44 protein-coding genes (1 of these 44 running past the window's edge) are annotated in these 53816 nt (G+C 65.8%); 17 read left to right on the top strand and 27 right to left on the bottom strand.

Going from position 1 to position 53816, the window contains the following annotated elements:
• The 6 genes from thiL to ACE3RX_RS06390 all read right to left on the bottom strand — a co-directional run.
• On the bottom strand, nucleotides 1-570 hold the 5' portion of the coding sequence (thiL, locus tag ACE3RX_RS06365) for a thiamine-phosphate kinase (protein WP_374481483.1). It extends 399 nt beyond the left edge of the window; only the first 570 of its 969 coding nucleotides appear in the window; its start codon is at nucleotides 568-570; the stop codon falls past the left edge of the window.
• Between the two features lie 30 nt (nucleotides 571-600).
• Entirely contained in the window at nucleotides 601-1080 is a 480-nt protein-coding gene (nusB, locus tag ACE3RX_RS06370) for a transcription antitermination factor NusB (RefSeq protein WP_374481485.1), read from the bottom strand.
• Entirely contained in the window at nucleotides 1077-1547 is a 471-nt protein-coding gene (ribH, locus tag ACE3RX_RS06375; protein WP_374481487.1) for a 6,7-dimethyl-8-ribityllumazine synthase, read from the bottom strand. The genes nusB and ribH overlap by 4 nt, the downstream gene beginning before the upstream one ends.
• A 37-nt stretch (nucleotides 1548-1584) precedes the next feature.
• Complete coding sequence (gene ribBA / locus ACE3RX_RS06380; protein WP_374481489.1) at nucleotides 1585-2685, bottom strand: bifunctional 3,4-dihydroxy-2-butanone-4-phosphate synthase/GTP cyclohydrolase II; 1101 nt, start codon at nucleotides 2683-2685, stop codon at nucleotides 1585-1587.
• Nucleotides 2682-3293 carry a riboflavin synthase gene (locus ACE3RX_RS06385; protein ID WP_374481491.1) on the bottom strand — a complete coding sequence of 204 codons (612 nt, stop codon included), beginning with the start codon at nucleotides 3291-3293 and terminating at the stop codon, nucleotides 2682-2684. Before ACE3RX_RS06385 ends, ribBA begins: the two co-directional genes overlap by 4 nt.
• 275 nt (nucleotides 3294-3568) lie before the next feature.
• Complete coding sequence (locus ACE3RX_RS06390; RefSeq protein ID WP_374481493.1) at nucleotides 3569-4003, bottom strand: cyclic nucleotide-binding/CBS domain-containing protein; 435 nt, start codon at nucleotides 4001-4003, stop codon at nucleotides 3569-3571.
• Nucleotides 4004-4398: 395 nt separating this feature from the next.
• Here ACE3RX_RS06390 and ACE3RX_RS06395 point away from each other — a divergent pair, with 395 nt between their 5' ends.
• On the top strand, nucleotides 4399-8691 hold the full coding sequence (locus ACE3RX_RS06395) for a PAS domain S-box protein (protein WP_374481495.1): 4293 nt from the start codon (nucleotides 4399-4401) through the stop codon (nucleotides 8689-8691).
• A gap of 117 nt (nucleotides 8692-8808) precedes the next feature.
• Here ACE3RX_RS06395 and ACE3RX_RS06400 read toward each other — a convergent pair whose 3' ends face one another.
• The 3 genes from ACE3RX_RS06400 to ACE3RX_RS06410 form a co-directional block, all read right to left on the bottom strand.
• Nucleotides 8809-9249, bottom strand: coding sequence for an NUDIX hydrolase (locus ACE3RX_RS06400; protein ID WP_374481497.1), 441 nt, complete (start codon nucleotides 9247-9249; stop codon nucleotides 8809-8811).
• A gap of 169 nt (nucleotides 9250-9418) precedes the next feature.
• Complete coding sequence (locus ACE3RX_RS06405) at nucleotides 9419-10996, bottom strand: methyl-accepting chemotaxis protein (RefSeq protein WP_374481499.1); 1578 nt, start codon at nucleotides 10994-10996, stop codon at nucleotides 9419-9421.
• A gap of 127 nt (nucleotides 10997-11123) precedes the next feature.
• The gene (locus ACE3RX_RS06410) at nucleotides 11124-11819 is read right to left on the bottom strand and encodes a hypothetical protein (RefSeq protein ID WP_374481501.1); all 696 of its coding nucleotides are present in this window, start codon (nucleotides 11817-11819) and stop codon (nucleotides 11124-11126) included.
• A gap of 159 nt (nucleotides 11820-11978) precedes the next feature.
• Here ACE3RX_RS06410 and ACE3RX_RS06415 point away from each other — a divergent pair, with 159 nt between their 5' ends.
• Entirely contained in the window at nucleotides 11979-12635 is a 657-nt protein-coding gene (locus tag ACE3RX_RS06415; RefSeq protein ID WP_374481503.1) for a hypothetical protein, read from the top strand.
• Between the two features lie 48 nt (nucleotides 12636-12683).
• The gene (locus ACE3RX_RS06420) at nucleotides 12684-13214 is read left to right on the top strand and encodes a DUF4337 domain-containing protein (RefSeq protein WP_374481505.1); all 531 of its coding nucleotides are present in this window, start codon (nucleotides 12684-12686) and stop codon (nucleotides 13212-13214) included.
• Nucleotides 13215-13289: 75 nt separating this feature from the next.
• On the opposite strand, the gene ACE3RX_RS06425 is transcribed toward ACE3RX_RS06420, so the two are convergent.
• The 7 genes from ACE3RX_RS06425 to ACE3RX_RS06455 all read right to left on the bottom strand — a co-directional run bounded on the left by ACE3RX_RS06425 (nucleotide 13290) and on the right by ACE3RX_RS06455 (nucleotide 24502).
• On the bottom strand, nucleotides 13290-14063 hold the full coding sequence (locus tag ACE3RX_RS06425; protein WP_374481507.1) for a TIGR01458 family HAD-type hydrolase: 774 nt from the start codon (nucleotides 14061-14063) through the stop codon (nucleotides 13290-13292).
• Nucleotides 14064-14200: 137 nt separating this feature from the next.
• On the bottom strand, nucleotides 14201-17635 hold the full coding sequence (locus tag ACE3RX_RS06430) for a bacteriohemerythrin (RefSeq protein ID WP_374481509.1): 3435 nt from the start codon (nucleotides 17633-17635) through the stop codon (nucleotides 14201-14203).
• 56 nt (nucleotides 17636-17691) lie between these two features.
• Nucleotides 17692-18315, bottom strand: coding sequence for a DUF1638 domain-containing protein (locus ACE3RX_RS06435; RefSeq protein ID WP_374481511.1), 624 nt, complete (start codon nucleotides 18313-18315; stop codon nucleotides 17692-17694).
• Nucleotides 18315-19361 carry a uroporphyrinogen decarboxylase family protein gene (locus tag ACE3RX_RS06440; protein ID WP_374481513.1) on the bottom strand — a complete coding sequence of 349 codons (1047 nt, stop codon included), beginning with the start codon at nucleotides 19359-19361 and terminating at the stop codon, nucleotides 18315-18317. The genes ACE3RX_RS06435 and ACE3RX_RS06440 overlap by 1 nt, the downstream gene beginning before the upstream one ends.
• Complete coding sequence (locus tag ACE3RX_RS06445; RefSeq protein WP_374481515.1) at nucleotides 19358-20056, bottom strand: B12-binding domain-containing protein; 699 nt, start codon at nucleotides 20054-20056, stop codon at nucleotides 19358-19360. Before ACE3RX_RS06445 ends, ACE3RX_RS06440 begins: the two co-directional genes overlap by 4 nt.
• Before the next feature lies 1 nt (nucleotide 20057).
• The gene (locus ACE3RX_RS06450) at nucleotides 20058-21665 is read right to left on the bottom strand and encodes an ASKHA domain-containing protein (protein WP_374481517.1); all 1608 of its coding nucleotides are present in this window, start codon (nucleotides 21663-21665) and stop codon (nucleotides 20058-20060) included.
• Complete coding sequence (locus ACE3RX_RS06455; RefSeq protein WP_374481519.1) at nucleotides 21662-24502, bottom strand: EAL domain-containing protein; 2841 nt, start codon at nucleotides 24500-24502, stop codon at nucleotides 21662-21664. The genes ACE3RX_RS06450 and ACE3RX_RS06455 overlap by 4 nt, the downstream gene beginning before the upstream one ends.
• 142 nt (nucleotides 24503-24644) lie before the next feature.
• On the opposite strand from ACE3RX_RS06455, the gene ACE3RX_RS06460 reads away from it, so the two are divergent.
• Nucleotides 24645-25421 (top strand): hypothetical protein, encoded by a 777-nt coding sequence (locus ACE3RX_RS06460; RefSeq protein WP_374481521.1) that lies wholly within the window; start codon nucleotides 24645-24647, stop codon nucleotides 25419-25421.
• An 88-nt stretch (nucleotides 25422-25509) separates the two neighbouring features.
• Here ACE3RX_RS06460 and gatB read toward each other — a convergent pair whose 3' ends face one another.
• The 4 genes from gatB to gatC form a co-directional block, all read right to left on the bottom strand.
• On the bottom strand, nucleotides 25510-26970 hold the full coding sequence (gene gatB, locus ACE3RX_RS06465; protein ID WP_374481523.1) for an Asp-tRNA(Asn)/Glu-tRNA(Gln) amidotransferase subunit GatB: 1461 nt from the start codon (nucleotides 26968-26970) through the stop codon (nucleotides 25510-25512).
• A gap of 26 nt (nucleotides 26971-26996) precedes the next feature.
• Nucleotides 26997-27515, bottom strand: coding sequence for a hypothetical protein (locus tag ACE3RX_RS06470; RefSeq protein ID WP_374481525.1), 519 nt, complete (start codon nucleotides 27513-27515; stop codon nucleotides 26997-26999).
• Between the two features lie 8 nt (nucleotides 27516-27523).
• Nucleotides 27524-28978 carry an Asp-tRNA(Asn)/Glu-tRNA(Gln) amidotransferase subunit GatA gene (gatA, locus tag ACE3RX_RS06475; protein WP_374481527.1) on the bottom strand — a complete coding sequence of 485 codons (1455 nt, stop codon included), beginning with the start codon at nucleotides 28976-28978 and terminating at the stop codon, nucleotides 27524-27526.
• Between the two features lie 75 nt (nucleotides 28979-29053).
• Nucleotides 29054-29341, bottom strand: coding sequence for an Asp-tRNA(Asn)/Glu-tRNA(Gln) amidotransferase subunit GatC (gatC, locus tag ACE3RX_RS06480; RefSeq protein WP_374481529.1), 288 nt, complete (start codon nucleotides 29339-29341; stop codon nucleotides 29054-29056).
• Between the two features lie 110 nt (nucleotides 29342-29451).
• Between gatC and ACE3RX_RS06485 the strand changes: the two genes are divergently transcribed.
• The 6 genes from ACE3RX_RS06485 (at nucleotide 29452) to ACE3RX_RS06510 (ending at nucleotide 36245) form a co-directional block, all read left to right on the top strand.
• Nucleotides 29452-30495 carry a rod shape-determining protein gene (locus ACE3RX_RS06485; protein ID WP_374481531.1) on the top strand — a complete coding sequence of 348 codons (1044 nt, stop codon included), beginning with the start codon at nucleotides 29452-29454 and terminating at the stop codon, nucleotides 30493-30495.
• Between the two features lie 111 nt (nucleotides 30496-30606).
• The gene (gene mreC / locus ACE3RX_RS06490) at nucleotides 30607-31515 is read left to right on the top strand and encodes a rod shape-determining protein MreC (protein WP_374481533.1); all 909 of its coding nucleotides are present in this window, start codon (nucleotides 30607-30609) and stop codon (nucleotides 31513-31515) included.
• Between the two features lie 3 nt (nucleotides 31516-31518).
• A complete protein-coding gene (gene mreD, locus ACE3RX_RS06495; protein WP_374481535.1) occupies nucleotides 31519-32040 on the top strand; it encodes a rod shape-determining protein MreD in 522 nt (173 codons plus the stop codon).
• Between the two features lie 16 nt (nucleotides 32041-32056).
• Nucleotides 32057-33961 carry a penicillin-binding protein 2 gene (gene mrdA / locus ACE3RX_RS06500; protein ID WP_374481537.1) on the top strand — a complete coding sequence of 635 codons (1905 nt, stop codon included), beginning with the start codon at nucleotides 32057-32059 and terminating at the stop codon, nucleotides 33959-33961.
• Nucleotides 33954-35096, top strand: coding sequence for a rod shape-determining protein RodA (gene rodA, locus ACE3RX_RS06505; protein WP_374481539.1), 1143 nt, complete (start codon nucleotides 33954-33956; stop codon nucleotides 35094-35096). The genes mrdA and rodA overlap by 8 nt, the downstream gene beginning before the upstream one ends.
• Nucleotides 35097-35138: 42 nt before the next feature.
• Complete coding sequence (locus tag ACE3RX_RS06510) at nucleotides 35139-36245, top strand: septal ring lytic transglycosylase RlpA family protein (RefSeq protein ID WP_374481541.1); 1107 nt, start codon at nucleotides 35139-35141, stop codon at nucleotides 36243-36245.
• 438 nt (nucleotides 36246-36683) lie between these two features.
• Here the strand turns inward: ACE3RX_RS06510 and ACE3RX_RS06515 are convergent, their stop codons facing one another.
• From ACE3RX_RS06515 to ACE3RX_RS06525, 3 genes are all read right to left on the bottom strand, one after another.
• Nucleotides 36684-37106 (bottom strand): hypothetical protein, encoded by a 423-nt coding sequence (locus ACE3RX_RS06515; RefSeq protein ID WP_374481543.1) that lies wholly within the window; start codon nucleotides 37104-37106, stop codon nucleotides 36684-36686.
• Between the two features lie 48 nt (nucleotides 37107-37154).
• Entirely contained in the window at nucleotides 37155-40547 is a 3393-nt protein-coding gene (locus tag ACE3RX_RS06520) for a FecR domain-containing protein (RefSeq protein WP_374481545.1), read from the bottom strand.
• A gap of 165 nt (nucleotides 40548-40712) precedes the next feature.
• A complete protein-coding gene (locus tag ACE3RX_RS06525; RefSeq protein WP_374481547.1) occupies nucleotides 40713-42707 on the bottom strand; it encodes a CHASE2 domain-containing protein in 1995 nt (664 codons plus the stop codon).
• Between the two features lie 45 nt (nucleotides 42708-42752).
• Here ACE3RX_RS06525 and ACE3RX_RS06530 point away from each other — a divergent pair, with 45 nt between their 5' ends.
• Together ACE3RX_RS06530 and ACE3RX_RS06535 are read left to right on the top strand one after the other, a co-directional pair.
• Nucleotides 42753-43400, top strand: coding sequence for a Crp/Fnr family transcriptional regulator (locus tag ACE3RX_RS06530; protein ID WP_374481549.1), 648 nt, complete (start codon nucleotides 42753-42755; stop codon nucleotides 43398-43400).
• A gap of 105 nt (nucleotides 43401-43505) precedes the next feature.
• Nucleotides 43506-43721 carry a hypothetical protein gene (locus ACE3RX_RS06535; protein WP_374481551.1) on the top strand — a complete coding sequence of 72 codons (216 nt, stop codon included), beginning with the start codon at nucleotides 43506-43508 and terminating at the stop codon, nucleotides 43719-43721.
• A 299-nt stretch (nucleotides 43722-44020) separates the two neighbouring features.
• On the opposite strand, the gene ACE3RX_RS06540 is transcribed toward ACE3RX_RS06535, so the two are convergent.
• The 4 genes from ACE3RX_RS06540 to mnmG are packed head-to-tail and all read right to left on the bottom strand — an operon-like array spanning nucleotide 44021 to nucleotide 48202.
• Nucleotides 44021-44890, bottom strand: a complete 870-nt coding sequence (locus ACE3RX_RS06540) for a ParB/RepB/Spo0J family partition protein (protein ID WP_374481553.1) — start codon at nucleotides 44888-44890, stop codon at nucleotides 44021-44023.
• 8 nt (nucleotides 44891-44898) lie between these two features.
• A complete protein-coding gene (locus ACE3RX_RS06545; protein ID WP_079434801.1) occupies nucleotides 44899-45669 on the bottom strand; it encodes a ParA family protein in 771 nt (256 codons plus the stop codon).
• Nucleotides 45670-45671: 2 nt separating this feature from the next.
• A complete protein-coding gene (gene rsmG, locus ACE3RX_RS06550) occupies nucleotides 45672-46304 on the bottom strand; it encodes a 16S rRNA (guanine(527)-N(7))-methyltransferase RsmG (RefSeq protein ID WP_374481555.1) in 633 nt (210 codons plus the stop codon).
• Entirely contained in the window at nucleotides 46301-48202 is a 1902-nt protein-coding gene (gene mnmG / locus ACE3RX_RS06555) for a tRNA uridine-5-carboxymethylaminomethyl(34) synthesis enzyme MnmG (protein ID WP_374481557.1), read from the bottom strand. The genes rsmG and mnmG overlap by 4 nt, the downstream gene beginning before the upstream one ends.
• A gap of 366 nt (nucleotides 48203-48568) precedes the next feature.
• Here mnmG and ACE3RX_RS06560 point away from each other — a divergent pair, with 366 nt between their 5' ends.
• The 5 genes from ACE3RX_RS06560 to ACE3RX_RS06580 all read left to right on the top strand — a co-directional run.
• Entirely contained in the window at nucleotides 48569-48934 is a 366-nt protein-coding gene (locus ACE3RX_RS06560) for a response regulator (protein WP_374481559.1), read from the top strand.
• 5 nt (nucleotides 48935-48939) lie between these two features.
• On the top strand, nucleotides 48940-50226 hold the full coding sequence (locus ACE3RX_RS06565) for a methyl-accepting chemotaxis protein (RefSeq protein WP_374481561.1): 1287 nt from the start codon (nucleotides 48940-48942) through the stop codon (nucleotides 50224-50226).
• A 15-nt stretch (nucleotides 50227-50241) separates the two neighbouring features.
• Nucleotides 50242-50535 (top strand): lipid asymmetry maintenance protein MlaB, encoded by a 294-nt coding sequence (locus ACE3RX_RS06570; RefSeq protein ID WP_374481563.1) that lies wholly within the window; start codon nucleotides 50242-50244, stop codon nucleotides 50533-50535.
• Between the two features lie 14 nt (nucleotides 50536-50549).
• Nucleotides 50550-52733 (top strand): chemotaxis protein CheA, encoded by a 2184-nt coding sequence (locus ACE3RX_RS06575; protein WP_374481565.1) that lies wholly within the window; start codon nucleotides 50550-50552, stop codon nucleotides 52731-52733.
• A 27-nt stretch (nucleotides 52734-52760) separates the two neighbouring features.
• Nucleotides 52761-53816 (top strand): MCP four helix bundle domain-containing protein (locus ACE3RX_RS06580; RefSeq protein ID WP_374481567.1); only part of this gene is annotated, 1056 nt, incomplete at its 3' end.

Raw genomic sequence — 53816 nt, forward strand, 5'->3', positions numbered from 1 at the left:
GGGTTGTGGCCGCTGCAAGGCAGCCAGGCAGTCGTTGCGATGGGTCTCGGCCAGTTGGATCTGACCGCGCAGTTCGGCCAGTCCGAGGGCTGCACGGCCTGGTGCGCCGGAGACCCACAAGTCGTCACCGGGGCGAGCGCCGGAGCGGGTGATCGCGGTGCCGGTGGGGACTTCACCGAAAATGGTTGGGCACAGGTTGAGCGGCCCGCGCGTGGTGTCGCCGCCGATCGCGTCGATGCCGAATGCCTCACAGCAGGCGAAGAAACCGCGTGCAAATGCTTCAATCCAGGCTTCATCGGCGCTCGGCAGGCTGGCTGCGAGGACCACCCAGCGCGGCTCTGCACCCATCGCAGCGATGTCGGAGACATTCACCGCGAGGGTCTTCCAGCCAAGGTCTTCCGGATTGGTGTCGGCGAAGAAGTGCGTGCCGGCCACCAGCATGTCGGTGGAGATGGCCAGCTGCATGCCGGCCCGGGGCCGGATCAGCGCCGCGTCGTCGCCCACCGCCAGGTCGGTGTGGCGGGCGGGACGGGTGAAGTGCCGGCGGATCAGGGCGAATTCGGAAGGCATCGCGCAGGGACGGTCCGGCGGCGGGCCGGATCAGTTCGACTGGTCTTTGTTGCGGGGGGCGCGACGCTGCTGGGCGTTGGCTTCCACCTCGTCGGCCCGCACGCGGGCGGCGAGCTTGTCGAGCACGCCATTGACGAACTTGTGGCCGTCGGTGCCGCCGTAACCCTTGGCCAGCTCGATGGCCTCGTTGATGATCACGCGGTACGGCGTTTCAGGACGATGCACCAGCTCGAAGGTGGCCATCAGCAGGATGCCGCGCTCGATCGGCGACAGCTCGTTGAGGGGGCGCTCGATGTAGGGTGCGAATGCCACCTGCAGGTCGGGCGCGTTGCCGATGGTGCCGCGCAAGAGGCCCAGGAAGAGGTCGCGGTCGCACTTGTCGAAACCGCCCACTTCGCCCATCTGGCTTTCGATGGAGGTCAACGAGGACTGGCTCAGCAGCCACTGGTAGATGCCTTGCAGCGCGAATTCGCGGGCGCGGCGGCGGGGGGATTTGTTCGGGGTGTTCATGCCAGAGCCTTCAGCAGACGGGCCATCTCGACGGCGGCCTGGGCGCAGTCGGCGCCCTTCACCTGCATGCGAGCCAGGGCCTGGTCGTCGTCCTCGGTGGTGAGGATGCCGTTGGCGATGGGCACGCCGGTGTCTAGGGTGACACGGGTGAGGCCGGCGCCCTGCTCGTTGGAGACCAGTTCGAAGTGGTAGGTCTCGCCGCGGATCACCGCGCCGAGGGCCACCAGCGCGTCGTAGCGGCCGCTCTTGGCCATGACCTGCAGGGTCAGCGGGGCTTCGAGGGCGCCCGGTACGGTGGCGATGGTGATCGCATCGGGGGCGACGCCAAGGCGCAGCAACTCGGCGGTACAGGAAGACAGCAGGCCTTCGCATACGTCGATGTTGAAGCGGCACATGACGATGCCGACGCGGAGGCCCTGGCCGTCGAGGTTCGGGGCGATTTCGGGGATGTTGTCGTAACGGGGCATGGATTTACCTGAAAGGAGGATTCGTGGGCCGGTGGGCTCAGGCTTCGGGCGCGACGTGGCCGACGACGGTCAGGCCGAAACCGGCCATGCTCGGGATCTTGCGCGGGCTGGCCAGCAGCTTCATCTTGCCGACCTTGAGTTCGCGCAGGATCTGGGCGCCGATGCCGAATAGGCGCGGGTCCCACTTCTGGGCCGGCTTGGCGGCGGCGGGGTCGCCGGACAGTTGGGCGAGCAGCTCCTGGCCGCTCTGCGGGCGGTACAGCAGCACCATCACGCCGTTGCCGTGCTCGGTGATGCGCTTGAAGGCGGCGTCCACCGGGAAGCTGTGGCGGCCGCTGGAGGTGTCGAGGAAGTCCAGTACCGACACCGGCTCATGGACGCGGACGAGGGTCTCGACGTCTGCGTTGATGTCGCCGTACACCATCGCCAGGTGGACATCGCCGGAGGTCTTGTCCTCGAAGGCACACAGGCGGAACGGCCCGTGGGCGGTGTCGACGGTCTTCTCGCTGACCTTCTCGACCAGCTTCTCGGTGCGCGCGCGGTATTCGATGAGGTCGCGGATCGCGCCGATCTTGAGGCCGTGTTCCTTGGCGAACTCGATGAGCTCGGGCAGGCGGGCCATGGTGCCGTCGTCGTTCATGATCTCGCAGATCACTGACGCCGGCTCCAGCCCGGCGATGGCGGCCAGGTCGCAGCCAGCCTCGGTGTGGCCGGCGCGGATCAGCACGCCGCCCGGCTTGGCCATGATCGGGAAGATGTGACCCGGCTGCACGATGTCGGAGGGCTTGGCGTGGCGGGCCACCGCGGCCTGCACGGTGCGCGCCCGGTCGGCGGCGGAGATGCCGGTGGTGACCCCTTCCGCGGCCTCGATCGACACCGTGAAGGCGGTGCTGAACTGGCTGCGGTTGTCCCGCGCCATGTGGTTGATGCCGAGCTGGCGGCAGCGCGCCTCGGTGAGCGTCAGGCAGATCAGGCCGCGGGCATGCTTGGCCATGAAGTTGATGGCTTCCGGCGTGATGTACTCGGCTGCGATGACAATGTCGCCTTCGTTCTCGCGGTCTTCCTCGTCCACGAGGATGACCATCTTGCCGGCCTTGATGTCGGCGATGATGTCTTGAATCGGGGCCAGTGCGCTCATGCGGAAGCTCCTTCGTCGCTGTTGCGCCAGGCCTGCATGCGCTCCACGTAGCGGGCGATGAGGTCGATTTCCAGGTTCACCTTCACGCCGGCGGCGAGGCGCTTGAGGGTGGTGACCTGCACAGTGTGCGGGATCAGGTTGATCGAGAATTCGCGGCCGTCGACGCGGTTCACCGTGAGGCTCACGCCGTCGATCGTCACCGAGCCCTTCTTGGCGATGTAGCCGGCGAGGGCGGCCGGGGCGCGGATGACCAGTTCATGGCTTTCGCCGATCGGCGCGAACTTGACCACTTCGCCGATGCCGTCCACGTGGCCGGTGACCAGGTGGCCGCCGAGGCGGTCGGCCAGGCGCAGGGCCTTCTCGAGGTTCACTTCGCCGGGCTCGGCGAGGCCGACCGTACAGTTGAGGGTTTCGCGGGACACGTCGAAGTGGACGGTATTGCCTTCGCGGGCAATCACCGTGAGGCACACGCCGTTGTTGGCGATGCTGTCACCGAGCTGGACGTCGTCCAGGTCGAGGGTGCCGACGTCCACGGCGAGACGTACGCCGTCTTCAAGGGGCGACACGCTCAGGATGCGGCCGGTAGCGGCAACGATTCCGGAGAACATGGGTTGGGGGCTTAGAGAGGGGAAAACGCGATTCTAGGCGATTTCGGCGCGGGACTGGCGCTTTGTGCGGACGGCGAAAGGCTCGCTTTCGATCCGTGGAGGCGAATTCATTGGCCCTTGGAGTCTGCTCCTGGAGGGGCGGGCGAATGAATTCGCCCGCACAAAAAACCGGGCCACCGGACTGGGCCACGACATATGGCCAAAGGATTGCCGCTGCAAAAGAAAGCCCCCACCAAGGAGGCTGAGGCCTTGGTGGGGGCTGGCCTGTCAGGAGATCAAAGAATCTCGGCGATGTGGTCGCGCTCCTTCAGTTCCTCCTCGAACTGGCAGATTTCGCGGCCCAGCGCGTTGCGTGCCGAGACCATGCCGACCGGACGGCCGTTGTCGACCACTGGCACATGGCGGAAGCCGCCTTCGAACATCATGTGCAGGGCATGGTCGAGCAGCTTGTCGGGCGTGGCGGTCTGCAGATTCACCGACATCACTTCGGACAGCAGCGTCTTGTCCGGATCGAGGCCCTTGGCCACCACCCGGTTCAGGACGTCGCGTTCGGTGAACAGGCCGCTCAGCAGGCCTTTGTCGTCTACCACCAGGATCGCCCCGACCTTAGCGTTGGCCATGGCGACGGCTGCTGCGCGGACGCTGGTTTCGGCGATGGCGCAGACGATGGACTGGCCATCGATGACATCACGCAGGGTTCTATTCGGCATCGTTGTCTCCTTTATAGGTGTGTGTTGAAGATGCGGACAAGGGGAGCGTGAAGGCGGGGCGCCTGGGCGTCCCGCCGGAAATCTGGACTAAGTGCTTGTCGGGGGGCGGGCGTACCTGCGGGTACGGTTGGGGCAGGCCGGCACTGTAGGGATGCATCCCGGAGCCAGGGCGACGAAGTGGGCGAGGGAGCGGGTCATGGGGGCTGCTCCTCCTGGAGGGATCTGATTGTTAATCATGGAACTTAGCGGGCACTTTCGCAAGCAGCGAAAAAGTACCGTTTTGCCTGTGTTGGGTAGCGTGGCAAGAGGACGCACTTCGGCATACCATCAATCGAAGGTGGATGGCGTTTCGCCGTCCATGCTCCGCTGTGTACATGAGGGGCGGTACGACAACAATGACAAGCAGTCCCGACCGATCCTGCGACGGGGAGGCCGATGCCTTCCATGCCCTGCTCGAACTGGCTTCCCGGGAAACCGGCGTAGACCTGGAGCGCTACAAGGAGGGCACCTTGCGCCGTCACGCCGAACGGCGTTGCCGGATGCTGGGTTTCGCCACGTTTGCCCAGTACCTGGCCCATGCGCAGGCACACCCGGATGAGCTGGCCCGCCTGCAGCATGGGTGCATGGTGTCTGTGTCGACTTTTTTCCGCGACGCGGAGGTCTTCGACGAACTGGCGCAAAGCCTGCGGCAACGGCTCGCCGGACAGCCCGCCGGGGTTCCGCTGCGGGCGTGGGTGCCGGCCTGCGCCAGCGGGGAAGAGGCCTATTCCATCGCGATCCTGTTGGCCGAAATCGTCGAGGTGCTGGCCGAGCCGCGGCAGGTGCGCATCTTCGCCACCGACATCGACCAGGAGGCCCTCGAGTTCGCCCGCCTCGGGAGTTACGCCGCCGCCGAACTGGAAGGCATGAGCCACGAGCGGCTGGCCCGCTGGTTCGTCCCCGATGGTGAGGGCTGGCGCGTTGGCAAGGCGCTGCGGGAACTGTGCGTGTTCTCGCTGCACGACCTCACTGGCCATCCTCCCTTCATCCGCATGGATCTGGTCAGCTGCCGCAACGTCCTGATCTATTTCAAGCCCGCGCAGCAGGCGGAACTGATCCGCAACTTCCATTTCGCCCTCAATCCGGGCGGTTTGCTCTTCCTCGGTAAGGCTGAATCCATCGGGGGGGCGCCGGAGCTGTTCGAGCCCGTCGATCTGGCAGGCAAGTTGTACCGGCGCAATGACGGGCCGGGCCGGGCCAGCGGCGCGGTCTTCCACCATGGGGTCAGCGAGCGGGTTGGGCGTGTGCTGCCACGCCAGCATGCCCGACCCCAGCGTGAGCTGCTCGCCGAGCAGGCTCGCGACCTGATGGTCGCCGCCTACGGTCCGCCGGGTGTATTGGTGGATGCCGGCTTCGAGCCGCTGCATTTCTTCGGCGCCTCCCGACGCTATTTCTCGCTGCCGGTGGCGAGCGCCGATTTCTCGGTTTTCGCACTCGTGTTGCCAGAGTTGCGCGGCGAGCTCAAGGCCCTCGGCCTGCGCATGCGCCAGGACGGGGCCGACGTGCTGCGTGGAGTCGGCGCCCAGGTGCGCATCGGTGATGAAACACTGCAGGTGCGGCCGGTCCTGCGGCGGGTGCCGGTCGTGGAGGGCGTTCCGTCCGGCTGCGTGTTGATCAGCTTCGAGGAAACGCCGGTCAGGCCCGCGCCGCTGGCCTATGACGGCGCAGGCGGGCTGGCTTCCGCCGAAGCGGCGGAGGAGATTGCCCGCCTGCGCCAGGAACTGGCCGACACCCGAGAGCATCTGCAGGCGGTCATCGAGGAACTGGAAACGTCCAACGAGGAGTTGCAGGCCCTCAACGAAGAGATCCAGGCCTCCAGCGAGGAACTGCAGGCTTCGAACGAAGAGTTGCAGGCCTCCAACGAAGAGCTCACGACGCTCAACGAAGCCCTGCGCCTGAAATCCCTCGAGTACGTCCAGCTCAACACGACCCTCACCAACATCCAGGACTCCATCCGCTCCAGCCTGGTCGTAGTTGACCGGGACGGCCGGGTGACGCGCTTCAATGCGTTGGCCGGACGTGTCTTCGGCCTGCTGCCGGCGGATATCGGCCAGTTCCTGTACGGTGTGCCCTGCCATCTCGATCTGCCGCTACTGCGCCAGTGGGTGAGCGGCGTGGTGGCCGGTGGCGGAGCGCTGGTCGAGCACGTGCGGCAGCGTGACGAACACTATCTGGTGCAGGTCGATCCCTGCCTCGACGAGTCCGGCGGCATCGCCGGCGCTGTGCTGACGTTTACCGACATATCCGACCTGCGCCGCGCCGAGGACGCGCAGGCCCTCAGCGAGGCCCGTTTCCGGCAGGTATGGGATTCCAGTGTCGAAGGTCTGCTGGTGGTCAGGCCCGATGGCGAAATGCTGCTCGTCAATCCGGCCCTGGCCCACATGTTCGGCTATACGGAGGGCGAACTGCTCGGTCAGCCGGTGGACATGCTGGTGCCGGATGTGGTGCGGGCTGCACACCGGACTCACCGGGAGCGCTATCACCTGGCGCCGGAGCAGGCCCAGGTGCTGATGGCGCGGCGCAGCCTGCGCGGCTGCCGCAAGGATGGCAGCGAATTTGCAATCGAGCTGAGTCTCAGCAGCCTCAACATCGATGGCGTGGCCCACGTGCTGGCGTCCATCTCGGACGTTACCGAGCGCAGCCTGGCGGAAGAACTCCTGAAGGCCAGCGAACGGCGCCTGCGCCTGGCCCTCGACGCCGCCCGGGCCGGATCGTGGGAATGGTTCGTGGCCAGCAACAACAACTTCTGGTCCGACGAGCTGTGGGCGTTGTACGGCCTGGAGCCCCAGTCCGTTACGCCGTCCTACGAGGCCTGGCAGCAGATCGTGCACCCTGCCGACCGGGTGCCGCTAAAGGCTCTCGTGGCCGATGCCAGTGCGCGAGGCGAACGTTTCGAAGCGGAATGGCGGGTCAATCTGCCGGACGACCAACCGCCCCGCTGGCTGCTTTCCATTGGGCAGCCGGTGCGCGACGACGAGGGGCGAGTGCGCAGTTACATCGGCATCGTCATCGACGTCAGTGCCCGCCGGCTGGCTGAAGAGAAGCGCCGCGACAGCGATGCGATGCTCGCCACCATCCTCGACAATGTGGGCGCCTACATCTACATCAAGGACACGGAATACCGCTACACCTACGCGAACCGTGCGGTATGCGGGCTGTTCGGCGTCGGGCGCGAGGAGGTCTGTGGCCACACCGACGAAGTCTATTTCGACGCGCCGACCGCCCGCAGCCTGCGCGACAACGATCGCCGGGTCATCGAGGGCGGCGAACGCATCGAGATCGAGGAAACCAACGTCGATGGGCGCAGCGGCGAGGCCCACAGCTACATCTCGATCAAGCTGCCGTTGCGCCGGGAGGACGGCCGCATCTACGCCCTGTGCGGTATCTCCACCGACATCACCGAGCGCAAGTGCGCCGAGCAGGAACTACAGCGCTACCGCCAGAACCTGGAGAGTACCGTTGCCGCGCGCACCCGCGAGTTGCTGCAGGCCAAGGAGGCGGCTGAATCCGCCAACCGGGCCAAGAGCGCCTTCCTGGCCAACATGAGCCATGAGATCCGCACGCCCCTTAACGCGGTGCTCGGCATGGCGCGCATCATGCAGCGGGAGGGTGTCAGCCCGACCCAGGCTGAGCAGCTCGGCAAGATCGACAGCGCCGCCCAGCACCTGCTCGGCGTCATCAACGACATCCTCGATCTGTCGAAGATCGAGGCCGAGAAGTTCATTCTCGAAGAAGGGGAGTTCGCGCTGGACGGGGTGGCCGCCAATGTCGCCTCGATGGTCCACGACCGGACCACGGCCAAGGGGCTGCGCCTCGTCGTCGAGGCGGAGAGCCTGCCCTGCCTGGTGCGGGGGGATTCGACCCGCTTCACCCAGGCCCTGCTCAACCTGGTCAGCAATGCGGTCAAGTTTACCGAGGCCGGCACCATCCTGATCAGCCTGCGGGTCGAGGCGCGCCAGGGCAATGCGCTGCAGGTGCGGGCCGAGGTGCGCGACAGTGGCATCGGCATCCCGCGGGACGTGCTGGGCAAGCTCTTCCGTCCCTTCGAGCAGGGGGACACCTCGACCACCCGCAGGTACGGCGGCACTGGTCTAGGGCTGGCGATCACCCGCCGGCTCGCCGAACTGATGGGGGGCGAGGCTGGCGTCGCCAGCGATGTGGGGGTGGGCAGCACCTTCTGGTTCACCGCCTGGCTCGGCGTCGGGCGCTCCATCCAGCACGGCCTGCCCGAAGTGGACAACGGCGGCAGCGCGGAGAGCGTGCTGAACACGGAATATGCCGGTGCGCACATCCTGCTGGTGGAGGACGAGCCGGTGAACCAGGAGGTCGCCAAGCTGTTCCTCTTTGATGCCGGGCTGGACGTCGCCGTGGCCGGCAACGGCGCGGTGGCGGTGGAAATGGCCGCCGGCTCCTCCTTCGACCTGATCCTGATGGACATGCAGATGCCCGAAATGGACGGCCTCGAGGCGACCCGCCGGATCCGCGCGCTGCCCGCCTACCGGCAGGTACCGATCATCGCGATGACTGCCAACGCCTTTGCCGAAGACCGCGCCCAATGCATGGCCGCCGGCATGGACGATTTCCTCTCCAAGCCTGTCGATCCCGACCGCCTGTTCTCGACCATTCTGCGCTGGCTGCGGCGGCGCTAACACCCGGCCGTTCGCGCTCATCGCGCCGGTTTTGCGCGTTTTGGAGATGTCCTGCCGTAGGGGCGAATGAATTCGCCCCTACAGGCCCAGCCTGAAAAGGTTGCCTTGCCGTGAAGCTCAGTGCTTGAGCTTGTCGAGCAGGCCGCGCTTGATCGCCGTGGTGGTCGGCCGGTTGAACTTCTCGGGCAGGCTGCCGGGCTTGAACCAGCGGAAGTTCGAATGCTCCCGGTTTAGGCGCGGGGCGATCTCCCGGCTGACGCGCAGCAGGTAGTAATGCATGTCCCGGTCGGCCATGTCGCCGCTGATCGACGACACGCGCCCGAGCTTGATCAGCTGTTTCTCTTTCACCCGCAGGCCGGCTTCCTCCACCAACTCGCGCATCAGCGCCTTGCGCGGCGCCTCGCCACGATCGACGCGGCCACCGAAGAAATTCCACAGCCCGGAGTTATTAACGACCTCGGAACGCTTGCCGAGCAGGAACTTGCCTGTTTCGATGCACTGGATGATGGCCCAGGCGCCGGTTTTGGCGGACGAGGGCTTCACGCGGTCTTTGGCCATGACTGTCGAGGCTGCGCTGATGGATCAGGGGTAATACGAATATCTTATAACGAGTCAGGGTTTCCTTTATGTGACGGTTTTGCGTCACCGCCTGGCAATCGCCGCGGAGAGAGCCAATCGGAGCACACAGGCACGGCCTGAACAGCGCCTTATCCTGGTGACGACTTTTTCAGACCCTGAAGCGTGCCACCTCGGCCTGCAGATCCTGGGCCAGGCGTTCCAGTTGCAGCGCTGCCGACGACACCTCCGAGGCCGATGAGCGGCTGGCGTCGGTCATCTGCGCAATGCGCTCCACGTTCTTGGCGATCTCCGCGCCGGCGATGCGCTGTTCCCGCAGCGCTGTGGAAATGTCGGTCACCGCGCCCAGCACGCCCTGCGAGCCGTCGCTGATCTGCTGCATCGATGCTCCCGCCGCCTCGATCTGGCGCACGCTGTCGGTCACGAACTCGTTGCCCTTCTGCATCACTGCGGATGCCGCTTCCGTGCTGTGCTGGACCGACGCCACCATGCTGGTGATGTCCTGGGCCGAGCTGGTCGTCCGCTCGGCCAGCTTGCGCACCTCGTCGGCGACGACTGCAAAGCCGCGCCCCTGTTCCCCGGCCCGGGCCGCCTCGATGGCCGCGTTCAGCGCCAGCAGGTTGGTCTGGTCGGCCACGTCCTTGATCACCTGCACGATGCTGCTGATGTCCAGCGCCTGCTGGCCGAGAGCCTGCATCTGGCCTGTCGCGTCATTCACCACCTGGGCAACCCGCTGAATCTCGGTGATGGCTTTCTGGACGTCCTGGCCACCCTGGCGCGACAGCGCCCCCGACTGCTGGGCCCTTTCCTCCGCCTGGGTGGCGTTGTCCGCCACCTGGTCGATGCTCACCGAAAACTCCTCCACCGAGGCCGCCACCGAGGAGGTCGCGTCGCTCTGCTGGTTGGACGTCTGCAAGACCCCGTTGGCCGCCGCAGTCAGCTGGGCGGAAGCACTGGAAAGCCGGTGGGAGCGGTCCCGCGTGCGTTCGACGATGGACTGCAGTTCGGCGACGAAGGCATTCACGCTGGCCGCCACCTCGTCCAGCTCATCCTGGCCCCGGTTGGGCAGGCGCTGGGTCAGATCGCCCTGACTCAGCGGCGCCAGCTGCCGCAGCATTCCCTGCAGGGCGGATTGCAGGGACAGGGATACGCCGAGAACCACCAGGGTGGTCATCACGATGCCCACCGCCAGCAGGCCGATGACGATCCAGAACACCTTGGACGACACTGCCCGCGCCTCTTCCACGCCCTTGGCCGACTCCTCCCGCCGCTGGGCGATGAATCCGTCCAGATCCGCCTGGAAGGGCTTGAACTGCTGGTTGTATACCTGCAGCAGCGCCTCGTTGGCGACCTTCGGATTGTCCGCGGCCGTGGCGATCAGCTTGAGTGAGCTGTCCCGATACTGTTCCCAGCGTTTCAGGATCCCGACCAGCGCCTCGCGGACCTCGGCCCGGCGGATCACCGCCACCGCATGCTGGCCGTTGCGCTCGATGTTCTGTGATGAGGCGCTGAAGATCTCCTTCGTCTCCGCGAGCGCGGGGTCGAGCATGACGGTTGCCGCCGCGCTGGCCTTCACTTCCAGCAGGTCGGCCACGTAGTTCTCGCGCCGGTGGGCCGTGTCTTCGGTGCTCTGGATGGCATTCAGCCCCCAGATGGTGGTGGCCGCAATGATCAGCAGTCCCGTTACCGTGATGCCGCCAAGGGCCCTGAGTTTGGTCCGTATTTTCATGAGACGCCCCCCCTGAAACAAGAAGAAAATGAATCTGCCATGGAGCATGTCGTGTGAGTATGGACTTAGTTCGGGGCACGCGTCTCGAAAAGCGCCAGGCCCGCCCGGACAGACCTCCGCATGGCGGTCAGAACAGCCTGTCGGGCGTGTAGCGGATGCCAAAGGATAGCCAATGGTTCTTGCCCGGCCCGGCCAGTTGTTGCCCGGTCGTAGCATCGACTTGGAACAGATCGGGGATCACCGAATAGCGGACCCCCATCTGCCCATAAGCCATGCCGTGGTTGTCGCCGTAGGTCTCGGCAATGCCGAGCAGCCCGGGCTGCAGGCTGAACTCGCCGCCGATCCCCCAGGACGCACTGCTGCGCCCAGAGGCCCTGTCCTTCAGCCAGCCCAGATTGGCATGGACAACGACCCGGTCGTCATGCAGGGAAAGGGAAGCCGGGACATAGGCGTAGGTATTGCCCAGCAGGTTCGGGCCGGGGTTGATCTCCGGATGGCGGATGGTACCCGCCGCCAGGCCCCAGCCCCAGCCGTTGGTTTCCAGCGGGCGGAACAAGGTCTTGGCCTGGAACACAAAATCCCGCGTTGGCGATTCGCCGTCGTACTTTGCCCGCCCGCCGCCAAAGGTAAATTCCAAGTTCCCGGTCGGATTGCAGGCCGGCAGTGCCCAGAGCTCCCGGCCATCCGGGTAAATGCGCGTCCAGCTCTCGAACTGGCAACTCCCGCCGGTGGTCAGGCGTGCATCATCCGTGACGAACGGGCGGGCAGCGAAGACGCAGGACGGAAAGATCAGGGTCACAGAGGCCAGGACTGCGGATTTCATCCCGGCATTCTATTGGGTGGAGGTGGCACCCATATTTCCTGACGCTTTTCTCGTCTGCCCCTGGCCCCCTGTCCTTTGCGGCAAAAATCCCGGAAGATCGCCCCTCTTGAATCGCCCCACCCCATTCCGGCGGCGGGGTTGCCATTGGGGCCCACTCACATGAAGTTCGTTCGAACCGTTGCCGCGCGCAGTGCGCTGCGGGGCCTGGCGCTGGCCTGCGGGCTGTCGGCTGCGCCTGCCTTTGCGGACATGACCATCGTGATCCTGCGCCACGGCGAGAAGCCCGCCGACGGGCTGGGCCAGCTCACCTGCCAGGGGCTCAACCGCTCGCTGGCGCTGGCGCCGTTGCTGCTGTCGCGCTTCGGCGCGCCGGATGGGGTGTATGCGCCCAATCCGGGGGTGCTGAAGAAGGACAAGGGCGTGCCCTTCAACTATGTGCGTCCGCTGGCCACCATCGAGCCGCTGGCGATCCGCGCCGGCAAGCCGGTCACCCTCGGCGGCGGCATGGAGGACATCAAGCCGCTGGTGCACCAGGTGCTGGCCAAGGAGGCGGGCACCCATGTGATCGCCTGGGAGCACCACTGGGGCGAATCCCTGGCGCGCCTGTTCCTCAAGACCCTCGGCGCCGACCCCAAGGCGGTGCCCAAGTGGGCCGACGACGATTACGACAGCCTCTACGTGATCCGCGTGCAGCAGACCAGGCACGACGCGCCGGTGGCCCGTTTCAGTGTTGAAAAGCAGGGTCTGGACGGGCTGCCCGAGGGCTGCGCGGTGCTGGCGCCCGCTGCCACCGTGGCACCGCCTGTTGTCGAGTGAAGGCGGCGTGATCCACCGCCGGTATTTGCAGCAAGGAAAGCTGGAAGCATGAGCGAAGAAAAGAAGGAGCCGTGGCTCAACGGCATGTCCCTGGCCACCGTGGTGCTGGCCGTGTGCGCAACCCTGTCCACCTTCAAAGGCGGGTCGTTCTCGACCCAGGGGGTGGTCAACCAGGCGCTGGCCTCGGACCAGTGGGCTTTCTACCAGGCCAAGAGCACCAAGCAGCATCTTTTTGAAGCGCAGGTGGAGCAGTTCCGCCTGCAGGCCATGGCCCTGCCGCCGGACAACCCGGCGGTGCCCGCCTACCAGCAGAAGATCGCCGAGTACCAGAAGGAGATCGAGCGCTACAAGCAGGAGAAGAAGGACATCGAAGCCAAGGCCCGCGGCTTCGAGGCCCTGCGCGACGAGGCCAAACTCCACGGCCGCCCCTTCGGCCTGGCGGTGATCTTCCTGCAGGTGGCGATCCTGCTCAATTCGGTGGCTGGCCTGGTCAAGGCCAAGCGGGTGTGGTGGACGGCGATCCCGATCGGGCTGGTGGGGGTGGCGCTGTTTGCGGATGGGTTCCTGGGGTTCCTGTAAGCGCCCTTGGTTCCCGCTGGCGGCGTCCCCGGCTGGGGCGGCGATGAGCGCGTCGCCAACGATGCTTGCTGGGTATCAGAGGCCTGCCGCCAGCAGCGCGACGGCAGCGGTGAAGTCATCCACCACGGCAGCCGGGCGGTGGGTGGGGTGCTGCTCGTCGCTGGGGCGGAACTTGCCGGTGCGCACCAGGATGCCGGGAATGCCGGCGGCCTGGGCGCCGCCGATGTCGTCGGCCAGGTCGTCGCCGATCAGCACGGCGTCGGCGGGGGCCACGCCGAGTTCGTCGAGGGCGCTGTGGAAGAAGGGCGCGGCGGGCTTGCCGACTACTTCGGCCTGGCGTCCGCTGCTGTATTCCAGGCCGCTGACGAAGGCGCCCATGTCGAGGGTCAGGCCGTCCTGTCCCATGAAGTAGCGGTTGCGGGCCATCACGATGAAGGGCAGGCCCTGCATCAGCAGGCGGAAGACGGTGTTCAGCGCGGCGTATTCGAAGTCCGGGCCGGCGTCGCCGATCACCACCGCGTCAGGCGTGGCGTGGCTCGCGCCGATCTCGTCGGCGATGTCCGGGTGGACCAGATAGTGGGGATGCAGGCCGCGCTGCTCCACCAGCCGGCGGGTGGCCAGCACGGCGGTCTGGATCTCGTCGGGGGCGATGTCGAAGCCCATCTTGTTCAGGCTGGCGACGATGCGCCTGCGCGGGCTGCGCGTGGTGTTGGTGAGGAAGCGTAGCGGCAGGCCGAGGCCGCGCAGAGCCTTGAGGGCGTCGACCGCGCCGGGGATGGCCTGGTCGTCGATGTGCAGCACGCCGGCCAGGTCGATCAGCACGGCGCGGGGGGCGGTGGGCAGGGGCATGGATGTTTTTCAGGCCGGGGCCAGTGGCGGAAACGGGTTCAGTAGAGACAACAGGCTGTAGGGGCGAAATAAATCGCCCGCCGCGCGGGGCGCAATCACCGCGGGCGAATGAATTCGCCCCCACAGAAGCCCCTGCGTCAGGCGCGGGCGGCGCGCAGGCTGCGCAGCAGGGTGGCGAACAGCAGGGCGGGGGCGACCGGCTTCGGGATGAAGTCGTTCATGCCGGCCTCCAGGCAGCGCGCGCGGTCTTCGGCGAAGGCGTTGGCGGTCATCGCGACGATGGGGGTCAGGCGGTGCTGCGCCAGCTGGCGGATCTGGCGGGTGGCGTCCAGTCCGTCCAGGCGTGGCATCTGCATGTCCATCAGGATCAGGTCGTAGGGGCTGGCGCTGGCGCGCTCGACGGCTTCGAGGCCGTCGTTGGCGACGTCCACCACCAGGTCCGCTTCTTCCAGAAACAGGCGGGCGACCTCTTGGTTGGTGGGCTCGTCCTCCACCAGCAGCACCCGGCGCTGTCCGTAGTGCTGGCGCAGTTGTCCGGCGGCGTCTTCGTCGGTGGGCGTGTCGATGTCCGCCACGGTCTGCCGGTCATGCTTGAGGCGGGCGGTGAACCAGAAGGTGCTGCCCTGGCCGGGTACGCTGTCGGCGCCGGCTTCGCCGCCCATCAGGCCGGCCAGCTTGCGGGTGATGGCCAGGCCCAGGCCGGTGCCGCCGTACTGGCGGGTGGTGGAATTGTCGGCCTGCTCGAAGGCCGAGAACAGGCGGGCCAGCACGTCGGCGGCGATGCCGATGCCGCTGTCCCGGACTTCGAAGCGCACCAGTGCCGCATCCGGGCTGTCGTCGGCGATGCGGCAGGACACGTGAATGCTGCCCGCGTCGGTGAACTTGACCGCGTTGGCCAGGTAGTTGAGCAAGGCCTGCTGCAGCCGGGTCGCGTCGCCGCGCAGTGCCGGTGCCGGGTCCGGTGACAGGCAGACGCTCAGCTGCAGCTGCTTGGCGTGGGCGCGTTCCTGCACCATCGCGGCAGCGCTGTGCAGCAGGGCGTGCAGGTCGATCGGCTGGTCGGCGAGCTCCAGTTTGTCGGCTTCGATCTTCGACAGGTCGAGTACCGCGTTGATGATCTCCAGCAGGTGCTGGCTGGCGTCCTCGATCTTGCCCAGGCGCTCCGCCTGCCTGGCGTCCACACCGTCCCGCCGCAGCAGGTACACCATGCCGTTGATGGCATTGAGCGGTGTGCGGATCTCGTGGGACATGTTGGCGATGAAGGAGCTCTTGGCCCGGTTGGCGGCGACCGCGGCTTCCCGCTGGGCGCGGGTGCGTTGGGCGCGGATGCCGAAGCTCAGGTTGGCGACCAGTTCTTCGAGCAGCGCGATTTCATCGTCGCCGAAGGCGTGGGCTTCGGCGGCGTAGATGGTCAGCGCGCCGAAGGCCTGGTCGTCGGTGCGCAGCGGCAGGGCGATCGACGAGCGGTAGCCGCGCTGGGTGGCGGCGCCGCGCCATGGCTGCAGCGCAGGGTTGCTGTGCACGTCCTGGTTGACCTGGGTCTGGCCGGACCAGATGGCGGTGCCGGTGGGGCCGCGGCCGATGTCCAGGTCGCGGTCCCAGCTGATCCGGACCTTGTCCAGGTAACCCTCTTCGTAGCCCGAGCGGGCGACCGGTGTGACGGTCTTGCCGGGGTCGTGTTCGGCGTAGCCGACCCAGGCCATTACGTAGCCGCCAGATTCGACTACCAGTCGGCAGATATGCTCAAGCAGCGGCAGCTCCGCCTCGTCGCGGACCAGCGCCAGGTTGCATTCGCTGAGCAGTCGCAGGGCCCGGTTCAGGCGTTGCTGTTCGTCGCTGGCCCGCTTGCGTGCGGAGATGTCGGTATGGATGCCGATCATGCGCAGCGGCGTGCCGTCCGTGTCCCAGTGGACGATCTTGCCGACCGACTCGATCCACACCCAGGCGCCGTCGCGGGTACGGCGGCGGTATTCCATGCTCTCCGGGCCACCGCTGCGCAGGCAGGCGGCGAACTTTTCCTGCAGTGCCGGGGTGTCCTGCGGGTGGATGTTGGCCAGCCAGTTGGTGAGGCTGCTTTCGAAGCCGTCGGCCGGATAGCCGATGATGCTGGCGTAGTTGTCGCTGACGTTGATCCGTCCGCTCCGCAGGTCCAGGTCGAACCAGCCCTGGTTGGAGGCCCCGAGGGCCAGGCGCAGGCGTTCCTCGCTCTCGCGCAGGGCTGCCTCGGCCTCGGTGCGCGCGGTGATGTCCTGGAACACGGTAGCGAAGCGACCGGGGGCGGGCGAGAACACCGAGATGGTGAACACCTTGTCGAGCGGCGCGAAGCGGGACTCGAAGCGGACCGGTCCGCCGCCGCCGGCGACCCGGGCGTAGGTGTCGAGGAAGGGCACCTGGCCATAGACCTGGCTGGCCAGGCGGCCGATCACGTCCTGCTGGGACAGGCCGAGGATGGTTTCGAAGCCCGGATTCACGTCGAGGATGAGGTAGTCCTGCGGCTGGCCGGCGGCATCCAGCACCAGCTGGTGGATGGCCACGCCTTCGGTCATCGCCGTGTACAGGGAGTGGAACTTCTGTTCGCTTTCGCGCAGGCCGTCGACCGCGTTGCGGAGGTCGGTGATGTCCTCGTACACGCCGAGCACGCCGATGATCTCTCCGTCATGGCCGTGCAGCGGCACCTTGGAAGAGCGCAGGTAGATCTGGCGGCCGTCCGGGGTGGTCTGGGGTTCCTCGTAGCCGAGCTTGGCCTTGCCGGAACTGATCACGGCCTGGTCGTCGGCTCGGTAGATGTCCGCCTCCGGCGCCCAGGCCATGTCGTAGTCGTCCCGGCCGATCAGCTCGGTGGGGTTCGCCTTGCCGGCATCCTGGGCAAACACCGGGTTGCAGCCGAGGTAGCGTAGCTCGCGGTCCTTCCAGAAGACGCGCATCGGCACGGTGTCGATGATGGTCTGCAGCAGGGTGCTGGATTTCTCGAGGGCGTCCTTCGCCTCGGTCAGGGCGATCTCGGTGGCACGGCGCTCGGTCAGCTCGCGCATCAGCCGCAGGGTGTTGGTCGACAGGGTGGAATAGATCGACAGGATGAGGTCGATCAGGGTCCGCGTGGCGCCGCTCATCCGTCTTGCGGCGCGGGTCTTTGCGTCATCGAGGGACAGGCCGTCCTGTAGGGCCTGCACGGTGTAGGCCATGAAGCGGTCGCTCTCGAGGATGTGGGAGGCCAGCCAGCGGGTCAGGAACTCCAGGATTTCCTCGGCGACCTCCTGCTGCGGGCGGCCGGGCAGATTTCGCCGGGCTTCCTGTACGTAGCGGATGAAGTCGGCGTGGCTGTCGCTGTGGGCGATCTGCTGGGGGGTGCCGCCCATGAAGGCGCCCCAGATCTGTTCTTCGTGCTCGAAATGGTAGACCGTGTAGGCGGCCAACTCGTCGAACAGCTGTTCCAGACTCAGTTCGTCGCTGTGCCGCGCGAAGCGGCTGGCGAGCTGGTTGAGCAGGTCCACCAGCTTGCGATGCTGTTCATCCACGGTGGGCAGGCCCGTGCAGAAATTGTCATCCCACGGGAATATGTCGATGCGGTTCATGGGGGAAGGCACTGCGGGGGATGGCCGATTATTGCGCGATTCCTGTGGCTGAGCGGTCAAATTGTGCGTCGCACAGGATTTTTTGCCGGGCCGGTGTGCTGCTGGCAGCGCGCCAGTGCCTCGGCCAGCACCTGCTCCAGCTGCTCCAGCCCGATGTCCAGCCAGCGCAGCGGGAGCCCCACCGACTCCGCCGCATGGCGCGCCTGGGCGCTGAAGTCGCCGGAGCAGGGGGTGCGCAGGGCCAGGATGTAGCGGTTGGAGAGCTGGAAGATCTCGCGGGTCGCCTCGGGGTGGTCGCCGAAGGTGACGCGGATGGCGTCGTCCCAGTGCAGCGCCCAGTCCTCGAGCAGGAAGAAGGCGCCGGCTGAGAGCTCGTCCATGAAGCGCTGGTGGCCCAGCAGCATGGCGACGCAGTTCTGTCCTTCGGTGCGGAAGGTCTGCGCGGCATCCAGCATCGCGTCCATGCGTGGATGACAGCAGCCGTAGAAGACCAGCTTGGCCGGCTCCGGGTGGCGGGCCAGGTTGGCGGTCAGCGCGGCTTCGAGCTTTTCCAGGTCGATGTGCAGGGAGGAGGGCAGGAAGTCGGTGTCCACCGGCCAGCCATTGCGCTCGATCAGGTGATGTACTTCTGCGGCGAGGATCCCGCAGCCCAGCAGGCTGCAGCGCGGGGCTGCGGCCATCAGGCCTCCAGCCTGTCGGGGCGGCCGAATTCGCAGGCAGCGTCGATCATCGCCTTGATATTGGCTTCGGGAATCCCGAAGGGCATCAGGATGGTGCCGAAGAACAGCTTCTTGCTGATCTTCAGGCCACGCTGCACCAGGCGCTTCACTTCGGCCCGGACTTCGTCCGGCGTCCAGTCGATCAGGCGGATGTCGTTGATGACGGCGCCGCACAGGGCGCGGTCGGCGACGATGCGCATGGAGTCGCCGATGTCGTCCATCGGGCCGGGGTAGTAGGTGCCGAAACCGACCTCCTCGATGACCTGGTCGAGCACTCCGTTCACGCGGGCGCCGCCCACGTAATAGACGACGCCGTCGAGGCCGCCGGTGGCCAGGTCGCGCTTCATCCATGGCAGGGACAGCTCGCGGAACATGGACATCGGCACGATGTCGGTGGAGCCGTAGGGGTCGGCATAGACCAGCACGTCGGCGCCAGCCTTGCGGTAGGCCTCGATCTCCTTCTGGAAGAAGGCCGAACATTTCTCCAGCAGCAGGTCGCGCATCTCGGTGGGGCCGAGCATCAGCAGCTCGATCCACTTCTCCATGCTCATCAGGATCGCCGGCAGCGACATGGAGGCGGTCAGGTAGGCACAGATCGGCGCCTTGCCGCCCACTTCGCGTTTGAGAATTTCCAGGCAGTGGGCGGTCTCGGCGAAGGCCGGATGGGTGGAGATGTCGTCGGGTACCTCGAGGCGCTCGATGTCGGCGTAGGACTTGATGACGAAGTCCTCCACATTGGGCGGGCCGTCATTGGCGTACTTGATCTTCCGGCAGCCCAGCAGCTCGGCCTCGCGGCCCACATAGAACAGGCTCCAGACGTTGTCGTGGCCGTATTTGCCGAGCATGCGCAGCTGGGCTTCGGCGACATATTCGCCACGGGAGAAATAGGTTTCGAGGGGCATGCCGAGTTCACGGGCGCCCTGGTCCACCAGGTTGCAGAACACCGGGATGCGGTCGAGGATCTCGCCGCGGGCGGCGGCGGCGAGCCGGTCCATGCCTGTGATCATGAGCGTGCTTCCTTGATGAAATCGAGAATGACGCGGGCGGCGCTGACGCCGTTGTCGGCCCAGGCGTCGGCGCCGACGATCTGGTACAGCCGGGGGTCGTAGCGGAAGGGGGCGCCGCCGACCACCAGGCGGATGCGCCCTTCGAGCTGGCGCTCGCGCAGCAGCTGGCGCACCTTGATGGCGCCGTTCTCGCCGCGGGCGGTATGCACCATCATCGCCGACACGGCGATCACCGAGGCGCCGCGGGCGACGGCCTCGTCCACAAAGCGTTCGGCCGGCACGTTCACGCCGAGGTCGATGGCGTCGATCATCTGGGCCTTCAGGCAGCCCATGACGATGCGCTTGCCGAGGGTGTGCAGGTCGCCGGCGGCGGTACCGATGATGACGTGGCCGACCATCTCGGGCGGCTTGGCGAACTGGGCCAGCATCCGGTCGGTGACGTCCGCCGCAATGTGGGCGGTCATGAAGTGCTGGGCCAGGTTGGTGTCGAAGCCGTCGTTGATGGCCTTGATCATCATGTCCAGCCCGGGGATCACCACCTTGAAGACGATGTCCTCCGGCGAGACGCCGCTGGCGCGGGCGGCATCCACCACCGCCAGCGCTGTCGTCCGGTCAGCGTTGTAGATGGCCTCGGTATAGGCCTTGAGGATGTCGTCGAGCATGCGGGCTGCTCCCGGTGGGGTAAGCGGATCCATTCTAGGCTGGGAGGGGCTGGATGTAGAGGTTCTCGATGAACAGCATTTCGAAGCGTTCCGCTTGGCTCAGGTTGAACAGCCTGGCCCGGTGGCGGATGGCAGCCAGCGGGTCGGTGCCCGGGGCGGCGAACAGCAGGGCTTCGCAGCCTGCCAGGGCCGAGTTGGCCGCGGCGCTGATCCGCTCGACGGGGATGGTGGGCAAGAGGCCGATGGCCTGTGCATGGGCGATGTCGAGCAGGCGGCCGAAGGCCCCGCAAGCGTGGATGCGCTGGATCTGGCTGGGGTGGATGCCGGCCTCGTCGCACAGCCAGCGGATGCCGGCGCCGATGGCCGCCTTGGCGCGCTGGAACACGTCGATGTCGGCCGGACTCAGCTGCAGCCCTGCCGACCCGGCATCCAGTGGCTGGCCCGACTGGCCCGGGGGCAGGCGCAGGCGGCCGAGCGGGCTGAGCAGGTCTTGCTGCCGCAGCAAGGCCAGCGCATCCACCAGGCCGGAGCCGCAGATGCCCCGGGCGGGGCCGTCGCCGAGGACCCGGCAGCGCCACTCCCCTGGCCTGGGGCCGGCTGCGATGCGATAGATGGCCCCGGTTTCGCCGGGCATGCCGCAGGAGATGCCGCTGCCTTCGAAGGCCGGTCCGCCGGAGGTGGAGGTGATGTGCAGGCGCTCGCCGTCCCACAGGGCGAGTTCCGAATTGGTGCCGAAATCCACCAGCAGGGCGTTGGTCGGGCCTGCGCAGAGGCCGGTGGCGAGGATGCCGGCCAGCAGGTCGGAACCGACGAAGCCGCCGAGGGGGGCCACGAAGTCGAGCCGGCAGTCGGCGGCCAGCCCCCAGGCGGCGCGCAGCGCGGCCGGGTCGGCGGGGGAGATGTCGATGGTCCGGGTCCAGTTGTCCGGGTCGAGTAGCAGGGCCTGGTTGCGGCCGGCCAGCAGGCTCAGCATGGCGGTGTTGCCGACGATGCGGACCTCGCCGATATCGGTCGTGGCGAGTTGCAGGTCGGCCGTCAGGGTGGCCAGTTCGGCGGCGATGGCCCGGATCACCCAGGCTTGCAGGCGTGCGGCGCTGGCCGGGCTGCGGGTGGCTTCGGCGAGACGGCTGAGTACGTCGGCGCCGGCCGGGATCTGGGGGTTGAGGCCGGCCCGGCCGGCCAGCCGGCGCGCGCTGGGCAGATCCCACAGGCTGAGGCGGATGTGGGTGGTGCCGAGGTCGATGGCCAGCCCGCAGGGGCGGGCTGGGTGGCGCGGTTGGAGCGGGACGGGCTGCGGGAAATATTCGTCTTCACGCAGCGCCCGCCAGGCCTGGTGGGCTGGGCCGAGTGGACGGGTGAGCACGATGTCGCCGCGGGGCCGCAGCTGGCAGGCCAGCCGCTGACCACCCTCCAGCTCGGCGGGCCGCAGCAGGCGTTGTTCACCGGGTGTCGGGGCGCTCGCGTCGCCGTCCACCAGTTGCACCCGGCATTGGCCGCACAAGGCCTGGCCGTTGCAGCTGCCGGTCGGCGCCAGGCCTGTGCCGACCAGGGTGTCCTGCACGCTGTGGCCGGGCTGGACGCTCACCCGGCGCTCGCCGTCGGCGCCGAGCAGGGTGATGGTGGAGGGGGGGGCGCTGCTCACTGGAGCTCTTCCCGCAGGCTGCGCCCGTTGAGCTGGGCGACGTAGTCGTCGGCCGGCACCGGGCGGCTGAAGTGGTAGCCCTGTGCCTCGTCGCAACCGTTCTGGTGCAGGCATTGCAGCTGTTCGATGGTCTCGACGCCCTCGGCGATGACCTTGCACTTGAGGCTGTGGGCCATGCCGATGATGGCGCTGATGATCGCCTCGCTGTCCGACGAGTGGGGCAGGTCGCGTACGAAGGACTGGTCGATCTTGAGCTTGTGCACGCGGAAGCGCTTGAGGTAGGACAGGGAGGAGTAGCCGGTGCCGAAGTCGTCGATGGAGAGGGTCACGCCGAGCTCCGACAGCTTGTCTACGGTCTGCACGACGAAGGCCGGGTCGTCCATCGCCATGCTCTCGGTCAGCTCCAGTTCGAGCAGCCGCGCGGGGAGGCCGTATTCGTCGAGCAGGGTGGCGATTTCCAATGGAAGGGTGGGTTGGCGGAACTGGGCCAGCGACAGGTTGACTGCCAGCGGGACCACCGGGATGCCTGCCCGTAGCCAGCGCGCCTGCTGCTGGACGGCCTGGTTCAGGACGAAGCTGCCGATCTCGAGGATCAGCCCGCACTCCTCGGCCACCGGGATGAACTCGCCGGGCGACACCCAGCCGAGCTCCGGGTTGTGCCAGCGCAGCAGGGCCTCGGCGCCGACGATGGTGCCGCCGCCGATGTCGAACTGGGGCTGGTAGTGCAGGAACAGCTCGTTGCGCTCCACCGACCGCCGCAGGGCGCTTTCGATGCGCAGCACGTTCTGGGCTCTGGCGTGCAGCTGGGTGGTGAAGAACTGGTAGTTGTTGCGGCCGGTCTGCTTGGCCCGGTAGAGGGCGGCGTCGGCGGCCTGGGTCAGGCTTTCGTAGCTGTGGCCGTTTTCCGGGTAGAGGGCGATGCCGATGCTGACGCCGACGCTGAGGTCATGGCCGTCGTAGCTGACGCTCTCGGCCACCGCGTGGAGGACCTTGTTGGCGACGCTTGCCGCGCCGTGGGCGTCGGCGCCCGGCAGCGCGATGACGAACTCATCGCCGCCGATGCGCGAGACCGTGTCCTCTTCGCGCAGCAGGGCTTTCAGGCGCGTCGCCATCTCGACCAGCAGCGCATCGCCGGCCAGGTGGCCGAGGGAGTCATTGACGTTCTTGAAGCGGTCCAGGTCCAGGTACATCAGCGCCAGCCGCCCATGGTGCCGCTGGGCGCTGGCCAGCGCGCTGCCGACCCGGTCCTGCAGCAGGGTACGGTTGGGCAGGTTGGTCAGCGGGTCGTAATGGGCGAGGCGGCGGACCTGCTCCTCGACGGCCTTGCGGGAGGTGATGTCGCTGAAGATCGCGACGTAGTTCAGGATCTCGCCGGATTTGCTGGTGAAGGTGGCGATCGACAGCCATTCCGGATACACGGCGCCGTCCTTGCGGCGGTTCCAGATCTCGCCGCTCCATTCGCCCTGATGGGTGACCGCCTGCCACAGCTCGGTGTAGAACTTGCGGTCGTGGCGTCCGGAGGCCAGCATTTTCGGGTTGCGGCCAAGCACTTCGGCTTCCGTGTAGCCGGTGATCCGACTGAAGGCCGGATTGACCGAGATGATGTGGTTGTGGGCGTCGCAGACCATCACCGCCTCGTTGCTGACTGACAGCACCCGGCTGGCCAGGTCCACCTCGAGCAGCAGCTTCTCCCTTTCAGTGATGTCCTGGCGGGTGTAGAGGTAGTGGGTCATCCGCCCGAAGCTGTCGAACACCGCCGAGGCGGTGATTTCTTCCCAGTGGAGATCGCCGTCCTTGTGGCGGTTGGCCTGCACGCCGCGCCAGGGGCGGCCGGAACGGATCTGCTCCTCGATCTGCGCGAATTCCGCGGCGGATACCTCGGTGCTGAAGAGGGCCTCCCGCGGCTGGTCGTAGAGTTCGCCGAACTGGTAGCCGGTGGTTCGCGTGTAGGCCGAATTGACGTACTCGAGTTCGCCGCGGGCATTGACGATCTGCACGGCGGTCGGGTTCTGTTCGATGGCCTGGGCGAGGCGGTTGATCTCGTTTTGGAACAGGTGACGGTTGGTGATGTCGGTGGCCAGCCCGTCCCATACGACGGAGCCGTCGGCATCCATGCGGGGCCGGGAGTGGGCATGGACCCAGCGCCATTCGCCATTTGGCAGGCGCATGTGGAGGTCCATCGAGAAGTCAGTCAGCGTGCTGCGGCTCAGGGATTCGGACATCCGGTATTCGGGCAGCTGCTCGGGGTCGATCTGGTTGAACAGCCGCGTCGCATCGGCGATCACCTCGGTCGGGCTGAGGCCGTTGAGACGTTCGATGCCCGGCCCTATATGCAGGAAGCGGGGCGTGCCGTCGGCGTCGATGGTGTATTCGTACAGATAGCTGTCGGGAATGCTGTCCGCCATGCTGCGCAGGCGTTCCTCGCTGGTGCGCCGCTCGGCTTCGGCGATCTGCAGCTTTTCGTTCAGGGCCTTCAGCTGGGTGACACTCGGGAATTCGAGAAAATCCGGCAGCAGCTTCCACACCGTGATGGCGGTGAGCAGCGACAGCAGCGCGGTGACGATGACGGCCAGGCTCTCGATGTAATAGATCGGCCACCACAGTTCGACGACGTGCAGGACATGGGTGATGCCACATGCAAAAATGAAGATGGCAAAGAGCCAGTGTAGTTTCTTGAACTTGATGTCCGGTCGCTGGCGGACGAAGCGGAAGATGAAGAAGGGGATCGAGAAATATGAAAGTGCGATGACGCCGTTGCCCAGAACATGGGAGATGATCAGTTCCGGGCGCCATGACAGGCTGTAGCCGTGCGGCATGAGTTGGAAGAGGTCAATCACGGCGGAGGTCGGCTAGGCGGAAGGTGGGCCGGAGCTACACGATGGCAATATTGGCATTTGTACAAGGTAACGCCTAATTTTGCCGAATATTCCAATTCAAAATAGTGCGAAATTACGGCTTTGGGCGTCTAGATGGTGATCCATGAATAAACTGATTGCAGAACTGCAGCGGCTTTTTTTCCATCCCGGCCTGTCGCCGGATGAGGTGTCCCTGGCGAGCGGTGCGGCGCAGGCCTTCGAGCCCATGGGGCCGGATGGGCAGCTGCGGGCCATGGTGCTGGGGGTGAGTGGGGCGGAGGCCTGGGACTACGTGGCCGCCCTGTGGCAGGAAGTCCAGGACGACCTGCAACTGCCGGCGCCGGTGATGGCGGTGACGGGGGCGGATGGTTTCCTGCTGTGGTTCTCGCTGGCCGAACCGGTGCCGCTGCCGAAAGCCCGCGCTTTCCTGGCCGGGCTGTGCCGGCGCTATCTGGGTGAGCTGCCCGAGGCGCGCTTGATGGTCTGCCCGCCGGGGCCGGTGAGCCTGATTCCTGCCATCAACGGGGCCAGTGGCAAGTGGTCGGCCTTCATCGATCCGTCCATGGGCAGGGTGCTGGCCCATGAGCCGTGGCTGGATATCGCGCCAAACCCGGAGCGCCAGGCCGATCTGCTGAGCAATTTTGCGCGCATCGAGCGGGACGCCTTCGAGCGGGCGGTGGCTCAGCTGGCCCCGCCACCGGCACTGGCGACGCCGACGGCGGTGGAGGCCGTTCAGGCCGGCGTGCCGGTGCTGCCGGCGGGAGGGACGACCGAGAGACTGGGCGTCGAAGGCTGCTTCGGTGATCCGAAGAGTTTTCTGCTGGCAGTCATGAACGACCCGACTGCCAGCGCTACCCACCGCATCGACGCGGCGAAGGCCTTGCTGCCCTATTGGAAGTAGGGGCGAATTCATTCGCCCTACGCGCGTGGATGAGCCACCGCGGGCGAATGAATTCGCCCCCACAGGGGCAGCCCTTAGGGCTAAAGGTTTAGCCGAGCTTCTTCTTCAGCAGCTCGTTCACCTGGGCCGGATTGGCCTTGCCCTTGGAGGCCTTCATGCACTGGCCGACCAGCGCGTTGAAGGCCTTCTCCTTGCCGGCGCGGAATTCCTCGACGGACTTCTGGTTGGCGGCCAGGACTTCGTCGATGATCGCCTCGATGGCGCCCGTGTCCGTGACCTGCTTGAGGCCCTGGGCCTCGATGATGGCGTCGGCGGAGTCGCCTTCCTTGTTCCACAGCGCCTCGAAGACCTTCTTGGCGATGGCGTTGGAGATGGTGTTGTCGGCGATGCGCTGCACCAGGCCGGCCAGTTGGGCGGCGCTGACGGGGCTGGCGGTGATGTCCAGCTCGGCCTTGTTGAGGCGACCGGCTAGTTCGCCCATCACCCAGTTGGCGCAGGTCTTGGCATTGGCCGTGCCGGCGGCAGCGACGGTGTCGAGGTAGAACTGGGCGACTTCGCGGCTGGCGGTGAGGGTGGTGGCGTCGTAGGCGGACAGGCCGTATTCACCCTGGAAGCGGGCCGACAGGGCTTCCGGCAGCTCGGGCAGCTCGCCCTTCACGCGCGCGATCCACTCGCTGGAGATCACCAGCGGCAGCAGGTCGGGGTCGGGGAAGTAGCGGTAGTCGTGGGCGTCTTCCTTGCTGCGCATGGCGCGGGTCTCGCCGGTGTCCGGATCGAACAGCACGGTGGCCTGCTGGACCTTGCCGCCGTCCTCGATCAGCTCGATCTGGTACTGGACTTCGTAGTCGATGGCCTGCTGCAGGAAGCGGAAGCTGTTGAGGTTCTTGATCTCGCGGCGGGTGCCGAACTCGGCCTGGCCGCGGGGGCGCACGGAGACGTTGGCGTCGCAGCGGAAGGAGCCTTCCTGCATGTTGCCGTCGCAGATGTCGATCCAGCGCACCAGCGCGTGCAGGGCCTTGGCGTAGGCGACCGCTTCAGCCGATGAACGCATGTCGGGCTCGGAGACGATTTCGAGCAGCGGCGTGCCGGCGCGGTTGAGGTCGATGCCGGTCATGCCGTGGAAGTCTTCATGCAGGCTCTTGCCGGCATCTTCTTCCAGGTGGGCGCGGGTCAGGTTGACGACCTTCTCGTAGGCGCCGCCCTTGCCGTCCGGCACCTGCAGGGTGATCTGGCCGCCCTGGACCACCGGCAGCTCGTACTGGCTGATCTGGTAGCCCTTGGGGAGGTCGGGGTAGAAGTAGTTCTTGCGGGCGAAGACGCTCTTCGGCGCGACGGTGGCGCCGATGGCGAGGCCGAAGCGGATGGCCCGCTCGACGGCACCCTTGTTGAGCACCGGCAGTACGCCAGGCAGCGCGATATCCACCGCGCAGGCCTGGGCGTTGGGCTCGGCGCCGAAGGCGGTGCTGGCGCCGGAGAAGATCTTGGACTGCGTGTTGAGCTGGGTGTGGATTTCCAGCCCGATGACGACTTCCCAGTCGGTTCTGCTCATGTTTGCTCTCTAGATTTCTTGGTCGTTCAGTCGCACTTGCCAGTGTTCTTGTCGATCAGCAGCGGCCACACGTAATCCTGGGCGCTGGACGGGGAACACATGGTGTGGCAGCCGGCGAAGGCGACGGTGATCTGTTCGCCCTGCTCCCACAGCCGCACGCGGCAGTCGCGGGGGCCTTCCAGTTCGACGGAAGGCAGGGCCTGGGTTTGATGAAAGTTGGCCAGGTCGTAGCGGCAGCTGCCGCGCTTGGGCATCGTCAGCTCGACGTTGAGGGCCCGGACCTTGGAATTGAACACGTCCACCGTGGCCTTGCCGGAGTTGCCGGTTTCGTCGCGGAAGCGGCATTCGGTGGCGACCGTGAAGGTGCGCAGCGGCATCGGCTTGAGGCGGCCGGATGGTGCCGCCGGGGCTTCGGACGGGCGCTGTTCGCCGGGCGCCTGCGGTGCCGTCGATGGCCGTGGCGCGACTGCCGAACAGCCGGCCAGCAGCGCCACGGCCAGGCCGGCGGCGATGCGGGAGGTGATAGGACGCGGTACGGCGCTCATCGGAGATCTCAGATGCCGGCAGGGGCCCGGGTGTGCCAGTCGGTGTGCTGCTGGTACTGGTGGGCGGCGTTCAGCAGGCGGGCTTCGCTGAAGTAGTTGCCGATCAGCTGCAGGCCCACCGGCAGGCCGCCGGCACCGAAACCGGCCGGGTGGGACAGCCCAGGCAGGCCGGCTAGGTTGACCGCGATGGTGTAGATGTCGGACAGGTACATCTGGACCGGGTCGTCGCTCTTCTCGCCGATGCCGAAGGCCACCGTCGGGCTCACCGGGCCGGCGATCACGTCGCACTGCTGGAAGGCGGCGGCGAAGTCGTTGGCGATCAGGCGGCGCAGCTTCTGGGCCTTGATGTAGTAGGCGTCGTAGTAGCCGTGGGACAGCACGTAGGTGCCGACCAGGATGCGCCGCTTGACCTCGCTGCCGAAGCCTTCGGCGCGGCTCTTGCAGTACATGTCGTTGAGGTCGCCGTAGTCGGCGGCGCGGTGGCCGTAGCGCACGCCGTCGAAGCGGGACAGGTTGGAGCTGGCTTCAGCCGGGGCGATCACGTAGTAGGCCGGGATCGCCAGGCGGGCGTTGGGCAGGCTCACCTCGACGGTGGTGGCACCGAGCTTGCGGTATTCGGCGATGGCGGCGTCGACGGCGGCGCGTACGTCGTCCGACATGCCTTCGGCGAAAAATTCCTTGGGCAGGCCGACGCGCAGGCCAGCGAGGGGCTTGGCCAGGTCGCGGCCGAAGTCTTCGGCGCCCTGTTCGAGGCTGGTGGAGTCACGCGGGTCGTGGCCGGCTATGGCGGACAGCAGCAGCGCGCAGTCTTCGGCGCTGTAGCCGAAGGCGCCGCCCTGGTCCAGCGACGAGGCGTAGGCGATCATGCCGTAGCGGGACACGCGGCCATAGGTCGGCTTGATGCCGGTGATGCCGCACAGGGAGGCCGGCTGGCGGATCGAGCCACCGGTGTCGGTGCCGGTGGCGATCGGCACCATGCGTGCCGCGACCGCTGCGGCGGAACCGCCGGACGAGCCGCCGGGCACCTTGTCGGTGTTCCAGGGGTTGCGCGTCGGGCCGAAGTGGGAGTTCTCGTTGGAGGAGCCCATCGCGAACTCGTCCATGTTGGTCTTGCCGACCATCACCGCGCCAGCCTCTTTGAGCAGGCTGACCACGTGGGCGTCATAGGGGCTGACGAAGTTGGACAGCATCTTCGAGCCGCAGGTGGTGAGGACGCCTTCGGTGCAGAAGACGTCCTTGTGGGCCAGCGGAATGCCGGTCAGCGGGCCGGCGGTGCCGGTGGCCAGGCGTTCGTCGGCGGCCTTGGCGGCGGCCAGCGCGCCGTCCCGGTCGACGGTGACGAAGGCGTTGATGCGGGCGTTGCCGGCTTCGATGCGGGAAAAGCTCTCGGTGGCGAGTTCGACGGCGGAAACCTTCTTGTCGCGGAGGGCCGCGGCGATGTCCTTGAGGCTGGATTCGATCATGGTGCTTGGGGCTGCGGTTTGAGCGGTGCTGGGGCGCCGGCCGGGCCGGCGGCGATCAGAGTCCGGTGGCGGGCCTTATTCGATGACCTTCGGCACCAGGTACAGGCCGGCTTCGGTCTGCGGCGCGACGGCCTGGAAGGCGGCACGGCGGTCGGTTTCACTGACCGCGTCGTCGCGCAGGCGCTGGGCCAATTCCTGGGGGTGGCTCATCGGTTCGACCCCGTCGGTGTCGACCGCCTGCATCTCCTCGATGAGGCCGAAAATTCCGTTCAGTTTGGCCTGCGTGGCCTCGGCGTCACCGGCGGCGAGTTCGAGTCGGGCGAGCTTGGCGATATGGCGGACTTCGTCGAGTGAGAGGGACATGGCTATTTACAAAGTTGCTTAAACGACAAAGGTTTGTAGGTTATCATAAGCGATTCTTCGATTGCCCAATTCCCACCTCCAACCCCTACGGTTTCCGGGATTCTCCACCGATGTTTGGTTCTCTGCGCTCCTACTTTTCGAATGACCTTGCCATTGACCTTGGCACCGCGAACACGCTGATCTACGTCCGGGGGAAAGGCATCGTCCTCGACGAGCCGTCCGTGGTCGCGATCCGCACCGAAGGCGGGCCGAACGCCAAGAAAACCATCCTCGCCGTGGGGATGTCCGCCAAGCAGATGTTGGGCAAGACGCCGGGCAACATCACCGCCATTCGTCCGATGAAGGACGGCGTGATCGCTGACTTCACCGTCACCGAGCAGATGCTCAAGCAGTTCATCAAGAAGGTGCACGATTCCCGCCTGTTCTCCCCCAGTCCGCGCATCATCATCTGCGTGCCCTGCGGGTCGACCCAGGTGGAGCGCCGGGCGATCCGTGAATCCGCCCTCGGTGCCGGTGCCAGCAATGTGTACCTGATCGAGGAGCCGATGGCCGCGGCAATCGGTGCCGGCATGCCGGTGGCCGATGCGACCGGCTCGATGGTGGTCGATATCGGCGGCGGCACCACCGAGGTGGGCGTGATCTCCCTGGGCGGCATGGTCTATGCCGGCTCGATCCGGGTTGGTGGTGACAAGTTCGACGAGTCCATCGTCAATTACATCCGCCGCAACTACGGCATGCTGATCGGCGAAACCACTGCCGAAGCGATCAAGAAGGGCATCGGCTCGGCCTTCCCGGGTTCCGAAGTGCAGGAGATGGAGGTCAAGGGCCGCAACCTGGCCGAGGGTATCCCGCGTGCCTTCACGATTTCCTCTAACGAAATCCTCGAGGCCCTCACCGAGCCCCTCAACCAGATCGTTTCCGCGGTCAAGATCGCCCTTGAGCAGACGCCGCCCGAACTGGGCGCTGACATCGCCGAGCGCGGTATGGTGCTGACCGGCGGCGGCGCGTTGCTGCGCGACCTTGACCGTCTGCTGATGGAAGAAACCGGCCTGCCGGTGATCGTCGCGGACGATCCGCTGACCTGTGTGGTGCGTGGTTCCGGCATGGCCCTCGAAAAGATGGACCAGCTGGGTTCCATCTTCACCAGCGAGTAAGCGTCGGCGACGACCGAGGCGCCCGCGGTGAACGCTTCGTTCAGCCGCGTGTGCCGGTGGCCCGGGCCAGCCCCGGGCGCGGTCGTTGCATGATCGCCGAGCGAACTGCCCATGGTTGGCCATTCGCCTCCTCCCTTCTTCAAACGCGGGCCTGCGCCGCTGGCCAAGCTCGTGTTCTTCGTGCTCGTCTCGCTGGCCCTGCTGATCAGCGACCTCAACCTGCGCTACCTGGATGCCTTCCGCAAGGGCTTGTCGGTGCTGGCCTATCCGATGCAGATGGCGGCCGCCACGCCGGCGGACTTCGTGCGCAACGCGTCGGACTACTTTGCTTCGCTGGTGCGCCTGCAGATCGAGAACAAGGAACTCAAGCGCCAGCAGTTGCAGGGCGCCGAGCGCCTGTTGCGCCTGGACCAGATCGAGCAGGAGAACCGTCACCTGCGTGAGCTGCTGGAGGTACGGGAGCGCCAGAAGGTCAATACGGTCGTTGCCGAGATCATGTACACCGCGAAGGACCCGTTCTCACGCAAGGTGATCCTTGACAAGGGTACCCAGGCTGGTATCGAGGCCGGGCAGGCGGTGGTGGACAACGTCGGCGTGGTCGGCCAGATCACCCGCGTCTTCCCGATGCAATCCGAATTGACCCTGTTGACCGATAAGGACCAGGCGATCCCGGTGATGATCGTTCGCAGCGGTTTGCGGGCGGTGCTTTTCGGTTCGGGCAACGGCCTGATGGAACTGCGCTACCTGGCTGCCAACGCCGACGTGCAGCCCGGCGACAAGGTGGTGACCTCAGGCCTTGACGGTGTTTTCCAGTCGGGCTTGCCGGTGGCGACGGTGGCGCGCGTGGAGCGCGACCAGGCCCAGGCCTTCGCGCGCATCCCGTGCCTGCCGTCGGCGGGTGTCGAGCAGTTCAGCCATGTGCTGGTACTCGGCCAACGGGCCAATGTGCTGCCTCGGCCGCCTGAACCGGAAGTCATCAACAAGGGCAAGGGGCGCAAGCCCCGCGCGGTTAAGGACTAGGCGATGCAACCGACCAACCGTTCGAGCCGAATCCTGCTGCCGGTGAAGATGTGGTTCGTCTACACCACGCTCTTCTTCGCGCTGTTCCTCAACTACATTCCCACCGGTCACTTGCCGGCGGTGCCGGATTTCGTGGCCTTGGTGCTGGCCTTCTGGTGCGTCCGCGAGCCGCTCAAGATCGGCATCGGCGCGGGTTTCGTGTTTGGCCTGTTGACCGACATCGGTGTCGGTGCTGCGCTGGGCCAGCATGCCTTCGCTTACGTGCTGCTGGCCTATGCGGCGAACGAACTGGCCCGCCGGGTGTTGTGGTTCACGCCGGTGGAGCAGGCCTTGCACGTGTTGCCGCTGCTGTTTCTGGCGCAGGTGGTGATGGTCGTCGTACGCCTGCTGGCGGGAGCCGAGTTCCCGGGCTGGTGGATGTTCTTCGGCAGTTTCGTCGGCGCAGCGCTGTGGATCCCGCTGCATTACGTGCTCCTGCTTCCCCAGTACCGGCCGGTCGAGCGGGACGAGAACCGGCCGATCTGATGCTGGGTTGCATGTCATGACCGGTATCCGTACCCCCGAGCAGGAGCTGGCGCGCTTCCGCAGCCGTCTGGCGGTGGCGGGCGTGGTGGCGGTGGTGTGCTTCGCCCTGCTGGCCGCGCGCTTCTTTTACCTGCAGGTGGTCCGCTACGACTACTACTCGACGCGGGCGGAGGACAACCGGATCTCCCTGGTGCCGGTGGTGCCCAACCGTGGCTTGATCATGGATCGCAACGGCACTGTGCTGGCCCGCAACTACTCGGCCTACACGCTGGAGATCACGCCATCCAAGGTGGCGGACCTGGATGCGACGATCGAAGCGCTTTCCACGCTGGTGGATATCCAGCCGAAGGATCGCCGGCGCCTGAAGAAGCTGATGGACGAGAGCAAGAGCTTCGAGTCCCTGCCGATCCGCAACCGCTTGTCGGACGAGGAAGTGGCCCGCTTCATCGCCCAGCGTTACCGCTTTCCCGGGGTCGAACTGAAGGCGCGCCTGTTCCGCGATTACCCGATGGGCAACCTGGGGGCCCACCTGGTCGGTTATATCGGTCGCATCAACGATCGCGACCTGGAGCGCATCGAGGAAAACGAAGATTCGGCCAACTACCGTGGCACCGATCACATCGGCAAGGCCGGCCTGGAAAAGAGCTACGAGCGGGAACTACACGGTGTAACCGGTTTCGAGGAGGTCGAGGTGGATTCCGGCGGCCGGGCGGTACGTGCCTTGCGGCGGACCAATGCCACGCCGGGTAACAACCTGATCCTCAGCATCGATCTCAAGCTGCAGGAGGTGGTCGAGAAGGCCTTTGGCAACCGGCGCGGCGCTCTGGTGGCCATCGAGCCGGGCACGGGGGGCATTCTGGCCCTGGTGTCGGTGCCGACCTTCGATCCCAACCTGTTCGTGGATGGCATCGGAGCCCAGGACTGGGATGAGCTGAACAACTCGCCGGATCACCCGCTGGTTAACCGGGCGCTCAACGGTGCGTATCCGCCGGGCTCGACCTTCAAGCCCTTTCTCGCCCTCGCCGCGCTGATGAGCGGCAAGCGTACGCCCGGCCAGGCGATCGCCGATCCGGGTTTCTACGATTTCGGTGGTCACCATTTCCGCGACGACAAGCCGGGTGGCCACGGCATGGTGGACATGTACCGTTCCATCGTGCAGTCCTGCGACACCTACTATTACCGCCTGGCCAACGATATGGGCATCGACCTGATCGCCTCGATCATGGGCCAGTTCGGTTTCGGTAGCCGCACCGGCATCGACATCGAGGGCGAGAGCACCGGCGTGCTGCCGTCACCGGAGTGGAAGCGCAAGCGCTTCAAGCGGCCGGAGCAGCAGAAGTGGTTTGGTGGCGAGACGATTTCCATCGGCATCGGCCAGGGCTACAACGCCTACACGCCGCTGCAGCTGGCCCATGCCACCGCCACGCTGGCGGCAGGTGGAGTGATGTACAAGCCGCATCTGGTGAAGTACATCGAGAGTGCCAAGGACGGCTCCCGGCGGGCCATCGAGCCCGAGCCCATCAAGACCATCCCGATCAAGCCGGAACACCTGGAGACGATCCGCCGGGCGATGGTTGGGGTGAACAAGGAAGGTACCGGTGCGCGGGCTTTTGCGGGTGCCCCCTACCTGGCGGCCGGCAAGACCGGTACGGCCCAGGTGTTCTCGCTGAAGGGCGGCAAGTATTCGGCGAAGATCACCGAGCGCCTGCGTGACCACGCGCTCTATATCGCCTTTGCGCCCGCCGACAAGCCGACCATCGCCTTGGCGGTGCTGGTTGAGAACGGCGGCTTCGGAGCCCAGTCGGCGGCGCCGATTGCCCGCGCGGTGATGGACTACTACCTGCTCGGCAAGCTGCCGGCCGGCATGGCGGCGGAAGACACCGGTGCCGAAGCCGCGACGGGGGACGGCAGCGGTGACTGATTTCCGCTTCAGCCTGCGCAAATGGCTGATGAGTTTCCTGTCGCCGCTCGATGGGCCACTGGCCCTGATCGTGCTGGCCATCCTGAGTTTTTCCACGGTGGTGATGGTCAGCGCGTCGCCGGAGCGCCTGGATACCCTGGCGATGAACATCGGCGTGGCCTTCATCGTAATGTGGACGGCGGCGCGTATCCCGCCCCAGCGCATGATGAGCGTGGCCTTGCCGCTGTACGTGCTGGGCGTCCTGCTGCTGATCGGGGTGGCGCTGTTCGGCGACGTGTCGAAGGGCGCGCGGCGCTGGCTCAATATCGGGGTTGCGCGCATCCAGCCGTCCGAACTGATGAAGATCGCGATGCCGCTGATGCTGGCGTGGTACTTCCAGAGCCGGGAAGGCATGCTGCGGGTGCGGGATTTCTTCGTGGCGGCAGCGCTATTGCTGGTGCCGGTGGGCTTGATCGCCAAGCAGCCTGACCTGGGTACGGCGATCCTGGTGGCGGCGGCGGGCTTCTACGTGCTGTTCTTCGCTGGCTTGACCTGGCGATTGATCCTGCCGGTGGCGCTGGTGGGGATCGTCGGCATCGGCGCGATCGTCGCGATGGGCGATACCATCTGTCGGCCTGAGGTGGTTTGGCCGGGACTGCGCGATTACCAGAAACACCGGGTATGCACCCTGCTCGATCCGACCTCCGACCCCCTTGGCAAGGGCTTCCACATCATCCAGTCCACGATTGCGATCGGGTCCGGCGGCGTGACCGGCAAGGGCTGGGGCAGGGGCACGCAGACCCACCTTGATTTTCTGCCCGAACGTCATACTGACTTCATCTTTGCGGTGCTCACCGAAGAATTTGGACTTGCCGGCGCCCTGCTTCTTGCGGTACTTTATATCCTGTTGATTTTTCGCGGCCTTTTTATTGCCGCTGGTGCCCCGACCCTGTTCTCGCGCCTGCTTGCCGGCGCCCTTACGCTGATCTTCTTTACTTATGCGTTTGTGAACATGGGCATGGTGAGCGGAATCCTCCCGGTTGTTGGAGTTCCGCTGCCCTTCGTCAGTTACGGAGGCACTGCACTCGTTACCCTTTGTCTTGGCGTTGGAATGCTCATGAGCATACAGCGCCACCGACGTCGGGTAGGCACCTGAACCCGCGCGCGCTCAAGCGCGTGCCCGAACAGGAAGAGCGTCATGCCCCCTGTAGCGATGTTTCGTCGCGCCTGCCTCGCGCTGGCGCCCCTCGGTAGCGCTTTTCTCCTGACCGGTTGCGCCGGTCTTCCGCAACAAGACCCGGCTTCTGAGGCGTCGGTCGTCGGGGCGCTGCACGCCCAGGCTGTGCAGGCGGGGCTCAGGCCGGCCCAGGCATCGTCCCTGAACGGTGGGCGACTGCGCTATGCGGTGCCCGAGGATGCTTCGGCCCAGCCCGAGGAGGGCGGGGCATTGGTTGCGCCGGTGTATGAAGGGGGCGACTACGCGCTGGCCCGGGGGGCCGTGCTGGGCGGGAATCCCGGAGCCTTTCGCGAGAAGGGGATGGCCAGCTGGTACGGCAAGGCCCTGCAGGGGCGCCGCACTTCCAGTGGTGACCCTTACGACATGTATGCGTTGACCGGCGCCCATCCATCCCTGCCGATTCCCAGCTATGTGCGGGTGACCAATCTGGCCAATGGGCGTTCGGCAATCGTCCGCATCAACGATCGCGGTCCGGTGCATCCCGGGCGGATCATCGATCTTTCCTACGCAGCCGCCTACAAGCTCGGCTTTGCCGATCAGGGGCACGCCAACGTCGAGTTGTCGTTGGTCCTGCCTGAGGGGGTGGCGATGGTACAGCCGCGCCGGCCAGTGCCGCCGCTGGCCCGTCGCAAGGCGGCTGTGCCGACGCTGGCCCATGCGTCCCGGCCGTCGACCCCGGTGCCGGCGCCCGCCCCCCAGCCCAGTGTGGTCGCGCCTGCTGCGCCAGTCGCCCCGCGCGCGCTGGCCGAGGTTGCGGTGGCGTCCGCCACTGCCAGCGCAGGGCAGGTCGCACAGGCGCCCGCGCATGCTGTCGCGCCACGTCCGGAGCGTGAGGGCGTGTTTCTCCAGCTTGGAGCCTTTGCGTCGTCCGTCAATGCGGAAAACTTCAAGGGCTTCGTCGAGCACGAGCTTAAATGGATGAAGGAGTCGGTGTCGGTATTGGCTTCTGAGGGCAAGTACCGGCTTCAACTCGGACCCTTTGCTTCCGCGCTGGAGGCGCGGGAGATCGCCGACCGCATTGCCACGACCTTGAAGCTGAAGCCGGTCGTCAAAGGGCGGGCCGACTAGCTCTTGTCCGGAAGGGGGCTGGCCAAGTGACACCCTTCACAGGGGAAGGGTGACTTAGCCGGCTTCGGTTGGGAGATGTTGCGCCTAAGCTCCAAGGGTGCGGGTCGGGTCCAGGCATTGCGTGTGACTCCTTTCAATGGCCCGTGTTTTCCGGATCGCTTGGAATCATGGCACCAACTCATCGTCACCTTACGTCGTCTTGCGCAGCACACCCTCCACGGCCTCGCTCCCAGGCTTGGCACACCGATTCCAGCCAGGAATTCGACCTTGAAGAAATCCCGGATGAAATCGACCTGCTCGCGGTGCTCTGGGGGCACATCAGCAGCTATAGGCTCCAGTTTCATCCTACCGGCGCGTTCAGGCACTGAGTCTTGCCGGCATCAGGAATGAAATGAGCCGCGGCAGGGCGGCTCATTTCATTACGACAGGGGCAGCAGATCAGTACGGCGGAGTGCAGCCGGCGGGATACCAGATCTGCATGGCTACGCCGCCGATCCAGACGATGTAATACCCCTGGCAGGGCGTGCCGCCACTCTTGGCCTTGGGGGTATCCGCGCCCTCCTTGGCGTTGCCGCTCTCACATTCGGGCAGGGTGGATTTCTTGGCTTTGGCCGCGTCTGTTGCTGTCTGGGACATCACACAGGCCTTGGCAGGTTTGCCCTTGGCGTCGAGTGGAATGACCTCGCCGTTCTTGCCGAAGATGACGGCGCCGGTGATGTCGGCCGGGGCGAGCACCCCCTTGGTGAATTGCCCCAGGTTGCCGGCGGCAACTGCCGGCATCTGGATCAATGCGCTGGCCACCAGGCCGGTGGCCAGCAGCGTAACCCGCCGCAGCGTGCGGGACGTTGGATGCAGCCTCATTCTCACGATTCTCCACATGGGTTTATAAGTGAGCGCTCAGCTCCGTGTTCAGAAACGCAGATTACCCTGCAGCAGCGCGGTACGCTGGGGGTAGAACAGCGGCACCTTGGGGTCGCCGTTGAGGTCGGTATTCTGGAAGCGGAATTGACGATCAAATATATTGTAAATGCCGAATGAGAGCGTGAGGTGATTGCTTGCAAGCGGAACCGAGAAACGCAGGTTGGTAACCGAGAATTTTGAGCGGGCCGCGGTTTCGCCCGCTGCACTGGAGAGGAGTGCAGCGTGCTGATCCACCGTCCAGTGCTCAAGGAGGGTGTCGGTGGGGCCGGTCTTGAGCCACAGGCGGGCTGGGATCAGATCGGTGCGAACCTTGTATGGGCTGAAGGTGTCGCGGAGGACTGTGTCGGTGGGCCCTTCGATCTCCTCGTGGCGCCATTCGACGCTGAACGCAAGCCGCTGGCCGAAAGGCAGGGTGAGGTGGGCGCGATGGAGTTGTTCCTTCCAGGCTTCCAGAGCCTGGGTGCCGTTGCTTGGCATTGGCACGTCCATGTGGCGGGCAGAGGCCTCCAGGCCAGCGTTGATGCCATTGCCGAAGCGTTGGTCAACGCCGACCGCGGCACGCCGCCAGCGGGTGCCATTGGTATCGTCGAACACCTGGTTGAAGCCGGCGAACTGCGTGGGTGCGAGGCTTTCGCGGTCGTACTTGGAGCCGGAGACGCCTTGCATGAAGGCGGTGCGCAGGGTCGTACCGTTCGGCAGACGGGCGACCAAGCCGAACTTGCCGTTAACGCGTTCGCTTTTGGTGTTGCCGAGTTCGTCCAGGCGCACGTATTCCGCACCGCCGTGGAGTGTGATGACGGGGTTGATCCGCCATTGACCGTAGCTGAACACCGTGTCCCGGTCGCTCTGGAGCCTGGTGCTCGGCAGTGCATACGTGCCAAGGATCAGGCTGGGCATCGCGCTGGGGGCAAAAGTCAGGTTGATGTTCTGCTCGCCGGACACGCGGAACGCGCTTGTCCCGGTGCTAACGCTGCCCCATTCCCGTTGTAGCGAATACAGGGCTGACATGGTCTTGCTGCGCTGTCCCAGCGTGGCGTCGACAGTGTTGTCGATGCCGCCGTGCTGGAACAGATCCAGCACACGTTCGCGGAGGCGCTGGGTGTTGGCTTCGGCGATCAATTCCTCCCCGCTGCCGAAGGTGTGACGCACACCGATGCGCTGCAGGTCACTGATGAGGCGGTGATCCGTGCCGATCGGGCCGTCGAACAGTGGCTTGTCGATATCGCCGCCATTGCGCTCGGTGTGGCGGACCTCGCCGAGCAGCATGGTGTCGGGCGTCAGGGCGAACTGGGCGTTGATGCGGCCACCGCTCAGGTGTGTGTCGGCCATGCGCTCGTTGAGGCCACGGCCGCGGTAGTCGAACGCACCGAGGGAGATCTGTCCGCGTTCCCAGGCGTGGGAGGCGAGCAGGCTGCCCGACTGGGTGTCACGGGTGCCGGTGGCCAGTGTGGCGGCGACGCGGTCCGGCTTGCGGTCGAAGAAGGACGTGGCTTCCTCTGGCGATGCGGCACGCGGTCCGTCGAGGATGGGGAGCGGAGGCATCACGAACTGCGGCGGTAGCGGCCACTGGCCGATCGGCTGGCGCAGCTGGGCCTGAAGCAGTTCTCCGAGACGGGCAGCTTCGAAACGCGGGGCTTCGGCATAGGCGTCCGCCAGCAGGCGATGGGCCGCGGCGCTCTGCCCGTCGTCCTCGAGGGCATTCATGGCCGTGGCTTGGGCTGCCGCGGCGAAGCCGACCTGCTGGTAGGCGGCGCCGAGACTGGCGGTGCGTGCGGCCCGGTCTTGGTCGAGCAGTTCGCTGGAGCGCAGTACGCTGCGGTTGTCGTTGCGTGCGAGAGCTTCCTCGCCGTTGCGGATGGCCGCCAGCGGTTCGCGCTCAAGCAGTTTCAGGAAGGCGTCGAAGTACCAGGGGGTCGGCGAAGCCGGGTCGAGGCGCCGGGCCAGGTCGAACTGGGCGCCGGCGACCTTGTTGCGGGCTTCTTCCAGATAGGCGCGGCCCAGATAGCTGCGAAGCTCCGCATTGCTGGGGTCGAGCAGGGTGGCGATCTCGACTTCGCGGCGTCCGCCGTCGGTGTCGCCCAGGCGCATGAGTGCCAGGCCCAGCCCGAAGTGGGTGAACGGATCCCGGTCGTCGGCGTCGAGGGCGGTACTGAAGGCGGCGCGGGCGGCCTCGGTCTCGCCGCGAAGCAGGCTCGCGAAGGCTGCCAGAGCCCGTGCCCGCTGGGTGTCGGGATCGAGGGCGAGGGTGCGCTGGGCTGCCTCGCTGCCGGCCGCGGTATGGCCCAGGCTCAGCTCGAGCTCCGCCCGTCTTGCCCAGGCTAGTGCGTCAGTGGGAGCGAGGGCGGTGGCTTGCTGTGCAGCGACCAGGGCTTCCGGCAGACGCCGGGTGGCTTGCAGGGCATAGCTGAGGGCAAGTTGGGCGGCTACGGACTTGTCATCAAGGCTGATGGCCCTGCGGGCAGCGGCTTCCGCAGCGGCGTTTTCGTTGCGGGCAACGCGCACGACGGATTCGATGGCGGCCAGTGCTGCGGAGTTCTCCGTTGCATGGGCGTTCAGCAGCGTCGTGGCTTCATCGATCTTGCCAAGGCCCAGGAGGATGCCGGCCTTCAGGGCGGCGACTGCCGGGTCGGTGGCGGGCGTAGCACCGAGGGTGTCAAGAGCTGCCAGGAACTGTCCGTGGTCGGCCTCGCGCTGGGCTGTTGCGAGCTTCAGGCGCAGGGCCTCGGGTTGGCGCGCCAGTTCGCTTGCGCCGAGACGTGCGACCAGCGGGTAGTGGATGGCCCAGGCGACCGCGTCGAGGGGGCGTACGGTGATGCTGCCGGGCGCGCTGCCGGCGTGGGCCTCGATGGCTTCGCCAGGGCCCAGCACTTTTTCGCCTGCCGGATTGCCGGTGCGGACCCGGCCTTCGGCAACCACGACCTGGGCATCCCGGTCGCTGCTGGCGACGGTGAATTCGGTGCCATCCACCAGGGCATTGACGAAGGGTGTGATGACCCCGAAGCGCTTGCTGAAGCGGCTGATGACATGGACGATGCCGCGGCTGAGGCCAAGTTCGCCGCTATCAGCGGCGGGCGGCAGGGTCAGGGTGGTGTTCTGGTCGAGGCGTACCAGCACGTTCTGGCTCAGCACTACCGCGGCGCGACCCGGGCCGCGCACGGCGACCTGATCGCCCGGGCACAGGGCCTGGCGCGGTGTGGCCACCTGCCAGTTGCCGCCACTGCTGCTGCGGACTTCTACTCGCCCTTCAAGGGCCGTCAGCGTGCCGGCCTTTTGCTCGCAGGCGGCACTTGCTTCGAGGCTCAGGAGAGCCAGGGCGATAGCCAGGCCAAGTTGCCGCGGGCGTAGCGAAAAAGTGTGCAGGGCAAGGGCGTGTGGCGCCATCTCAACTGTTCCGGATCAAATTTGTGGAGCCTGTTGCAAGGCTGTGCAGGCGCAATATATTAACTGTAAATTTTCATAATATGCGAATTTACTTGTCATTAAGTCATTGTCTTGCTTGGGGAAAATGCTATTTGTGTGACGTCGGCAGGCGCGCTCTGGCGGGCTCTATTTGCTGGTCATGACGATGTGGCCGTCGCCATCGGGAACTTGTGAACCATTCAGGCGGTCGCGGCAGCGTTGCAGGTAGAAGCGTGCCGGGCCATCGTGGGGGAGCTCTTCCAGTACTTGATGCAGGTGGGCCATGGCGGCTTCCAGAGCATCGGCAGCGTAGGCGATGCGGGCGGTCGCAAAGGCGCTGGCAAGGGCCGGCGACTGTGGGGCAGGCAGGATTTCGTGGAGTTCGAGCGGTGTCTTCTTGCCGACCAGAGTGAAGGCGCCGAGGGCACGGGCATAGCCGTAGCGCGGGCTGTCGCCACCATGGGAGACGACAGCGCCGGATGCCAGGATGCGCGTCCCGAGGGGCTTGTTGCCGCCCTGGATGCGGCTGGAAGTGTTGACGATGTCGCCGATTACCCGCAGTTCCCGGTGTTGGTCGCTGCCGACCTCGCCGAGGAATACCTGTCCGTAGTGGAGGCCGAAGCGGGTTTTCAGCGCTCCCGGCGTCTCGTCTTCGTTCAGGCGCTGGTGCAAGTCAAGGGCGGCTTCCCGGGCCTTGCTGCAGGCGTCCGCGGCGGAATCGTCGGCGAGCCAAAGGCACATCGCCGAGTCGCCGACGATATCCATGACATGGCCGCCGTGGGCCTCGATGACCGGGATGAAAATCTCGAAGTAGCTGTTGAGGGCGTCACGGGTGGCTTCCGGGCTGAGGCCCTCGGACAGGCTGGTATAAGACTCGATGTCGCTGCACAGGCAGACGCCGTGGACCAAGCGTCCGCCGTCGTGGCCTTGCAGCAGCTTGGCCAGCTTGGCGCTCCCCTGCAGGCTGAGGCCCCGATCGAGGGCCTTGGCGAGCTGGTCTTCCCGCTGGCGGGCGGCCCGCATGTGCACTGCGAGGCCGCCGGCCACTGCGATCAGCGGGGCGATGGCGGTGGGGAGGATGACCGGCAGCCACAGATGGGCCCACGCAAAGCTCGCGTAGGCGACTGCCAGCCAGCCGAGGGCGAGCGCCAGCGTGACTGCCAGTGCCCGGCGGGTGCTGGTCAGCCGCCAGGACAGCGCAAGCAGCAGTCCCCAGGCGAGCAGGCCGGCGTTGCTCGCCAGCGGCGACGGGCGCTCCAGGCTGGAGTCCTCAAGCAGGTTGCCAAGCGCCGTGGCGCACAGTTCGACGCCACTGATGTCGAGGCCGTCCGGCGTGCTGTAGGGTGTCCGGAACATGTCGGCCTGGCGGGACTGGTTGAACTCGGAGAAGCCGATCAGCACCGCCTTGCCGCGGAAAGCGGCGTCGCCGGCGGAGGGGTCGGAGACCAGTTCGAGCGCAGTCGAGTAAGGGATGGTGCGGATACTGCCGATCGGGCCGTACAAGTTGAGGATGTGGCGCTGCCCGTCGTGGGCTTCTTCAGGGTTGCGGCCCATGCGGCGGGCCATCAGTAGGGGAAGGGATGGCCGGTCGCCGACGCTGGGGACGGTGCCCCAGAATTCGATGACGCCGTCGGGGGTTTTCGGCATGATGAAGGGCCCGTTGGCCCAGGCAGCGCCCCGCAGCAGCGGCTGCGCCTGGGTCAGGCGGTCGACGCTGGCCAATGTCCTGCCGTCCGGGCCGCTGACCGTTTCGCGGCTGACGCCCTCGATCAGTGTCACGTTGCCGGATCTGCGGAAGGCGTCGGCCAGTGCCCGGTCGTCATCGGGTTCGCGTTCCCTCTCGAAGAGTACGTCGAAGCCAATGGCTTGCGCTCCCCGTTCGGCCAGGCCGTTCACCAGGCGGGCGTGGAGGATGCGCGGCCAGCGCTCCGGACGTGGAGACTGGCCGAGGTCCCGGGCCGAGCGGGAATCGAGGGTTATAATCACGACCGATTCGGGAGCCGGACGAGGGCCACGCAGTGCGTACAGCAAGTCGAGGCCTGCACCGTTCTCCAGTTCCTGGACTGGCGAAAACATGACCATCGCCAGCACCAGCAGCGTGCTCAGCAGAAATCCGGCGAAGGTCTTGTCAGGGGACGGCACGGGATGGTGGTCAGAAGTGTTTGGTCATTGGGGGGAAAGTCGGTGATGTATCTTGAGCGGGTGGACCTGTTTGCCGGCCTGAATGAAAGTCAGGTCAAGACACTGAAGGAGCGTTCGCGGGTACGCAGCTTTGCGGCCAACACCATCGTCGTAAACGAGGGTGATGAGGGCAGCAGTCTGTTCGTAGTGCAGAGCGGATCGCTCAAGGCCTTCCTCACCGACAACAATGGGCGGGAGGTCACGTTGTCCCTCCTCGATCCTGGCGATTACTTCGGCGAACTTGCCCTGCTCGACGACGCGCCCCGTTCGGCCTCGGTCATCGCGGTGACGCGCAGCGAAGTATTGCAGATTCCGCGTACCGCCTTCCTGGGCCTGATCGAGTCGGATCCGGGGTGCATGCAGACCGTGGTGCGCAATCTGGTCGGGCGGATCCGCCTCCTTACCGACAACGTCCGCGCGCTTGCCCTGGTCGATGTGTTCGGACGGATCGCCCGCCTCTTCGAGACGATGGCCGTCGAGCGGGATGGCACGATGCTGATCGACCGCCGCCTGACCCAGCAGGATCTCGCCAACATGGTGGGCGCCTCGCGGGAAATGGTGAATCGCATCCTGCGCGATCTGGTCGCTGGTGGTTACATCGAGATCGAGCAGCAACGCATTATCCTGTGCAAGAAACTACCCCAGAGCTGGTGACGCAACGGGGTGCGACCGCGGTCTGGCAGGGGTCCAAGACCCTTTTGGCGGTAAGGAAATTTATCACGCCTGGACTACACTGAAAGCATAGAGGGGAGGAATATCATGAGCTTCATCGATTCGCCCATCAGCCGTTGCGAAGCGGTCCGCGAGATGGTCCTGACCGACCAGACTCAGCATCAGTGTGCCCTGGAGCATGGTTGCCCGCCCGGCCGGACGTGTCCGCTGGACGGCTGCTTTGCCGAGATCTCCGGTGTGACCGAAGCCGTTACCCTTGGTGAGTTGGCGGCTGTCAGCATGGCCCACCAGCGCAAGGCCTGAGGTCAGCGTGGCCAATCGGACACTTGGCACGCGCCAAAAGCTGGTGTTCCGCAATCCGGATGGGGGGCGGCAGGCCGCGCCACGCAATCCGCTAGTCGTGCCGGCCTTGCAGCGAAAGGCCGGGCCCCACGAGAAATCGCCCGGGGCCAAGCGCCAGGAAGCCAAGCGTTCCCTGCTCAAACAATTGCTGGGCCAACACAAACCGTAGGGGCGAATTCATTCGCCCGCGGACTCGATTCAAGCGGCAATGGGCGAATGAATTCGCCCCTACGAGGGGGTAACCGCATCGGGCACTCTGACTACTTCAGGTTCAGCTTCTCGAGCAGTCCATCGAGCTGGTCCAGGCTGCCGAACTGAATCGTCACGGCACCAACCCCTTTCTTGTTGGCCTTGATCTTCACCGTCGCGCCGATACGGTCGGCGATGTCTTCCTGCAGACGCAGAATATCCCGGTCGGGCGCCGGAGGCGGCAGCTTGCTCTTGGGGTTGAGGGCTTGGTGTACCAGGCGCTCGACGTCGCGCACCGACAGGCCCTTGGCGGCAATCAGGTTGGCCAGGCCGATCTGCGTGGCGCCGTCGAGGGGCAGCAGCGCACGGGCATGGCCCATGTCGATGTCGCCGGCCATCAGCAGTTCCTGCACCGGCGGGGCCAGCTGAAGCAGGCGCAGCAGGTTGGAGGCGGCCGGGCGGGAGCGCCCGACGGCGTCGGCAGCCTGCTGGTGGGTCATGCCGAACTCGTCGATGAGGCGCTGGATGCCGGCGGCTTCTTCGAGGGGGTTGAGGTCTTCCCGCTGGATGTTCTCGATGAGGGACATCGCCAGCGCGGCTTCGTCCGGGATCTCCCGCAGCAGACAGGGCACGGCGGACAGGCCGGCGATCTGCGCGGCGCGCCAGCGCCGTTCGCCGGCGATGATCTCGTAGCGCTTGGCGTCGAAGGCGCCACCGATCTGACGCACCAGGATGGGCTGCATGACCCCCTGGGACTTGATGGAGGCGGCCAGCTCTTCCAGGGAGCCCGGGTCCATGCGCGTGCGCGGCTGGTACTTGCCGGGCTGCAGTTCGGAGGCGGGCAGGATCTGCAGTTCGCCCTCGGCCTTTTCCGGCTCGGCATTGCCGCCGAGGAGCGCGTCGAGACCGCGGCCGAGGCCTTTGAGTTTCGGAGATGCCATGGTGTCGGTTAGAGAGTTTTGACCCGCTGGATCAGTTCTTTGGCGAAGGCCAGGTAGGCCTGGGCACCCTTGGCGCTGCGGTCGAACACCACGCCGGGCACGCCATGGCTGGGGGCTTCGGCAAGGCGCACGTTGCGCGGCACGACGGCCTTGAAGACTTTGTCGCCAAAGTGCGATTCGAGCTGGGCGGAAACCTGCTGCTGCAGCGTGACGCGGGGGTCGAACATGACGCGCAGCAGGCCGATGATGCCCAGTTCGCGGTTCAGGTTGGCATGCACCTTCTTGATCGAGTTGACCAGGTCAGACAGGCCTTCCAGCGCGTAATACTCGCACTGCATCGGGATGATGACGCCGTGGGCGGCGCATAGGCCGTTGAGGGTCAGCAGCGACAGGGACGGTGGGCAGTCCACGAGGATGAAGTCGTATTCCTGGGCGTGCAGCGCGAGGGCGTCGCGCATGCGGTTCTCGCGCCGCTCGAGGCCGACCAGCTCGACTTCGGCGCCAGCCAGGTCGCGGTTGGCGGGGATCACGTCGTACTTGCCGGCTTCCGAGCGCACGCGCGCCTCCGCGACGGTGCACAGGCCGACCAGCAGGTGATAGACCGATTTGCCGAGGGTGCGCTTGTCGATGCCGCTGCCCATCGTCGCGTTCCCCTGGGGGTCCAGGTCGATCAGCAGTACGCGTTGCTTGGCCGCGGCAAGGCCGGCGGCGAGGTTGACACAGGTGGTCGTCTTGCCGACCCCACCCTTTTGGTTGGCGATGCAGAAAATGCGGGCCATGCTCAGGTCCGTTTCACAATGATGAGATGGCGTTCGGCGTCGAGGCCGGGCACCTGGAGTTCCACGCTACGTTCCATGGCGAAGCCGGAGGGAATGCGGGCGATTTCGTCTTCAGGGTACACGCCCTTCATGGCCAGGATGCGCGTTTGCGGTCCGGCCAGGTGGGCGGTGAGGTTCACGAAGTCGGCCAGGTCGGCGAAGGCGCGCGAAATGATGCCGTCGGGGGCGTCCGGCGCGTAGGCCGGTTGCCAGTTTTCGATGCGGGCGTGATGGGCGCGGAAGTTGGCGAGCTTGAGCTCGATCCGTGCCTGATTCTGGAAGGTGCTCTTCTTCTGTACGGTTTCGACCGAATCCACCTGAAGGTCGGGCCGGCAGATGGCCAGCACGACACCAGGCAAGCCGCCACCGGAGCCGACGTCCACTAGTCGGGAGATGCCATCCAGCTGCGGCAGTACGGACAAAGAGTCGAGCAGATGGTGGGTGACGACCTGGGCTTCGTCGCGGATCGCGGTGAGGTTGTAGACCTTGTTCCACTTGATCAGCAGCTGGCCGAAGGCGTGCAGCTTTTCCGGCGCGTCGGCGGGCAGATCCAGCCCGAGGGCGGCGATGCCCTGTTCGAGGGGGCGCAGACTCATACCGACTCCTCCCGTCCGCGGGCCAGTTCGCCGCGTTTCAGCCACACCAGCAGCAGGCTGATGGCCGCCGGGGTGATGCCCTGGATGCGGCTGGCCTGGCCGATGGTTTCCGGCTTGTGCTGATTGAGGCGGCCCTGGACTTCCTTGGACAGGCCGCGCACGGTGGAATAGTCCAGATCCGGCGGCAGGCGGGTGGCTTCGGCGTCGGCCTGGCGGGCGACTTCGTCGAGCTGGCGGTCGATGTAGCCCTGGTACTTGGCGGCGATTTCCAGCTGCTCGACGACCTGCGGGTCGGTTTCCGCTGCCTCAGGGGCGCCGGGCAGGGTCATCAGCGCCGCGTAGCTGACGCCGGGGCGGCGCAGCAGGTCGAAGAAGGCGTATTCCCGCTCGATGGACTTGCCGAGCACGGCTTCGGCGGCTTCTGCCGGCACCTTGGCGGGGGTCGCCCAGGTGGCGCGCAGGCGCGCGGTCTCGCGCTCGATGGCTTCGCGTTTGGCGCAGAAGGCGGCCCAGCGTTCGTCGTCCACCAGGCCCAGCTTGCGGCCGGTCTCGGTGAGTCGCAGGTCGGCGTTGTCCTCGCGCAGGGACAGGCGGTATTCGGCGCGGGACGTGAACATCCGGTAGGGCTCGGAGACGCCGCGGGTGATGAGGTCGTCCACCAGCACGCCCAGGTAGGCTTCGTCGCGGCGCGGGCACCAGGCCTCCTGACCCTTCACCTGCAGTGCGGCGTTGATGCCGGCCAGCAGGCCCTGGGCGGCGGCTTCTTCGTAGCCGGTGGTGCCGTTGATCTGGCCGGCGAAGAACAGCCCGCCGATGGACTTGGTCTCCAGGCTGGACTTGAGGTTGCGCGGGTCGAAGTAGTCGTACTCGATGGCGTAGCCGGGGCGCAGGATGTGGCAGTTCTCGAGGCCCTTGATGGAGCGCACGATGTCCAGCTGCACGTCGAAGGGCAGGCTGGTGGAGATCCCGTTGGGGTAGATCTCGTGGGTGTCGAGGCCTTCCGGCTCGAGGAAGACGTGATGGCTGTCCTTGTCCGCGAAGCGGTGGATCTTGTCCTCGATGCTCGGGCAGTAGCGCGGGCCGACCCCTTCGATCACGCCGGAGTACATCGGCGAGCGGTCGAGGTTGGCGCGGATGATGTCGTGGGTGCGGCTGTTGGTGTTGGTGATCCAGCACGGCAACTGGCGCGGGTGCTGGCTGGCCTTGCCGAGGAAGCTGAACACCGGTACCGGGTTGTCGCCGGGCTGTTCTTCCATCACCGAGAAGTCGATGCTGCGGGCGTCGAGGCGCGGCGGCGTGCCGGTCTTGAGGCGGCCCTGGGGCAGGGCGAGTTCCTTCAGGCGCTGGCCGAGGCTGATCGCCGGCGGGTCGCCCGCGCGGCCAGCGGAGTAGTTTTGCAGGCCCACGTGGATCAGGCCGTTGAGGAAGGTGCCGGCGGTCAGCACGACGGCAGGTGCCTCGAAACGCAGGCCGATCTGCGTGACTACGCCGGTGACCCGGTCGCCGACCACGGTGAGGTCATCCACCGCCTGTTGGAACAGCCAGAGGTTGGGCTGATTTTCCAGGCGTTTGCGGATGGCGGCCTTGTACAGCACCCGGTCGGCCTGGGCGCGGGTGGCGCGCACGGCCGGGCCCTTGCTGGCGTTGAGGATGCGGAACTGGATGCCGCCTTCGTCGGTGGCTGCCGCCATGGCTCCGCCGAGGGCGTCCACTTCCTTGACCAGGTGGCCCTTGCCGATCCCGCCGATGGACGGGTTGCAGCTCATCTGGCCGAGGGTCTCGATGTTGTGGGTGAGCAGCAGGGTGGCGCACCCGGCCCGCGCGGCTGCCAGGGCAGCTTCGGTGCCGGCATGACCGCCGCCGACCACGATGACGTCGAAACGGGTGGGATGAAGCATGGGGGAAACCGGGAACGGTGAAACGGGGGAGCCGAATGATACGACCTTGCGCTGCAAAAATACAGTCTCAGTATCCCTGGATAGGCTGAAAAAGGACTGATTTACAACGGCTTATAGAAAAATTTTGAGTGCGTGGAGTGCGTCTTGCGCGTATCTCCAATGGGGTATTGCAAGCGGAATTGAGATCCATTCCCAAAATGGGCGGAATTTGTCCGAGGTTCCTAAAGTTTGCACCCCGGCGTCCGTAGAACCATGCAATATACGGGTGTCAGGATGCGTTGCCAGCTGCGGCTTTGCGCGTAATCCTGCCCCAAGAATGTGACTGTCCCGATGTCCCGGTACTGCGTTGTCCGGGTGGAGAAGAAATTGAAAACAATCATGCTGGTCGATGATTCGGCCACCGTCCTGCTGTCCATTTCCGGGATTCTCACCAAGGCTGGCTTCCAGGTCGTTACCGCCAACAGTGCTGAGGATGGCCAGAAGAAGCTGGCGGCCGGCACCAAGCCGGATCTGTTGATTACCGACCTCAACATGCCTGGCATGAACGGTATCGAGTTCATTAAGGTGGTGCGCCAGAAGGCGGAGCTGCGCTTCATGCCGATCCTGTTCCTGACCACCGAATCCCAGCAGAGCAAGCGTGCCGAGGCCAAGGCCGCCGGTGCCTCGGGCTGGATCGTCAAGCCGGCAACGGCCGACACCCTGCTCAACACCATCAAGCTCGTCCTGCGGTAGGCGCCATGTCGTCTATCGGCGAAAAATCCCGGCGACGGCGCCTGCTGCTGTCCATGCTGACAGCGGTGGGGGTGTTCTTCGTCGTGTATTTCGGCAACGACGCCTATCACCGGCTGCTGCTTGACGAGCTGGGGCTCAGCCAGTCCCTGGTGGATGCGATTGGTGCGCTTGCCGCCGTGCTGCTCAGCTTCGAGGCGCTCAGCATGCTGTCGATCATGCGCTACCGGGACGCGCTTTACGGCGCGGAGCACGCGCTCGGCAAGACCAAGGATGAGCTGGAGCACAAGACCGAGGTGGCGGTCGAGGTGAGCCGCTCGCTGGATCAGGTGCCCCATCTCAACGGGATCCTCGTCGGGCAGCTCAATGCCGTTACCGATCAGACCGAGGCCGCAGCGCTCAGCATGGTCGAACGCCTGCAGGCGGTGGACGCCGTGGTGCAGGATCTCGACCAGGTCGTGCAGGCCTTCTCCCAGGAGTCCAGCCAGATCGTCGAAGAGGCCAACACCCGGGCGGCGGGCAATCAGAAGACCCTGGCCTCACTGCAGGATTACATCCACCGTCGCCTCGAGAACGTCGGTGAAGAGCAGGCGCATGTGATGGCGGCCCTCGAAGAGGCGCGATCGCTAGCCCAGTTCGTCAATCTGGTGCGGGACATTTCCGGCCAGACCAACCTGCTGGCCCTCAATGCCGCCATCGAGGCTGCTCGGGCCGGCGAGGCCGGGCGTGGTTTCGCGGTGGTGGCGGACGAGGTGCGCAAGCTGGCCGGGCAGACCGACCAGGCGGTGCTGAAGATCAGCGAAGGCATCGATCGGGTTGTGCACACTATCGAATCCAAGTTCAGTGCACAGCTGGACCAGACCATCTCGAACGCCGAGGAGGAGGCGCTGCGCACGGTGGCCGATCAGTTTCATGAGGTCAGTGACAGCTACTCCAACCTGCTCGACCACGAGAACCGGATCCTCAGCGTGTTCCGGGAGTCGAGCCACCGACTGGCCGAGATGTTCATGGAAACCATGGCCAGCGTGCAGTTTCAGGATGTCACCCGCCAGCAGGTAGGCCATGTGATTGAGGCGCTGGAGCGTCTCGACGAACACGTACTGAAGCTGTCTGCCTGCCTGAACGGCACTGCCGCCATCAGCGATATTCCGGCGATGACCGAGCAGATCGATCGCCTCTTCGAAAGCTATGTGATGGAGCGGGAGCGTGAAGAGCATGCGCGGCGTAGTGGTGTCGCCATCTCCAGCCAGCCCTCTACGTCCTCGGGCGATGGCCCGGCCGTCGAACTGTTTTAAGTATCGGGGAACAGCATGAGTGTCATTCGTCGGGCTTTTACCGAGGATTTCACGATCTACCGGGTCGCTGAGCTGAAACCGGGTCTGCTCGATCTGCTTGGCGAGGCGGAGCGCATCGAGTTGGACCTGTCCGGCGTCGAACGCATGGATTCGGCTGGCTGCCAGTTGCTGATGCTGGTCAAGCGGGAGGCCAGCGCTGCCGGCAAGACGCTGGCGATCGTCGCCCACAGCCCGGCGGTACAGTCTCTCATCGAGTTCTACAACCTCGCGGCCTGGTTCGGCGACCCGCTGGTCGTCCCCGCAGAATAACTTCGGCGCTCACCATGGACGAACTCAAGCAAGTCTTTCTGCAGGAAAGCGGGGAGCAACTCGACGCGCTCGAGTCGCTGCTGCTCGAGCTGGAAGCGCATCCGGACGACGAGACCACTCTCAACGGCATCTTCCGGGCGGCCCATACCATCAAGGGGGCTGCCGGGATGGTCGAGGCCGTTGCGGTGGAGTCCTTTGCCCACGTGGTCGAGAATGTCCTTGATCGCCTGCGCAACCACGAGATCGCCGTCACCACCGAACTGGCCGCCTTGATGCTGGCCTGCACCGACCATCTCCGCGTGCTGGTTGCCAACGAGGCCGGCACGGCGCAGATGGGGGGGGCCGAGATCGAGGCCCAGACGGCCAGCCTGCTGGCCCGCTTGCGGGCCTTCGGGCCGGGCGGGCAGGTGCAGGCCCAGGCCGCCAAGACCGAGGAGCCCGGCGTGCAACGCATTCCCTCCCCGCAGACAGGTCATAACTGTTGGCACATCTCGGTGCGCTTCGGCCCCGAGGTCCTGCGCCAGGGCATGGACCCGGAGAACTTCCTGCGCTTCCTCGAGACGGTTGGCAACATCCGTCACGTGGAAACCCTCGCCGACCGGATGCCGGCTGCCGCCGAGATGGATCCCGAGTTGTGCTACCTGGGCTTCGAGATCGCACTGGAGTCCGCTGCCGACAAGCAGACCATCGAGGACGTCTTCGCCTTCGTGCGCGATGAGTGCCAGCTGTCCATCCTGCCGCCCCATGCCAAGGTCAATGACTACGTTGAACTGATCGAGAGCCTGCCGGAAGACACCCTGCGCCTCGGCGAGATCCTGGTACGCATCGGGGCGCTCACCGCCGACGAACTGAGCGAGGGCCTGCGGGAGCAGGCCAAGCCGGTCGAGGGGGAAGAGCCGGCCGCCGAGCATCACGACAAGCCGATTGGCGAGATCCTGGTAGCCCAGCAGGTGGTGCAGCCCGAGGTGGTGGCCGCAGCGGTGGCCAAGCAGACCCAGGTCAGCGAGAAGAAGGCCCAGGACGCCAAGCTGATCCGCGTGCCGGCCGACAAGCTCGACCACCTGATCAACCTGGTCGGCGAACTCGTGATTGCCGGCGCGGCGACCAGCCTGCTGGCCCATAAGCGCAGCGACGGCGAACTGATCGAATCCTCGTCCCTGCTGACCCGGCTCGTGGAGGAAATCCGTGATGCGTCGCTACAGTTGCGTACCGTGCAGATCGGCGAAACCTTCAACCGTTTCCACCGCCTGGTCCGCGATGCCTGCAAGGATCTGGGCAAGGACGTGGAGCTGGTGATTTCCGGCGGCGAGACCGAGCTCGACAAGTCCATCGTCGAGAAGATCGGCGATCCGCTGATGCATCTGGTGCGCAACTCCCTCGACCACGGCATCGAGGCGCCGGCGGTGCGTGAGGCGGCCGGCAAGAATCCGCGCGGTACGCTGCTGCTCAATGCCTATCACGATGCCGGCAACATCGTCATCGAAGTGGCCGACGATGGCGCGGGCCTCAATCGCGACAAGATCCTTGCCAAGGCCATCGACCGCGGTCTGGTAGAGCCGGATGCTCACCTGTCCGACCGGGAGATCTACGATCTGATCTTCGCTCCCGGCCTGTCCACCGCGGATCAAGTCACCAACCTGTCTGGCCGGGGCGTCGGCATGGATGTGGTGCGCCGCAACCTGCAGGCCCTGCGTGGCACCATCAATGTCAGCAGCCAGCCGGGCCAGGGTACGCGCCTGACCTTGCGCTTGCCGCTGACGCTGGCGATCATCGACGGCTTCCTGGTGGTGTCGGCCAATCGCTCCTACGTGATTCCCCTCGACGCGGTGGTCGAATGCGTCGAGCGCCCGGAGGCTGAGCACGATCGCAACTATTTCAACCTGCGCGGCCAGGTTCTGCCGTCGGTGTGCCTGCGGGAGAGCTTCGGCCTGCCTGGCGAACGGCCGGCGAGGGAGAGCGTGGTGGTCGTGCAGTACGCCGGGCAGCGCGCCGGCATCGTCGTCGATCGCCTGGCTGGCGAACTGCAGGCCGTCATCAAGCCCCTCGGGGCGATCTTCCGCCACCTGCAGGGGATCGGCGGCTCGACCATCCTCGGCAGCGGCGAGGTGGCCCTGATCCTCGACATATCCGCCCTCATCAAGATTTCGGGGCAGGCCGAGCAGCGCCTGCTGGCCCGCCCCGAGCAACGTAGCGCCTGACCTTGCTGTCTTACCCGGAGATTCATCATGTTCAATAACCTAAAAATAGGTGTTCGTCTGGGGATCGGCTTCGCCGTCGTCCTGCTTATGCTGGTGGCGATTTCGATCGTGTCGATCACGCGTATCAACGAACTCAATGACGGGATCGACGATTTGGCGGAAGGTCGTTTGCCCAAGATCCTGCTGGCCGACGAATTGAAGTACAACCTGCAACTCATTGGTCGTTCCGTTCGGAACATGATCCTCACGACGGACAAGAGTATTGAAAAGCAGAACCTCGAGGCCATCGCCAAACTGCGCCAACGCAACGGCGAGATCCTCGAGCAGATCACGCCCTTGGTTCAAAGCGAAAAGGGCAAGGGATTGTTGGCCAAGGCGGTGGACATGCGTGCCCGCTACAACCCGATAACGGATCGAATACTGCAGTTTGCGGACACTTCGTCGCCCCAGTACAACCAGGAAAAGGCTGTTCAGATGTTGTTCGGCGAGTACAAGGATGCCGCTGAAGCCTACATCAGTGCCTTGTCCGATTTCGGTGGCTTCCAGATCGAGGCCGCCAAGAAGTCTGGCCAGCACGCAGTGGATCTGGCCCAGTCGTCACGGACACTGGTGATCACGCTTGCGCTGATTGCGGTCCTGCTGGCGGCAGGTATTGCGCTGTGGCTGACCCGAAGCATTACCCGCCCGGTTGGCCAAGTGGTGGATGCGGCCCAGAAGATGGCGGTCGGCGATTTCAACTTCACGCTGAAGAGCGATGCGAAGGATGAGGTCGGGCAGGTTGTTCAGGCGGTCGGGGCCATTCAGCAATCCGTCCAGGCCATGGCTTCCGACGCTTCGATGCTGTCCAAGGCCGCCGTGGAAGGCCGCCTTGCCACCCGTGCCGATGCCGAGAAGCACCAGGGTGACTTCCGCAAGATCGTGGAAGGGGTGAATGACACGCTGGACGCGGTGATCGGCCCCCTGAACGTGGCCGCCAACTACGTGGACCGCATTTCCCATGGCGATATCCCGCCGAAGATCAGCGACAGCTACAACGGCGACTTCAACACCATCAAGAACAACCTCAACACCTGCGTGGATGCG

The sequence above is a fragment of the Zoogloea sp. genome, assembly GCF_041914405.1.
Lineage (GTDB): Bacteria > Pseudomonadota > Gammaproteobacteria > Burkholderiales > Rhodocyclaceae > Zoogloea.

Excerpts from the sequence above, each read along its gene's own strand:
- nusB (WP_374481485.1), bottom strand. The coding sequence starts at position 1,080 with ATGAACACCCCGAACAAATCCCCCCGCCGCCGCGCCCGCGAATTCGCG.
- ribH (WP_374481487.1), bottom strand. The coding sequence starts at position 1,547 with ATGCCCCGTTACGACAACATCCCCGAAATCGCCCCGAACCTCGACGGC.
- ribBA (WP_374481489.1), bottom strand. The coding sequence starts at position 2,685 with ATGAGCGCACTGGCCCCGATTCAAGACATCATCGCCGACATCAAGGCC.
- ACE3RX_RS06385 (WP_374481491.1), bottom strand. The coding sequence starts at position 3,293 with ATGTTCTCCGGAATCGTTGCCGCTACCGGCCGCATCCTGAGCGTGTCG.
- ACE3RX_RS06390 (WP_374481493.1), bottom strand. The coding sequence starts at position 4,003 with ATGCCGAATAGAACCCTGCGTGATGTCATCGATGGCCAGTCCATCGTC.
- ACE3RX_RS06395 (WP_374481495.1), top strand. The coding sequence starts at position 4,399 with ATGACAAGCAGTCCCGACCGATCCTGCGACGGGGAGGCCGATGCCTTC.
- ACE3RX_RS06400 (WP_374481497.1), bottom strand. The coding sequence starts at position 9,249 with ATGGCCAAAGACCGCGTGAAGCCCTCGTCCGCCAAAACCGGCGCCTGG.
- ACE3RX_RS06405 (WP_374481499.1), bottom strand. The coding sequence starts at position 10,996 with ATGAAAATACGGACCAAACTCAGGGCCCTTGGCGGCATCACGGTAACG.
- ACE3RX_RS06410 (WP_374481501.1), bottom strand. The coding sequence starts at position 11,819 with ATGAAATCCGCAGTCCTGGCCTCTGTGACCCTGATCTTTCCGTCCTGC.
- ACE3RX_RS06415 (WP_374481503.1), top strand. The coding sequence starts at position 11,979 with ATGAAGTTCGTTCGAACCGTTGCCGCGCGCAGTGCGCTGCGGGGCCTG.
- ACE3RX_RS06420 (WP_374481505.1), top strand. The coding sequence starts at position 12,684 with ATGAGCGAAGAAAAGAAGGAGCCGTGGCTCAACGGCATGTCCCTGGCC.
- ACE3RX_RS06425 (WP_374481507.1), bottom strand. The coding sequence starts at position 14,063 with ATGCCCCTGCCCACCGCCCCCCGCGCCGTGCTGATCGACCTGGCCGGC.
- ACE3RX_RS06430 (WP_374481509.1), bottom strand. The coding sequence starts at position 17,635 with ATGAACCGCATCGACATATTCCCGTGGGATGACAATTTCTGCACGGGC.
- ACE3RX_RS06435 (WP_374481511.1), bottom strand. The coding sequence starts at position 18,315 with ATGGCCGCAGCCCCGCGCTGCAGCCTGCTGGGCTGCGGGATCCTCGCC.
- ACE3RX_RS06440 (WP_374481513.1), bottom strand. The coding sequence starts at position 19,361 with ATGATCACAGGCATGGACCGGCTCGCCGCCGCCGCCCGCGGCGAGATC.
- ACE3RX_RS06445 (WP_374481515.1), bottom strand. The coding sequence starts at position 20,056 with ATGGATCCGCTTACCCCACCGGGAGCAGCCCGCATGCTCGACGACATC.
- ACE3RX_RS06460 (WP_374481521.1), top strand. The coding sequence starts at position 24,645 with ATGAATAAACTGATTGCAGAACTGCAGCGGCTTTTTTTCCATCCCGGC.
- gatB (WP_374481523.1), bottom strand. The coding sequence starts at position 26,970 with ATGAGCAGAACCGACTGGGAAGTCGTCATCGGGCTGGAAATCCACACC.
- ACE3RX_RS06470 (WP_374481525.1), bottom strand. The coding sequence starts at position 27,515 with ATGAGCGCCGTACCGCGTCCTATCACCTCCCGCATCGCCGCCGGCCTG.
- gatA (WP_374481527.1), bottom strand. The coding sequence starts at position 28,978 with ATGATCGAATCCAGCCTCAAGGACATCGCCGCGGCCCTCCGCGACAAG.
- gatC (WP_374481529.1), bottom strand. The coding sequence starts at position 29,341 with ATGTCCCTCTCACTCGACGAAGTCCGCCATATCGCCAAGCTCGCCCGA.
- ACE3RX_RS06485 (WP_374481531.1), top strand. The coding sequence starts at position 29,452 with ATGTTTGGTTCTCTGCGCTCCTACTTTTCGAATGACCTTGCCATTGAC.
- mreC (WP_374481533.1), top strand. The coding sequence starts at position 30,607 with ATGGTTGGCCATTCGCCTCCTCCCTTCTTCAAACGCGGGCCTGCGCCG.
- mreD (WP_374481535.1), top strand. The coding sequence starts at position 31,519 with ATGCAACCGACCAACCGTTCGAGCCGAATCCTGCTGCCGGTGAAGATG.
- mrdA (WP_374481537.1), top strand. The coding sequence starts at position 32,057 with ATGACCGGTATCCGTACCCCCGAGCAGGAGCTGGCGCGCTTCCGCAGC.
- ACE3RX_RS06510 (WP_374481541.1), top strand. The coding sequence starts at position 35,139 with ATGCCCCCTGTAGCGATGTTTCGTCGCGCCTGCCTCGCGCTGGCGCCC.
- ACE3RX_RS06515 (WP_374481543.1), bottom strand. The coding sequence starts at position 37,106 with ATGAGGCTGCATCCAACGTCCCGCACGCTGCGGCGGGTTACGCTGCTG.
- ACE3RX_RS06520 (WP_374481545.1), bottom strand. The coding sequence starts at position 40,547 with ATGGCGCCACACGCCCTTGCCCTGCACACTTTTTCGCTACGCCCGCGG.
- ACE3RX_RS06530 (WP_374481549.1), top strand. The coding sequence starts at position 42,753 with ATGTATCTTGAGCGGGTGGACCTGTTTGCCGGCCTGAATGAAAGTCAG.
- ACE3RX_RS06535 (WP_374481551.1), top strand. The coding sequence starts at position 43,506 with ATGAGCTTCATCGATTCGCCCATCAGCCGTTGCGAAGCGGTCCGCGAG.
- ACE3RX_RS06540 (WP_374481553.1), bottom strand. The coding sequence starts at position 44,890 with ATGGCATCTCCGAAACTCAAAGGCCTCGGCCGCGGTCTCGACGCGCTC.
- ACE3RX_RS06545 (WP_079434801.1), bottom strand. The coding sequence starts at position 45,669 with ATGGCCCGCATTTTCTGCATCGCCAACCAAAAGGGTGGGGTCGGCAAG.
- rsmG (WP_374481555.1), bottom strand. The coding sequence starts at position 46,304 with ATGAGTCTGCGCCCCCTCGAACAGGGCATCGCCGCCCTCGGGCTGGAT.
- mnmG (WP_374481557.1), bottom strand. The coding sequence starts at position 48,202 with ATGCTTCATCCCACCCGTTTCGACGTCATCGTGGTCGGCGGCGGTCAT.
- ACE3RX_RS06565 (WP_374481561.1), top strand. The coding sequence starts at position 48,940 with ATGTCGTCTATCGGCGAAAAATCCCGGCGACGGCGCCTGCTGCTGTCC.
- ACE3RX_RS06570 (WP_374481563.1), top strand. The coding sequence starts at position 50,242 with ATGAGTGTCATTCGTCGGGCTTTTACCGAGGATTTCACGATCTACCGG.
- ACE3RX_RS06575 (WP_374481565.1), top strand. The coding sequence starts at position 50,550 with ATGGACGAACTCAAGCAAGTCTTTCTGCAGGAAAGCGGGGAGCAACTC.